Source organism: Kineococcus sp. GCM10028916 (assembly GCF_042674865.1).
Classification (GTDB): Bacteria; Actinomycetota; Actinomycetes; order Actinomycetales; family Kineococcaceae; genus Kineococcus.
Window position 1 is genome coordinate 168705 of the sequence record NZ_JBHTFM010000018.1, and the last position, 56268, is coordinate 224972.

At 73.0% G+C, this 56268-nt stretch carries 57 protein-coding genes, 1 pseudogene and 1 riboswitch (2 of these 59 running past the window's edge); of the genes and pseudogenes, 30 read left to right on the forward strand and 28 right to left on the reverse strand.

What is annotated here, in order from left to right:
* The 3 genes in view from ACFQ46_RS19850 to ACFQ46_RS19860 are tightly spaced (each overlapping or abutting the next) and all read left to right on the forward strand, a layout consistent with a single transcriptional unit that may run on beyond the window.
* A protein-coding gene (locus ACFQ46_RS19850) for an O-antigen ligase family protein (protein ID WP_380261293.1) crosses the window boundary here: on the forward strand, window positions 1-411 show its 3' portion. 939 nt of this gene lie to the left of the window's left edge; only the last 411 of its 1350 coding nucleotides appear in the window; its start codon lies beyond the left edge, outside the window; the stop codon is at window positions 409-411.
* Window positions 408-1481 carry a glycosyltransferase family 4 protein gene (locus ACFQ46_RS19855; RefSeq protein WP_380261295.1) on the forward strand — a complete coding sequence of 358 codons (1074 nt, stop codon included), beginning with the start codon at window positions 408-410 and terminating at the stop codon, window positions 1479-1481. The genes ACFQ46_RS19850 and ACFQ46_RS19855 overlap by 4 nt, the downstream gene beginning before the upstream one ends.
* Window positions 1478-2476, forward strand: a complete 999-nt coding sequence (locus ACFQ46_RS19860; RefSeq protein WP_380261297.1) for a polysaccharide pyruvyl transferase family protein — start codon at window positions 1478-1480, stop codon at window positions 2474-2476. The genes ACFQ46_RS19855 and ACFQ46_RS19860 overlap by 4 nt, the downstream gene beginning before the upstream one ends.
* Here the strand turns inward: ACFQ46_RS19860 and ACFQ46_RS19865 are convergent.
* From ACFQ46_RS19865 to ACFQ46_RS19885, 5 genes are all read right to left on the reverse strand, one after another.
* Window positions 2455-3342: a glycosyltransferase family 2 protein gene (locus tag ACFQ46_RS19865; RefSeq protein WP_380261299.1), complete on the reverse strand. Its 888-nt coding sequence runs from the start codon at window positions 3340-3342 to the stop codon at window positions 2455-2457. The genes ACFQ46_RS19860 and ACFQ46_RS19865 overlap by 22 nt on opposite strands.
* Window positions 3335-4939 carry a lipopolysaccharide biosynthesis protein gene (locus ACFQ46_RS19870; RefSeq protein ID WP_380261301.1) on the reverse strand — a complete coding sequence of 535 codons (1605 nt, stop codon included), beginning with the start codon at window positions 4937-4939 and terminating at the stop codon, window positions 3335-3337. Before ACFQ46_RS19870 ends, ACFQ46_RS19865 begins: the two co-directional genes overlap by 8 nt.
* A 143-nt stretch (window positions 4940-5082) precedes the next feature.
* Window positions 5083-6174: a nucleotidyltransferase family protein gene (locus tag ACFQ46_RS19875; protein ID WP_380261303.1), complete on the reverse strand. Its 1092-nt coding sequence runs from the start codon at window positions 6172-6174 to the stop codon at window positions 5083-5085.
* Between the two features lie 59 nt (window positions 6175-6233).
* Window positions 6234-6395, reverse strand: a complete 162-nt coding sequence (locus tag ACFQ46_RS19880; protein ID WP_380261305.1) for a lasso RiPP family leader peptide-containing protein — start codon at window positions 6393-6395, stop codon at window positions 6234-6236.
* A gap of 23 nt (window positions 6396-6418) precedes the next feature.
* Window positions 6419-6568, reverse strand: a complete 150-nt coding sequence (locus ACFQ46_RS19885; protein WP_380261307.1) for a hypothetical protein — start codon at window positions 6566-6568, stop codon at window positions 6419-6421.
* A gap of 191 nt (window positions 6569-6759) precedes the next feature.
* Here ACFQ46_RS19885 and ACFQ46_RS19890 point away from each other — a divergent pair, with 191 nt between their 5' ends.
* Window positions 6760-7650, forward strand: a complete 891-nt coding sequence (locus tag ACFQ46_RS19890; RefSeq protein WP_380261309.1) for a hypothetical protein — start codon at window positions 6760-6762, stop codon at window positions 7648-7650.
* Here the strand turns inward: ACFQ46_RS19890 and ACFQ46_RS19895 are convergent.
* The 5 genes from ACFQ46_RS19895 to ACFQ46_RS19915 all read right to left on the reverse strand — a co-directional run bounded on the left by ACFQ46_RS19895 (window position 7604) and on the right by ACFQ46_RS19915 (window position 12318).
* Window positions 7604-8794 (reverse strand): asparagine synthase-related protein, encoded by a 1191-nt coding sequence (locus tag ACFQ46_RS19895; RefSeq protein WP_380261311.1) that lies wholly within the window; start codon window positions 8792-8794, stop codon window positions 7604-7606. The two genes, ACFQ46_RS19890 and ACFQ46_RS19895, sit on opposite strands and share 47 nt — an antisense overlap.
* Window positions 8791-9198 carry a hypothetical protein gene (locus tag ACFQ46_RS19900; RefSeq protein ID WP_380261313.1) on the reverse strand — a complete coding sequence of 136 codons (408 nt, stop codon included), beginning with the start codon at window positions 9196-9198 and terminating at the stop codon, window positions 8791-8793. The genes ACFQ46_RS19895 and ACFQ46_RS19900 overlap by 4 nt, the downstream gene beginning before the upstream one ends.
* A gap of 1 nt (window position 9199) precedes the next feature.
* Window positions 9200-9475 (reverse strand): PqqD family protein, encoded by a 276-nt coding sequence (locus ACFQ46_RS19905; RefSeq protein WP_380261315.1) that lies wholly within the window; start codon window positions 9473-9475, stop codon window positions 9200-9202.
* A gap of 90 nt (window positions 9476-9565) precedes the next feature.
* Window positions 9566-11452 carry an ABC transporter ATP-binding protein gene (locus tag ACFQ46_RS19910; protein ID WP_380261317.1) on the reverse strand — a complete coding sequence of 629 codons (1887 nt, stop codon included), beginning with the start codon at window positions 11450-11452 and terminating at the stop codon, window positions 9566-9568.
* Window positions 11453-11475: 23 nt separating this feature from the next.
* On the reverse strand, window positions 11476-12318 hold the full coding sequence (locus ACFQ46_RS19915) for a glycosyltransferase (RefSeq protein ID WP_380261319.1): 843 nt from the start codon (window positions 12316-12318) through the stop codon (window positions 11476-11478).
* Between the two features lie 126 nt (window positions 12319-12444).
* Here ACFQ46_RS19915 and ACFQ46_RS19920 point away from each other — a divergent pair, with 126 nt between their 5' ends.
* Window positions 12445-13446, forward strand: a complete 1002-nt coding sequence (locus ACFQ46_RS19920) for a glycosyltransferase (protein ID WP_380261321.1) — start codon at window positions 12445-12447, stop codon at window positions 13444-13446.
* On the forward strand, window positions 13443-14606 hold the full coding sequence (locus ACFQ46_RS19925; RefSeq protein WP_380261323.1) for a glycosyltransferase: 1164 nt from the start codon (window positions 13443-13445) through the stop codon (window positions 14604-14606). The genes ACFQ46_RS19920 and ACFQ46_RS19925 overlap by 4 nt, the downstream gene beginning before the upstream one ends.
* A 21-nt stretch (window positions 14607-14627) precedes the next feature.
* Here the strand turns inward: ACFQ46_RS19925 and ACFQ46_RS19930 are convergent, their stop codons facing one another.
* Both ACFQ46_RS19930 and ACFQ46_RS19935 read right to left on the reverse strand, forming a co-directional pair.
* On the reverse strand, window positions 14628-15890 hold the full coding sequence (locus ACFQ46_RS19930; protein ID WP_380261325.1) for a glycosyltransferase family 4 protein: 1263 nt from the start codon (window positions 15888-15890) through the stop codon (window positions 14628-14630).
* A complete protein-coding gene (locus ACFQ46_RS19935) occupies window positions 15887-16519 on the reverse strand; it encodes a dTDP-4-dehydrorhamnose 3,5-epimerase family protein (RefSeq protein ID WP_380261327.1) in 633 nt (210 codons plus the stop codon). Before ACFQ46_RS19935 ends, ACFQ46_RS19930 begins: the two co-directional genes overlap by 4 nt.
* Before the next feature lie 125 nt (window positions 16520-16644).
* Here ACFQ46_RS19935 and rfbD point away from each other — a divergent pair, with 125 nt between their 5' ends.
* Genes rfbD through ACFQ46_RS19955 form a run of 4 tightly spaced genes read left to right on the forward strand, consistent with a single transcriptional unit; the run spans window position 16645 to window position 20653 of the window.
* The gene (rfbD, locus tag ACFQ46_RS19940; RefSeq protein WP_380261329.1) at window positions 16645-17514 is read left to right on the forward strand and encodes a dTDP-4-dehydrorhamnose reductase; all 870 of its coding nucleotides are present in this window, start codon (window positions 16645-16647) and stop codon (window positions 17512-17514) included.
* 54 nt (window positions 17515-17568) lie between these two features.
* Window positions 17569-18054 carry a hypothetical protein gene (locus ACFQ46_RS19945; protein ID WP_380261331.1) on the forward strand — a complete coding sequence of 162 codons (486 nt, stop codon included), beginning with the start codon at window positions 17569-17571 and terminating at the stop codon, window positions 18052-18054.
* Window positions 18051-19205 (forward strand): HTTM domain-containing protein, encoded by a 1155-nt coding sequence (locus tag ACFQ46_RS19950; protein ID WP_380261333.1) that lies wholly within the window; start codon window positions 18051-18053, stop codon window positions 19203-19205. The genes ACFQ46_RS19945 and ACFQ46_RS19950 overlap by 4 nt, the downstream gene beginning before the upstream one ends.
* Window positions 19202-20653 (forward strand): phytoene desaturase family protein, encoded by a 1452-nt coding sequence (locus ACFQ46_RS19955; protein WP_380261335.1) that lies wholly within the window; start codon window positions 19202-19204, stop codon window positions 20651-20653. Before ACFQ46_RS19950 ends, ACFQ46_RS19955 begins: the two co-directional genes overlap by 4 nt.
* Before the next feature lies 1 nt (window position 20654).
* Here ACFQ46_RS19955 and rfbA read toward each other — a convergent pair whose 3' ends face one another.
* Window positions 20655-21530, reverse strand: coding sequence for a glucose-1-phosphate thymidylyltransferase RfbA (rfbA, locus tag ACFQ46_RS19960; protein WP_380261337.1), 876 nt, complete (start codon window positions 21528-21530; stop codon window positions 20655-20657).
* Between the two features lie 21 nt (window positions 21531-21551).
* On the opposite strand from rfbA, the gene rfbB reads away from it, so the two are divergent.
* On the forward strand, window positions 21552-22541 hold the full coding sequence (rfbB, locus tag ACFQ46_RS19965) for a dTDP-glucose 4,6-dehydratase (RefSeq protein WP_380261339.1): 990 nt from the start codon (window positions 21552-21554) through the stop codon (window positions 22539-22541).
* 82 nt (window positions 22542-22623) lie between these two features.
* Here the strand turns inward: rfbB and ACFQ46_RS19970 are convergent, their stop codons facing one another.
* A complete protein-coding gene (locus tag ACFQ46_RS19970) occupies window positions 22624-23565 on the reverse strand; it encodes a glycosyltransferase (RefSeq protein ID WP_380261342.1) in 942 nt (313 codons plus the stop codon).
* 210 nt (window positions 23566-23775) lie between these two features.
* A complete protein-coding gene (locus ACFQ46_RS19975; protein WP_380261344.1) occupies window positions 23776-25404 on the reverse strand; it encodes a dolichyl-phosphate-mannose--protein mannosyltransferase in 1629 nt (542 codons plus the stop codon).
* 178 nt (window positions 25405-25582) lie between these two features.
* Between ACFQ46_RS19975 and rsmI the strand changes: the two genes are divergently transcribed.
* From rsmI to ACFQ46_RS20015, 8 genes are all read left to right on the forward strand, one after another.
* A complete protein-coding gene (gene rsmI / locus ACFQ46_RS19980) occupies window positions 25583-26458 on the forward strand; it encodes a 16S rRNA (cytidine(1402)-2'-O)-methyltransferase (RefSeq protein ID WP_380261346.1) in 876 nt (291 codons plus the stop codon).
* 120 nt (window positions 26459-26578) lie between these two features.
* Window positions 26579-27781, forward strand: coding sequence for a hypothetical protein (locus tag ACFQ46_RS19985; RefSeq protein ID WP_380261348.1), 1203 nt, complete (start codon window positions 26579-26581; stop codon window positions 27779-27781).
* A gap of 58 nt (window positions 27782-27839) precedes the next feature.
* Window positions 27840-29027 carry a glycosyltransferase family 61 protein gene (locus ACFQ46_RS19990; protein WP_380261350.1) on the forward strand — a complete coding sequence of 396 codons (1188 nt, stop codon included), beginning with the start codon at window positions 27840-27842 and terminating at the stop codon, window positions 29025-29027.
* A gap of 93 nt (window positions 29028-29120) precedes the next feature.
* The gene (locus ACFQ46_RS19995) at window positions 29121-30131 is read left to right on the forward strand and encodes an acyltransferase family protein (RefSeq protein ID WP_380261352.1); all 1011 of its coding nucleotides are present in this window, start codon (window positions 29121-29123) and stop codon (window positions 30129-30131) included.
* Between the two features lie 173 nt (window positions 30132-30304).
* A complete protein-coding gene (locus ACFQ46_RS20000) occupies window positions 30305-31426 on the forward strand; it encodes an acyltransferase family protein (RefSeq protein ID WP_380261354.1) in 1122 nt (373 codons plus the stop codon).
* A 68-nt stretch (window positions 31427-31494) separates the two neighbouring features.
* Window positions 31495-31674, forward strand: a complete 180-nt coding sequence (locus ACFQ46_RS20005) for a hypothetical protein (RefSeq protein WP_380261356.1) — start codon at window positions 31495-31497, stop codon at window positions 31672-31674.
* A gap of 19 nt (window positions 31675-31693) precedes the next feature.
* Window positions 31694-32938 (forward strand): amidohydrolase, encoded by a 1245-nt coding sequence (locus ACFQ46_RS20010; protein ID WP_380261358.1) that lies wholly within the window; start codon window positions 31694-31696, stop codon window positions 32936-32938.
* Window positions 32939-32986: 48 nt separating this feature from the next.
* Complete coding sequence (locus ACFQ46_RS20015; protein WP_380261360.1) at window positions 32987-33886, forward strand: diacylglycerol/lipid kinase family protein; 900 nt, start codon at window positions 32987-32989, stop codon at window positions 33884-33886.
* Window positions 33887-33937: 51 nt separating this feature from the next.
* On the opposite strand, the gene ACFQ46_RS20020 is transcribed toward ACFQ46_RS20015, so the two are convergent.
* From ACFQ46_RS20020 to ACFQ46_RS20040, 5 genes are all read right to left on the reverse strand, one after another.
* Entirely contained in the window at window positions 33938-34603 is a 666-nt protein-coding gene (locus tag ACFQ46_RS20020; RefSeq protein WP_380261362.1) for a methionine ABC transporter permease, read from the reverse strand.
* A gap of 1 nt (window position 34604) precedes the next feature.
* Window positions 34605-35627, reverse strand: coding sequence for a methionine ABC transporter ATP-binding protein (locus ACFQ46_RS20025; protein ID WP_380261364.1), 1023 nt, complete (start codon window positions 35625-35627; stop codon window positions 34605-34607).
* Window positions 35624-36580, reverse strand: coding sequence for a MetQ/NlpA family ABC transporter substrate-binding protein (locus ACFQ46_RS20030; protein WP_380261366.1), 957 nt, complete (start codon window positions 36578-36580; stop codon window positions 35624-35626). Before ACFQ46_RS20030 ends, ACFQ46_RS20025 begins: the two co-directional genes overlap by 4 nt.
* A gap of 67 nt (window positions 36581-36647) precedes the next feature.
* A riboswitch (SAM riboswitch) is annotated at window positions 36648-36758 on the reverse strand.
* 104 nt (window positions 36759-36862) lie between these two features.
* The gene (locus ACFQ46_RS20035; RefSeq protein WP_380261368.1) at window positions 36863-37066 is read right to left on the reverse strand and encodes a DUF1737 domain-containing protein; all 204 of its coding nucleotides are present in this window, start codon (window positions 37064-37066) and stop codon (window positions 36863-36865) included.
* Window positions 37063-37689, reverse strand: a complete 627-nt coding sequence (locus ACFQ46_RS20040; protein ID WP_380261370.1) for a hypothetical protein — start codon at window positions 37687-37689, stop codon at window positions 37063-37065. Before ACFQ46_RS20040 ends, ACFQ46_RS20035 begins: the two co-directional genes overlap by 4 nt.
* A gap of 56 nt (window positions 37690-37745) precedes the next feature.
* Between ACFQ46_RS20040 and ACFQ46_RS20045 the strand changes: the two genes are divergently transcribed.
* Window positions 37746-38249 carry an OsmC family protein gene (locus ACFQ46_RS20045; protein WP_380261372.1) on the forward strand — a complete coding sequence of 168 codons (504 nt, stop codon included), beginning with the start codon at window positions 37746-37748 and terminating at the stop codon, window positions 38247-38249.
* Window positions 38250-38326: 77 nt separating this feature from the next.
* Here ACFQ46_RS20045 and ACFQ46_RS20050 read toward each other — a convergent pair whose 3' ends face one another.
* From ACFQ46_RS20050 to add, 3 genes are read right to left on the reverse strand one after another with little or no spacing between them, the layout of a single operon-like run.
* Entirely contained in the window at window positions 38327-39820 is a 1494-nt protein-coding gene (locus ACFQ46_RS20050; RefSeq protein WP_380261374.1) for a purine-cytosine permease family protein, read from the reverse strand.
* Window positions 39817-41202 (reverse strand): NtaA/DmoA family FMN-dependent monooxygenase, encoded by a 1386-nt coding sequence (locus ACFQ46_RS20055; protein WP_380261376.1) that lies wholly within the window; start codon window positions 41200-41202, stop codon window positions 39817-39819. The genes ACFQ46_RS20050 and ACFQ46_RS20055 overlap by 4 nt, the downstream gene beginning before the upstream one ends.
* Window positions 41199-42224, reverse strand: coding sequence for an adenosine deaminase (gene add, locus ACFQ46_RS20060; protein WP_380261378.1), 1026 nt, complete (start codon window positions 42222-42224; stop codon window positions 41199-41201). The genes ACFQ46_RS20055 and add overlap by 4 nt, the downstream gene beginning before the upstream one ends.
* A 66-nt stretch (window positions 42225-42290) precedes the next feature.
* Between add and ACFQ46_RS20065 the strand changes: the two genes are divergently transcribed.
* The gene (locus ACFQ46_RS20065; RefSeq protein ID WP_380261380.1) at window positions 42291-43205 is read left to right on the forward strand and encodes a LysR family transcriptional regulator; all 915 of its coding nucleotides are present in this window, start codon (window positions 42291-42293) and stop codon (window positions 43203-43205) included.
* Between the two features lie 27 nt (window positions 43206-43232).
* Here the strand turns inward: ACFQ46_RS20065 and ACFQ46_RS20070 are convergent, their stop codons facing one another.
* Both ACFQ46_RS20070 and ACFQ46_RS20075 read right to left on the reverse strand, forming a co-directional pair.
* Complete coding sequence (locus ACFQ46_RS20070) at window positions 43233-44294, reverse strand: aldose epimerase family protein (protein ID WP_380261382.1); 1062 nt, start codon at window positions 44292-44294, stop codon at window positions 43233-43235.
* Between the two features lie 28 nt (window positions 44295-44322).
* On the reverse strand, window positions 44323-45045 hold the full coding sequence (locus tag ACFQ46_RS20075) for a uracil-DNA glycosylase (protein ID WP_380261384.1): 723 nt from the start codon (window positions 45043-45045) through the stop codon (window positions 44323-44325).
* Between the two features lie 144 nt (window positions 45046-45189).
* On the opposite strand from ACFQ46_RS20075, the gene ACFQ46_RS20080 reads away from it, so the two are divergent.
* The 6 genes from ACFQ46_RS20080 (at window position 45190) to ACFQ46_RS20105 (ending at window position 50657) form a co-directional block, all read left to right on the forward strand.
* A complete protein-coding gene (locus ACFQ46_RS20080; protein ID WP_380261551.1) occupies window positions 45190-45489 on the forward strand; it encodes a DUF3263 domain-containing protein in 300 nt (99 codons plus the stop codon).
* 444 nt (window positions 45490-45933) lie between these two features.
* Window positions 45934-46137: a cold-shock protein gene (locus tag ACFQ46_RS20085; RefSeq protein ID WP_328295196.1), complete on the forward strand. Its 204-nt coding sequence runs from the start codon at window positions 45934-45936 to the stop codon at window positions 46135-46137.
* Between the two features lie 310 nt (window positions 46138-46447).
* Window positions 46448-48076 (forward strand): chaperonin GroEL, encoded by a 1629-nt coding sequence (gene groL, locus ACFQ46_RS20090; protein ID WP_328295197.1) that lies wholly within the window; start codon window positions 46448-46450, stop codon window positions 48074-48076.
* A 283-nt stretch (window positions 48077-48359) separates the two neighbouring features.
* The gene (locus ACFQ46_RS20095; protein WP_380261386.1) at window positions 48360-48923 is read left to right on the forward strand and encodes a dihydrofolate reductase family protein; all 564 of its coding nucleotides are present in this window, start codon (window positions 48360-48362) and stop codon (window positions 48921-48923) included.
* Window positions 48924-48960: 37 nt separating this feature from the next.
* A complete protein-coding gene (locus ACFQ46_RS20100) occupies window positions 48961-50247 on the forward strand; it encodes a D-arabinono-1,4-lactone oxidase (RefSeq protein ID WP_380261388.1) in 1287 nt (428 codons plus the stop codon).
* A gap of 26 nt (window positions 50248-50273) precedes the next feature.
* Window positions 50274-50657, forward strand: a complete 384-nt coding sequence (locus tag ACFQ46_RS20105; RefSeq protein WP_380261390.1) for an MmcQ/YjbR family DNA-binding protein — start codon at window positions 50274-50276, stop codon at window positions 50655-50657.
* 22 nt (window positions 50658-50679) lie between these two features.
* On the opposite strand, the gene ACFQ46_RS20110 is transcribed toward ACFQ46_RS20105, so the two are convergent.
* The 3 genes and pseudogenes from ACFQ46_RS20110 to cofC form a co-directional block, all read right to left on the reverse strand.
* Window positions 50680-51291 carry a suppressor of fused domain protein gene (locus ACFQ46_RS20110; protein WP_380261392.1) on the reverse strand — a complete coding sequence of 204 codons (612 nt, stop codon included), beginning with the start codon at window positions 51289-51291 and terminating at the stop codon, window positions 50680-50682.
* An 8-nt stretch (window positions 51292-51299) separates the two neighbouring features.
* Window positions 51300-52580: pseudogene (gene cofG / locus ACFQ46_RS20115) on the reverse strand (7,8-didemethyl-8-hydroxy-5-deazariboflavin synthase CofG); the annotation flags it as partial.
* A gap of 50 nt (window positions 52581-52630) precedes the next feature.
* Window positions 52631-53257, reverse strand: coding sequence for a 2-phospho-L-lactate guanylyltransferase (gene cofC, locus ACFQ46_RS20120; protein ID WP_380261394.1), 627 nt, complete (start codon window positions 53255-53257; stop codon window positions 52631-52633).
* A gap of 97 nt (window positions 53258-53354) precedes the next feature.
* On the opposite strand from cofC, the gene ACFQ46_RS20125 reads away from it, so the two are divergent.
* The 3 genes in view from ACFQ46_RS20125 to ACFQ46_RS20135 are tightly spaced (at most 28 nt apart) and all read left to right on the forward strand, a layout consistent with a single transcriptional unit that may run on beyond the window.
* Entirely contained in the window at window positions 53355-53789 is a 435-nt protein-coding gene (locus ACFQ46_RS20125; RefSeq protein ID WP_380261553.1) for a molybdenum cofactor biosynthesis protein MoaE, read from the forward strand.
* Window positions 53790-53817: 28 nt separating this feature from the next.
* Window positions 53818-54837 carry an FO synthase gene (locus tag ACFQ46_RS20130; protein WP_380261396.1) on the forward strand — a complete coding sequence of 340 codons (1020 nt, stop codon included), beginning with the start codon at window positions 53818-53820 and terminating at the stop codon, window positions 54835-54837.
* A protein-coding gene (locus tag ACFQ46_RS20135; protein WP_380261398.1) for a flavin-containing monooxygenase crosses the window boundary here: on the forward strand, window positions 54834-56268 show its 5' portion. 11 nt of this gene lie beyond the right edge of the window; only the first 1435 of its 1446 coding nucleotides appear in the window; the start codon lies at window positions 54834-54836; its stop codon lies off the right edge, out of view. The genes ACFQ46_RS20130 and ACFQ46_RS20135 overlap by 4 nt, the downstream gene beginning before the upstream one ends.

Here is a 56268-nt window from a genome sequence, read left to right on the forward strand (position 1 = left end):
ACGACCGCCCAGGAGGACAACTCCGTCACGGGTCGCCTCGACGACTACGTCGTGGTCGAGCAGCTGTTCCTGGCGAACCCGGCGCTCGGCCTGGGGATGGGTGTCTACCGCCCGGACACCGGCGGGAACTACCTGGACAACACCTGGCTGAACACGATCATTGGTGGGGGTGCGGTCGGGACCCTGGTGTTCGCCGCGCTGTTCCTGCTCGCCGCGGGCGTCGCCTGGGACCGCAGCCTCATCGGCCCCGACCCCGCGCACCGCAGCCTGAACCGCGCGCTGCTCGCCGTCCTCGCGGTGGTGCTCATGGGCTCGCTGACCAGCGACCTCACCTCGTTCCAGCAGCCCACGCTGGTGTTCATGGTCGTCCTCGGGGTGCTCGCGTCCCGGGCCGGGAAGGGAACTCCGTGACGCCACGGCTGCTGGTCCACCTCCACCCCGCCCCCGACCGCGACATGGTGAACCCCTACCTGTCGATGCTCGTCGCCGGGTTGCGCTCCGAGGGTGTCGAGGTGGTGGAACTGGGCACCCGGGAGTTCGACGACACCTCCGTCGTGCACGTGCACTGGCCCGAGATGCCCTTGAACGCGGCGAAGCTGCAGTGGACGCTGCGGCGGCTCAAGAACCTCTTCGCGGCCCTGGTGAGCGCCCGCCGGCGCGGCGTCCCGGTCGTCTGGACGGTCCACAACCTGCGGGCCCACGACGGTCGGCGCCCGGCTCTGCAGCGCCTCCTGTGGCAGGTCTTCCCCCGACTCGTCGACGGGTGGATCTCGTTGTCGCGCAGTGGGATCGAGCCCACCGAGGCCGCGTTCCCGGCGCTGCGCCGGAAACCCCGGGCCGTCGTGGCGCACGGGACCTACGCCGGCGTCATCGGACACCCGGACGGGGCGGCGGCCCGTTCCGGGCTGGGGCTGCCGCAGGACGCCCGCGTCCTCGGACTCGTCGGCCGGATCAAGCCGTACAAGGGGGTCGAGGACCTCGTCGACGCCGTCACCGCGAGCACGGACGAGGACCTGCGCCTCGTCGTCGGCGGGGGGTGCGACGACGCGGCGCTGCGGTCGCGGCTGGAAGCGGTCGCCGCGCTCGACCCACGGATCACGTTGCTGCTCGAGCGGTTGCCGCAGGAGCGGGTCGATGCCGTCCTCGCCGCCTGCGACCTCGCCGTGCTGCCCTTCCGGGCCGTGTTCAACTCCGGGTCCGTGCTGCTCTGCCTCAGCGCCGGCCGTCCCGTCCTCGCCCCCCGCACGCCCGTCTTCACCGAGCTCGCCGAGCAGGTGGGACCGGGGTGGCTGACGACCTTCGACGGCGAGCTGACCACGGCCGTCCTCGAGGACGCCCTGCGGCGGCTGCCCCGTGCGGGGGCGCCGGACCTCTCCGCCCACGAGTGGCCGGCCGTCGCGGCGGCGCACGTGGAGTTCTACGAACGGCTGCGCCACCGGGCCGAGCACACCACCGACCAGTTCTCCGGAGGAACGCGATGACCGCCGACGCGGCCACCCACGTCAACGGCCTGCGGGAGCAGTTGCTCTCCACCCTGCGCGAGGTGCTGCCCGACGCGCCGCGCTGGACGGCGTTGGACTACCCCATGCACTTCAACTGCGGGGACGCCGCGTTGCACCTCGGTCTCGAGGCCGCCGCAGCGCACCTGCAGCGGCCGGTCGTGCGCGTCCTGGACCGGGTCTCCTTCCGACCGCACCTGGTGGACCCCGGTTCCCTCATGGTGATCCAGGCGGGGGGCAACTTCGGCGGGCTCTACCCGACCCACCACAAGCTCCGGATCCGCGTCCTGGAGCAGACCCGGGGCCGCGACCTCGTCCAGCTGCCGCAGTCGATCGAGTACGTGGACGAGGCCCACCGCGAGGAACTGCGCCGCGCCGTCGGCGAGCACGGTGCCTTCACCCTGCTGGTCCGCGACCGCCGCAGCCACGAGATCGCCGTGCGCGACTTCGACTGCCCCGTGCACCTCGTCCCCGACCTCGCCTTCGCGCTGGGGCCGTTGCCGCGTCGCGCGGCGGTCGTGCCGCGGGTGGTGCAGGCGCGCACCGACAAGGAAGCCTCTCTCGACACGGTGGCGGGCGAGACCTTCGACTGGTTGCAGGCCCCCGCGACGAGTCGGTCGGCCCTGATGCTCCGGCTCGGCAAGCGGGTCAACGCCCAGCAGCGGCGCACCGCATCGGGCGCCCTCGCCACCGTCAACCGCCGCGTGCTGCACGGCCTCGCGCAGGCCAACCTCGACCGCGCGGTCGCGCTGCTCTCGCGCGGGGAGCAGGTCGTGACCGACCGGCTGCACGGTCACGTGCTGTGCACCCTCCTGCAGATCCCGCACGTCGTCGTCAACGACAAGTTCGGGAAGATCCAGGCCCTCCACGACACCTGGACCGCTCAGGACCCCACCAGCGCCTTCGCCGCCGACTGGGACGGGGTCGAGGCCGCCCTGGCCTCGCTCGCAACGCCTCAGCCGACCCAGCAGCGGTAGGTCCGGGCGCCCTCGAGACGTCCCAGCAGCGTCGCGGCGCGGCAGATCCACCGGCCGCGCTGAGCCTCGTCGCGGGCGAGGTGGTGGGCGTGGCGCACCAGCCACTTCGCCTCGCGCGCCGAGCGGGAGGGGCGGCTGGGTCGGGCTCCCTGCTCGCGGAAGTCACGCAGCAGTCGGGCCTCGCTGCGTGCGTAGTGCCGGAACTGACGCGCGGTGCCCCGCAGGTCGGTGCGGTAGCGGTAGTGCACGACCGCCCCGGGGGCGAGCGCGAGCTCGTGCCCCGCGAGCTGCAACCGCCAGCTGAAGTCGACGTCGTCACCGCCGGCCACGTACGTCTCGTCCCAGCCGCCGACGGCGAGGGCCGCGTCGCGGTGGACGGCGAGGTTGCAGCCGACGGCGTAGGGCAGGAAGTCCAGCTTCGTCGGGAGCCGTCCCGCCGGTGGACCGGGTCGCCAGGTCGTGCGGATCGCGTCGTTGATCTGCGTGGTCTCGTTCACCCCGCCCACCACCGCCGCGTCGGCGGCGGCCGTGACCAGGGCCCGCAACCACCCGGGGACCACCTCGTCGTCGGCGTCGCACACGGCGACGAGGTCGGCGCGGGCGGCCCGCAGGCCGGCGTTGCGGGCCGCGGACACCCCGCGGACCGCGGAGGCGTCCACCCAGTGCAGGTCCAGCCCGAAGGTCCGGGCCCAGTCCGGGACGCGCTCCCGCAGACCGTCGCTGCTGCCGTTGTCGGCGAGGAGGACCTCGAAGGGCGCCCCGAGGTCCTGCTGGGCCAGCGCCTTCAACTGCGCGTCGACGACGTCGACGACGTTCAGGCAGGGCACGACCACGCTCACCACCGGGCTCACCGCGGGCTCAGCCACGCGACACCTGCTTCCCGTCACGAACGTCCGCGACACCGGCGGGGGAGTTCTCCTCGAGGCTGGTCTCCAGCGTCTCGCCGTCCGGGGCGTCGCCCGCGGGGTTGGCGACGGCGCCGGGTTCGGGCGGGGACGCGGCGTTCTTGCGACCGCCGCCACGGAGGCGGCGCAGGTCGCCGCCGAACTCGCGGACGACCGGGCGGGCGACCAGCAGCAGCGCCGCCACGTAGACGACGCCGGCCGTCACCGCCGCGACGAGCAGACTGGCCCACGTCGCCAGCCCACCGGTGAACTGCAGCTCCAGCACCACGACCCCGGCCATGATCGAGGCGGCGAGCAGGACGCGCATCGGCTGGACCAGGCAGCGGTAGGGAACCCCGGCGACGCGGTGCAGCACGATCTGACGGATCGGCAGGAACACGGCGGTCCGGGCGAAGAGGGCCAGCGCGACCGCGACGAGGCCGTGCGAAGCCGTCAGGGCGGTGAGCCCGAGGTGGGTCGCGACGATGACGGCGACCAGGACGATCTCGGGACGGAGCCGGTTGATCGCCACGACGACCTGACGGTCGAAGTAGCTGAACACCCCGAGGACGGCGGTCAACGTCGTGATCTGCGCGACCGTCGCCGTCGTGGCCCACTGCTTCCCGAGGAGGAAGGGGATGAGCTCGGTGCTGGTGACGGTCAGGAACAGCATCGCGGGGAACATGACCATCCCCGCCGCCGTCATGCTCGTCTCGTACGCGCGGTAGAGCCGCGGGCGGTCGTCCTGCAGCTTCGCGAAGGTCGGCGTCGTGACCGAGCTGATCACCGAGGAACCGGTCTCCTGGATGATGCGCATCAGGCGCGTCGCCACCGACCAGTAGCCCAGCGTCGTCGCGCCGGAGATGCCCGCGAGGACGAACTCCTCGCCACGGTCGCGGGCCTGGATCAGCAGGTCGATGCTCAGCAGCTTCGTCCCGAACGAGAGCATCGCGCGCGACGTCGCGGGGTGGGGCAGCTGCTTCGGGAACCAGTGGGCCGAGGTCCAGATGATCACGACGCTGATGAGACCGCGCAGCAGGGACTGCGCGACGAGGGCCCAGACGCCCGCGCCCATCAGGGCGAGGACGATCGCGACGACGGAGCCGCTCACGGTGGCGATCGTTCCGCGCACGGCCAGGGACTTGAACCGCATCTCCCGGCGGAGCAACGCGGTCGGCACGCTGTTCAACCCGGTCAGCACGACGCCCAGGGACAGGACCCTGAGCACGGGCGCGAGGGCGGGTGTCCCGAAGAGCGCAGACACGGGGGTCGCCAGCAGGGCCAGGAGGGCGGCGAGCACGACGGCGATGCCCATGCTCGTCCAGAAGGCGGTGCTCCGCGTGCGTTCGTCCAGGTCCTTCTGCCGGACGATGAACGTGGCGAGTCCGGAGTCGCTGAGCAGGGTCAGGACGCCGATCACGGACATCGCCAGCGCCACGAGACCGAACTCCGCCGGCTGCAGCTGGCGGCCGATGACGATGAAGGCCCCGGCCGTGGTGGCCCGGACCGTCCAGATCTGGATCGCCGACCAGAGAACGCCGTGGGCGGCCTTCGTGCGCAGCGACGGGGTGGCGCTCACCGGGTGAGCCTCGGGAACGTGCGCGGACGCGTCTTCCTCACGTCGGGGTCTCCTCCTGCCGAGTCGGTTCGGTCCTGCGGTCGCCGGACCACCAGACATCAGCGTGTGGCGCGACGGAACTTACCGTGCGTTGCTGCAAGACCTCAACGAGTGGTGGCGTTCACCACATCGAGGAGGTAGCCCTCGCGTTCCGCGTCGACCACGTCGCCCACCACGGCCGGTTCCGCCGGAACGGCGGGCCGGGGAGCGGACGATCGCGCGAGGCGGCGCCGAGCCTCGGAGACCAGGACGGTCGCGCTGGCCCGGCCCGTCCCCGCTGTGCTCTGGTAGAGGACCGCCCCGTTGCGCGCCGCGTCGCCGACCACGTGCGGGGGGCGCACCGTCGTCGTCGCTGCGCCGAGCGCGAGCCACGGCGAGGACCCCGAGAGGGCGCGCAACGTCCGTCGCGGGACGGGCGCGTCCAGCACCTGTCGCGCTCTCGCCAGCGTGAGGGCGACCGCGAGCCCGGTACCCGCCGCTCCGGTGGTCTCGCGGAGCCGCTCCCAGTCGGCCCCGGCGCTCGCGAGACGCAGGTCGTAGGACCACAGCAGCCGCCACGCCCCCGACAGGCAGGCGTGCAGCGCGAGGTGGTGCAGCTGGTCCGTCGCGTCGAGCACGGGGGCCCGGGTGCCGAGCAGGGTGACGTCGCGGGTGCGTTCGAGCATCGCGTCGACGTCGACGGCGAAGCGCCGGCGACGGGAGGGGCGGTTCACCAGGTGCCAGTGCAGGTCGAGGAAGGCGCCGTGCGGCAGGGCGACGGCGATCTCACCGGCCCGGGCGGCGCGGATGCCGGCCCAGTCGGGGTCCATCGCGCGGGCGCCGATCGACTCCAACGCGCGCAGGGCGTCGCCGAAGGCGGCGGGGGAGACGAGGACGTCGAGGTCGTGGAACTCCCGCGGTGCGCCGCCGTGGACGGTCGCCGCGACCGCGGGGCCCTTCAGCACGGCCCAGGGGAAGCCGGCGAGGGCCTCGGCGACGAGCTTCAGGTCGAGCTGGACCGGGAGCTGGCGTCCGGCCTGGGCGAACACGCTCGGCCGGGTCGCGGCGCGCAGGTGCGCGACGGCGTCGGCGTCGTCGGCGTGCTTGAGCAGGTGGTCCAGGGAGGGCCCGATCCGGTGGTGGTGCACGACCTCGGCGAGCACCCCGGTCTCGACCCCGGTCGGGTCGGCGGCGACGGCGCGCAGGCGGTCACGCACGAAGGTCCCCGCCGCGCGGACGCGGTGGGGACCCCTGGTGCTGCGCGGAGCGTCGGTGCTCAGGACGGGAGCGGGGCGCAGTCGCAGGAGGAGACGGAGTAGAGGGGCTTGCCGGCGAGGAAGTCGCCGTCGCTCTTCTGCCCGAACTGCTTGCCCGAGAGCGTCAGGTCGGCGAGCGAGCCGAGGGTGGTCAGGGTGGGGGCCTGGTAGGGCTGGGTCACGGGGTCCTCCTCAGGAGTGAGCGTCAGGAAACGGTGTACAGCGTGGTGGTGCTGCCGTCGTCCGCGCAGAGGAAGTCGCCGTCGCTGCGGGTGCCGAACTTCTTGTCGCGCAGGGTGAGCTCGGCGAGCGAGCCCAGCGTCGTGAGGCGCGGAGCGGTGTAGTGCTCGGCCATGGTTGCCCTCCTGAGGCGTCGCGGTCCAGCGGTACTCGATGGCGGTGCGTCCGAAACGTGACACTCGGTCGATCGAACGTTACTGCACCTGGGTCCTCCTTGGGCACTCTTCGTCAAGATCATCTCAACGGAGAGTAGGGACTTTCCCGGGTGGTGCGGCACGTGGGGGAACGGGCTGCTTGTCTTCTCCCATGACCACCACCTCCGGGGTGCCCGTCGCCTACGGACTCGCCCTGCCCGACCTGCGCGGGGCCGCGCACCTGCTGCACCCCGCCCGTGGCGACGAGACCCTCTGGCGCATCGAGCGCACCCGGGTCGAGGGGCGGACCCCCGTGGAGACCTCGGTGGACTCCCGTCGGGCCGTGCTGGGGATGGACGGCGGTGACGTCGAGATCGACCGCGCGTCCGCGACGACGACGTTCCGGGCGAGCACCCTGCCCACCGACCTCGAGGTCGTGCACCCCCACCTGGCCTCCACGGCCGTCACCGTCGCCCACTGGGCGGGCCGGATCGCCCTGCACGCCGGTGCGGTCGTCGTCGACGGACGGGTCTGGGCGGTGCTGGGGGAACGCGGAGCCGGCAAGAGCACCGCGATGTACTCCCTGGTGGGTGCGGGCTACCCGCTGGTGACCGACGACGTCCTGGTCCTCGACGGCGCCCGGGTGCTGCCCGGGCCGCGCTGCATCGACCTGCGCCGTCCCACCGCCGAGCACTACGGGGTCGGCGAGGACATCGGCGTCGTGGGCCGTCGCCAGCGCTGGCGGGTGGAACTGCCCGGCAGCGGCCGGGACGACCGCCTCGACCACGACCTGGAGCTGGCGGGCCTCGTCCACCTGGCCTGGGGCGACCACCTCGCCGTCACCGAGGTCCCCCTCGACCAGCGGTGGCCGGCCCTGCTGGAGGGTCTGGCCCTGAAGCTCCCGCCCGCCGACCAGCGCGGGATGCTGCGGCTGCTGGCCCTGCCGACGGTGCGGTTCCAGCGTCCGCAGCGCTTCGCCGAGGTCGACCGGGCGGCGCAGACCCTCGGTCGTGAACTCAGCCGGTGGGGTGCGCGGCGAGCCACGCCTGCTGCAGCAGGGTGAGGGTGTGCAGGTCCGGGGCCGGTGAGCTCCACTGCGCGTGCAGCGCCTGCGGGTCGACGAGGTCGGCGTCGACCCCGCCCCCGGTCCAGCCCCGGGCGAACTCCGCCGCCGGCCCGGCCCAGAACGCCCCGTTGAACCCGGCCTTCGTCTCGCGGGTGAGGAGTTCCCGCGGCAGCAGGTCGCCGAAGTGCTCGAGCAGTTCCCCGCTGCGACCGCGGGGGCCGGACCAGCCCCAGGTCGCCGCGGCCGCGGCCAGCACGGGAGCCGCCGCGAAGGGGTGCTCGACGACGACGTCGTGGGCCTGCGCCATCCGCTGCTTGGCCCGGCGGGGGAGTTGCAGGACCCGTCCGGGCCACGTCCACGCCGCGGCGGCGACGTCCCAGCGCAGCGGCTGCGCCGCGGCGTCGAGGGCGTTGGCCCGCCGCAGTTCCCGCGCGGTGTCCGGGCGCAGCCAGTCGTGGTCGAGGTCGAGGTGGCGGCCACCGCGCCGGGCCCGCCACGACCTCGGCGCCGCGGCCGAGAACGCGAGGTTCGGCAGCGAACGCCACCGCAGCGGCGCACGACGGGCCGCGACCCGCACGACGGGGTAGCGCGCGACCTGCGAGAAGAGCTCGTCGCCGCCGATCCCGGTGAGCACCGACCCGCCGCGGGCCGCGGCGAAGACCGGTTCGTGCAGGTGACCGTTGAAGGGGGACAGCACCCCGTCGCGCAGCAGGACGGTGCGCGCGTGCGGGCCCAGGACGTCGAGCTCGTCGGTCCAGGTCGGGCGCTGCCACTCCTCCAGGCCGAGGTGTCGCACGACGAGTTCCTGCCAGTCGTCCTCGTGGGAGTCCACGACGGCCGGGAAGCGGTGGGAGTAGGGGACCGGGTCGGGCAGCCCCTCCCGACGGGCGACCGAGGTCGCCACCGCGAGCACGGTGGAGGAGTCGCGCCCGCCGGAGAAGCTGACGACGCAGGGGTTCCGCTGCAAGGCGGGCAGCACGACGGCCTCCACCGCGGTGCGCAGCGGCGAGGGACCCCGCGCCGTCGTCCGGGGAAGAAGGGGCAGGGGCTCGACCCCGGGCTGGGGCCCGAGGGGCATGCCCCAGCTGCTCTCCAGCGGGGTCAACCGCAGCAGGGGGTCCTCGGCGGGGGTGGAGCTCACCGCAGGGCCGGGACCCTCGTCAGTTCCCGGTAGGTCGTGCTCTCGTCCTCGTCGTGCCCGTCCAGCCAGGCGTGCGCCGCGAAGCCGTCCGCCACCGAGGCGGCGACGACGATCTCGTGGTGCTCACCGTGGGCCGTCAACCAGGCCTGCACGATGAGACAGCGCTGCAGGCAGGTCGCCCCGCGCCGGCTCAGCACGGCCTCGACGGCGGCCAGGGCCCGGGGAGGCAGGTCCTTCGGGGGGACGACCCGGGTCCGCAACCCGTCCTCGGGCAGCACCCTGCGCACCTCGCGCAGCGAACGGTCGGCCCACCACGCCGCGCTCAGCCCACCCTCGCGGGCCAGCCGCAGCCGCCGGCCGACCCGGCGCCCGGTGCGACGCAGCGCGCGACGGGTGGGGTGCACGTCAGGTCGTCCGCAGCAGCGGGGCGCAGGAGTCCAGGAAGGCCTCGAGGTCGGCCTCGGCGCGGTCGGCGGGGACGTCGAAGGTGTCGGTCAGGCGGACCAGCAGGTCCGCCCGCGTGGTGCCCTCGACCAGGAGCGGCCACAGCGTGACGCCCGCTCCGGACACCGCGTGGTAGGTCGAGGTGGCGGTGTCGAGGACCACGATCTGGTCGTCGACCTCGTTCCACGCCAGCTCGTCCGCCCGGACCGCGACCAGTGACTGACCTTGCTCGTTCACGAGCACAGAGTAAGCGCACAGCGACACTGAGGCAGGACGGTTGGTCGTCGTCACGCAGGGTGCGCCCAGGCCCCGATCCTCACGGCATCCTCACTGCGCTGCGTGACGCCCCGCGCACCCCGGGGGCAGGACCTCCGTCTGGTACGCCTGCGCCTGCAACGTGTAGAGCTCCGCGTACAGCCCACCCCGGGCCAGCAGCTCGTCGTGGGTCCCGGTGTCGTCGACGCGTCCCTCGCGCAGCACGACGATCCGGTCGGCCTCGCGCACGCTGGAGAACCGGTGCGAGACGAGGACGACCGTCCGCCCCGCCATCAGCTCGCGGATCCCGGCGAAGAGTTCCGCCTCGGCGCGGGCGTCGAGGGCGGCGGTGGGTTCGTCGAGGATCACCAGGTCCGCCCCGCGGTAGAACGCCCGGGCCAGCGCCACCCGCTGCCACTGCCCGAGCGAGAGGTCGACCCCACCGGGCAGTTCCGCGCTCAGCGGCGTCGCGTAGCCCGCCGGCAGCCGCCGCAGCAGGTCGTCGGCACCGGCCTGGCGGGCGGCCGCCGGCACCGCGGAGGCCTCGTCGCCGCGACCGGTCCGGCCCACGGCGATGTTCTCCTGCCCGCTGAACTGCCACTGCACGAAGTCCTGGAACACCACCGCGATCTGGTCGCGCACCGAGGTCTCGTCCAGACCCGCGACGTCCTCGCCGTTCCAGCGCACCGCACCGGAGTCCGGTCGCAGCAACCCGGCGATCAGCTTCGACAGCGTCGTCTTCCCCGACCCGTTCTCCCCCACCAGGGCGACCACCTCCCCGCGCCGGACCGACAGCGAGACCCCCTGCAGCGCCGGCCCGCCACCCTGCGGGTAGCCGAACACGACGTCGTCGACCCTCAGTTCCTCGAAGGCACCGGCCGCCGGTCCCGGAGGGCGGGCGGCCTCGGCGCCCAGCTCCAGGAACCCGTGCAGGTCGTCCAGGAACAACCCCGACTCCAGCACGTTCCCCACGCCGCTCGCCAGCGTCTGCAACCGCGACGCCAGCAACGGGGCCGCCGCACCCGCCGCCCCCGCGTCGGCCAGCGTCATCCGCCCCGAGTCCACCAGCCACAGCAGGATCGCCACCGTCGCGACGACGCTCGCCGCGGTGAGCACCTGGGCGAGCAGCGTCAACCGCATCCGCCGCCCGACGTGGGCCGTGAGGTCCTGCTGGTAGCGGTCGAGCAGGTCGTCGTAGCGCTCCCGGAGTTCACCGGCCAGGTCGTAGGCCCGCACCTCCTTGGCCTCGCGGCGACCCGTCAGCGCGGAGCGCACGTAGGTCCGGACCCGGTAGGCGGTCGCCTGCCCGACGGCGAAGTCGAACTCGAGGCGTCCCCCGCGACGGGTGAGCAGGAGCAGCGGAACCCCCGCGAGGACCAGGACCGGCAGCAGCACGGGCTGGATCGTCCAGAGGGCGATCACCAGCCCGACCGACCCCACGAGGCCACCGAGGATCCCCACGAGGCCCTGCGCGACACCGACCGGACGCGACACGGCGTTCGTCGTCACCCGTTGCAGCCGGTCGTAGAACGCGGGGTCGTCGAAGCGGTCGAGGCCCACCCGGGTCGTGGTGTTGAGCACCCGGTCCCAGACCGCGCGCTGCACGGCCTCCGAGAGCAGCCGCATCCGCTGCCCGCGCACCGCCCCCGCCAGCCCGGCGAGCAGGCTCACCCCGGCCAGCGTCACCAGCGGGCCCGCGGCGGCCCGCAGCAGATCGCCCTCGGCGCCGCTCGCCGCGCCGGTCGTCGCGCCGCCCCCACCGCCCAGGACGCGGGTCAGGGCCTCGCGCCCCACCAGCACCTGCACCGCGACCAGGGCCGACCCCAGCAGCTGCACGCCGAAGATCAGGACCAGGTCGCGGCGGCGGGCGCTCCAGCACAACCGCAGCGCCTCGACCACCAGCGTCGGCAACGACCCGAGCCGGCGCCGTCGGGAACGGCGCTCGCGGGCGATGCTCACCGCGTCCACCCGTGGTGCGGTGCTCAGCGGTACTTCACCGCCGCCGCGGCCCGTCCGTAGCGCATGTAGAACGCCCCGACGACGTAGGCCGCGCGACTGCGGGGCCCTGACAGCTCCCGGGCCCGGAGCGCCCGCAGGACGGAGCCCACCGGGGGGGCGAAGGCCTTGAGCGACAACTCACCCGGCGGGTTCTCGCCCGCGCGGACGCGCAACTGCCGACCGTGCTGGACCCGGCACAGCTTCTTCCACGCCTCGGCGTAGGACTCCCGCGCCGGGTGGGCGACGACGGCGTCGTCGACGTAGGTGAGGGGGAAACCCGCGGCCACGGCCCGGCCGCACCACTCGGCGTCCCCGCCGGAGGGGAGGTCGGCGTTGAACGGGCCGACGACGTCGAGGACCTCGCGCGGGACGACGATGTTCGCGGTGACGGCGAAGCCCCGCGGGACGGTGCGGTCCTGGCGGAAGGCGTTGACGACCTCGAAGGCCTCGACGGGGTGCGGGCGGGTGTCGTCGCGGGCGTAGACGCGGACACGGCCGGCGACGACCTTCGCGCCGGCCTCGATCGCCCGCAGCGCACCCGAGATCCACCCCGGGTCGGGCAGGGTGTCGGAGTCGGTGAAGGCGAGGACGTCGCCCTTCGCCACCGCGAGCGCCGCGTTGCGGGCGGCGTAGGAGCCAGGGCGGGTCTCGACGAGGAACTCCACCCGGGGGTCGAGGTCGGCGACCCGGCGCTGCGGGTGGGCGGAACCGTTGTCGGCGACGATCACGTGCAGCGCGTCGGCCGGGTGGTCCTGCGCGAGGACGGCGCGGACGCAGTCGATCAACCGGGGATCGTCCTTGGTGGGGACGATGACGTCCACGGACATGGGGTTCGGGGTGTTCGTGGACCTGGGGTTCGAGCTGTTCACGGGGTCGTCGCTCCTCTCGCTCGTCGCCGCATGGTTGCACACGCTTCGTTGCGCTCAGATGACCTGGCGTAGCATCCTCGCGCCGTGACCCCGCCCGATCAGACGACCCGTGACCCCTCCGAACCCGGCCGTCTCCCCGGGGGCCTCCCGAGGGTCTCCGTCATCGTGCCCGTGCACGACGGCACCGCCCTCCTGCGCACCTGCGTGCAGGCCCTCCTCGCGCAGGACTACCCGGGCGACCTGATCGAGGTCCTCGTCGTCGACAACGCCTCCACCGAGGACGTCGCCGCCGCGTTGCCGCCCGACCCCCGGGTCCGGCTGCTGCACGAACCGGTCCCGGGTTCCTACCGGGCCCGCAACGCCGCCCTGCCCCACGTCCGCGGGGAGGTCGTGGCCTTCACCGACGCCGACTGCCGGCCGCACCCGGACTGGATCACCCGAGGGGTGGCCGCACTGCGTTCGCAGCCCGACGTCGCGATGGTCGGCGGCCGCGTCGACCTGGTGTTCCGGGAGGGGCACCCGGTGACGGCCTGGGAGGTCTACGAGGCGGCGCACGCGTTCCCGCAGCGCGACTACCTGGCCAAGCAGCACTTCGCCGTCACCGCCAACGTCCTCACCTGGCGCACGACCCTCGAGGAGGTCGGGGGTTTCGACGCCCGCCTCGCCTCCCGCGGTGACGCGGAGTGGGGCCAGCGGGTCGCGCGCAGCGGTGGGAAGCAGGTCTACGCCGACGACGCGGTCGTCGACCACCCGGCCCGCGCGACGTGGAAGGAGATGTGCGGCAAGACGTTGCGGGTGGCCCGGGGCCGTCGCGACGTCGACGTCTCCCGTTCCCGCGGCCGTCGCCACTTCCTCGGTGTCGCCGCGGCCCACGTCCGGCTCGGGGTGGTGGGCCTGGCCCGTCCGGTCGCGGCGAAGGAGTTCCGCCCGACCCCGGCCGCGACGCTCCGCTACGTCGCGGCGTACTCCACCGCGCGTGTCCTGTTCGTCGGGGTGAACCTCGCGACCGGTCTGCGTCCCCGGTCGGGACCGCGCAGCGTCGAGGTCCCCGAACCCGTCGTGAACTCCCAGGAGGTGGGCCGGTGAGCGGTCAGGACGTGGTGTTCTACGGCAGCAGTCCCTGGGACGAGACGTGGCTCACCGAGCACTACCTCGCCGAGGCGTTGAGCCGCGACGGCCGGGTCCTCTTCGTCGACCCGGCGTTCAGCGTCCTGACGGTGCTGAAGCGCCGGCGCGGGGTGCGGGCCGTGCGCGGCGTCGTGGAACTCCTGGCCCGTCCGACGCGGACCGAGGGTGAGGTCACGGTCGTGCGCACCTCGTCGCTGCCGAAGAAGGAGAACGCCCTGGTCCGCCGCGCCTCGGCGCCGTGGCGACGCGCGCAGGTGGCGCGTGCGGTGAAGGCGGCCGGGCTCGACGTCGGCGTCGTGGTGACCGCGGCGGCCTTCGACGACAGCACCTGGATCCCGCGCGGCGCGGTGAAGGTCGCCATCGTCAAGGACTGGCTGGAGGCCGGTGCGCACCTCACGGGGTTGTCGGCGCAGGTGATCCGCGAACGCCAGCGACGCACCTGGGAGATCGCCGACGTGGTCTGCGCGATCTCGACGCGCCTGGTCACCCGACTGGCCGAGGAGGGGGTCACGGCCCGCCTGCTGCGCCACGGGTCCCTCGCAGGACGTTTTGGATCGACTGCGGCGCAGGCGGTTCCCGAACCCCTGGAACGTTTCCCGCGGCCGCTGATCGGGGCCGTCGGCCGGGTCGACTCGCGCTGGGACCACGCCGCGCTGGCCGAGGTCGCCGACCGGAACCCCGGGGGTTCCGTCCTGCTCATCGGCCCGGTCAGCCAACGGATCGACCGCGCGGAGCTCGACGCCCTGCTGCGTCGCCCGAACGTCCACCTGCTCCCGCCGGTGCCGAACACGGAGGTTCCCGCCTGGGTCGAGGCGCTGGACTGCAGCACCGTCCCCTACGTCGACGACCCGTGGCAGCAGTACGCGTCGCCGCTGAAGATCTGGGACTACCTGCGCGCCGGGACCCCCATCGCGGCGACGGGCTGCCCGGCGCTGGGGGAGTTCCCGGAGGGGCTGGTGCACTTCTCGCTGCCCTCGCGCGACCTGCCGAAGCTCGTCGAGGCCGCGCTCGCGGAACCCTCCCGGACCCGCGCGGAACGCCGGACCTACGCCGCGGCGAACACCTGGGACGACCGGGCGGCGCAGCTGCGGGAGATCGTGGCGGAGACCGCCCGCTGACCCGTCGTCGTGACCCGCGGGTCAGGCCGGGTGGCCGGCCTGCGGGTGACGGGGCAGGAAGTCGGGCAGGTCCGTCACGTCGGCGGCGAACGGTCCGCCCAGTTCCAGACCGCGCACCAACCGGGCGGCCAGCGCCGACCACGTGAACAGCGGCGAGCGGGCCGCGGCCCGGGCGCCCGTCGCGGCCGCCACCACGGGGTCGGCGAAGCGCAGCATGGCCGCGTGGACGGCGTCGGTGTCGGTGGGTTCCACGACGACCCCACCGTCGCCGATGAAGTCCGCGGACCCCCCGTTGGAACCGCCGATGCTGGGCAGTCCTGCGGCGGCGGCCTCGGTGAACACGACCCCGGCGGGTTCGTACAGCGACGGCATCACGAAGCAGGTGGCGTCGTCGAACAACTGCTGCAGGCGGGCCCGCCCGGCGGGTTCCCGGCGCGGGATCCTCCCGTGCGTGCGCACCCCGGGGGCCGAGATCGGCGGGTGCCCGCCGACGACGTCGAGGGTCGCGTCGGGGTGCACCGCCTGGACCCGCGCGAACGCCTCGAGGACGCGCGGTCCGTTCTTGCGGGTGAAGTCCAGCCCGACGAAGAGGTAGCGCGGGGGCGTCTGCTCGCGCGCCGGCGTCCGGGGCTGTTCGTGGGTTCCCGCCCCGACGACGCGGACGTGCTCGGCGGGGACGCCGTAGTCCTGCTCGGCGGAGTCCGCGGCCCAGCTGCTGGTCATGCAGCACGTCGTCGCGGAGCGGTAGACGCGGGTCTGCAGCGCCAGGCGGGAGTCGACGTCGCGGCGGCGCATCGTCTCCCAGTTGACGTAGGGGTAGCGCAGCGCCTGCGCGACGGTCATGTCGTCGTAGACGACCCGGGGCAGCGCGGTCCGGACCTCGTAGCCGCCGCCGAGCTGGACGACGCCGTGCAGGCCCTCGAGCCGGTCGAGGCGTCGCTGACCGGTGACCGTGCGCCCGGCGGCCAGGTGCGCCCCGACGAGGGCGGCGCTGTAGCCGCGCTGGAACCGTTCGCGCGCAGGGCGTCCGGCGCCGCCGCCGCGGTGCAGCGGGGCCAGCGCGGCCGCCGCGTAGCGTTCGACCTTCGCCCCGGGCCGGACGTCGACGGGCACGACGTCGACCCCCCAGCCGCGCAGGCCCTGCAGCACGCCGTAGGGCGTGCCCGAGCGCACGGTCGGGTCGGTGGCGTCGCCGGGGAAGAGGACGGCCAGCCGCAGGCCCCGCAGCGGCTGCTGCGCGTGGTGCCCGTGGTGCCCGTTGTGCCCCTGGTGCTCGGCGGTCACCGGGCCACCGCCTCGCCGCGCAGCCCGGCGACGTGGTCGGCGACGACGTCGGCCCGGGGCAGGGCACCCGCGGCCAGCGCCTGCGCCAGCGAGGGGGCCTGCTCGTCCTTGCCGGACAGCGTCAGCTCCAGCGGGCGGCCGTCACGCCCCTGGGTCGGCCACGCGATGGCGAGGTCCGGGTCCAGCGGGTGGATGCCGTGCTCGCGGTCGGGGGCGTAGCCCTCCGAGCAGAGGTAGACGACCGTCGACCCGTCCGCGAGGGAGAGGAACGCGTGCCCGAGCCCCTCGGAGAGGTAGACCGCGCGGCGGTCGACGTCGTCGAGCAGGACGGAGTCCCACGTGCCGAACGTCGGCGACCCGACCCGCAGGTCGACGATCACGTCGAGGACCGCGCCGGCCGCGCAGAACACGTACTTCGCCTGCCCCGGAGGGACATCGGCGTAGTGCACACCGCGCAGGACCCCGGCCGCCGAGACGGAGCAGTTCGCCTGGGCGAGGTTCAGGCCGTGGCCGAGCGCGGCGGTGAAGGCGGGTTCCTTGAACCACTCCATGAACGTTCCCCGGTCGTCGCCGAACTGGCGGGGGGTGATCTCCCAGGCGCCGGGGACGTTCAGTTCGCGTGTCTGCACGTGGCGGACCCTATCCGCTCGTCCGGAGCAGGCGGAGGGCTGTGCGTGACATCACGGTCACCGTAGGGTGTCGCCCGAGAACGCCCGCGGGGCCGGGCGTTCCGAACTCAGGAACGGGGGAGTGCGTGCGCTGGATCGTGGCGGGAGCGGGCGGGATGCTCGGCACCGACGTCGTGGAGGTGCTGCGCGCGGCGGGGCACGAGGTCGTCGGACTCACCCGGGCCGAGGTCGACGTGACCGACGTCGAGGCCTGCCGTCGGGTCGTCGGGGCCGTGGGGGCTGTCGACGTCCTGGTGAACTGCACCGCGCACACGGCCGTCGACGCGGCCGAGTCCGAGGAGGGTGCCGCGTTCGCGGTGAACGCGGTCGGAGCCCGGAACCTGGCCCTGGCCGCACGGGACGCCGGTGCCCGGTTCCTGCACGTCTCCACCGACTACGTCTTCGACGGCGAGGCCGACGAGCCCTACGCTCCCGACGCGCTGCCGGCCCCGCGGGGAGCCTACGGACGCACCAAGGCCGCGGGGGAGTGGGCGGTGCGGGCCAGCGGGGCCGACGCCCTGGTCGTGCGGACGGCCTGGCTCTACGGCGAGCACGGAGGGTGCTTCCCCAAGACCATGGTCACCGTCGGGCGGGCCCGCGGGGCGCTGTCGGTGGTCGACGACCAGGTCGGGCAGCCGACCTGGACCCGGGACGTGGCGCAGCTGCTGCTGCGGCTCGTGGCGGCGCAGGCCCCGGCGGGGACGTACCACGCGGTGGCCGCGGGTCGGTGTTCGTGGTTCGACTTCGCCGGGGCGGTGCTGGCCTCCGCCGGCCTCGACGCCGTGGAGCTGAAACCCACCACGAGCGCGGAGTTCGTGCGTCCCGCCCCCCGCCCGTCGTTCTCGGTCCTGTCCACCGCGAACCTGCCCGGGGTGGGGGTCGAGCCGATCGGGGACTGGCGCGAGCGCTGGGACGTCGCCGCAGCGACCGTCCTGGCCGACGGGGAAGTTCTCTAGAACTTCTTCCCGAAAAGCGGGTCGTGACGCACAGTCGCGTCCTATGGTCGGCGCGTGACGAACTCGCCCTCCGCGTCGCCCACCCGGCGTCGCGCGGTCCGTACCGTCTTCGTGCTCGCCCTGTGCGCGCTCCCGGTCCAGGTGGTGGTCCGGGAGGTCGTGGGGGAGCCCTACCCCGGTCTCTACCAGCCCTCGTTCGGGGGTGTCCCCCTGACGGGGGGCGAGGCGACGACCACCGACGCGGTGGTCACGCTCGACTACGCCGACGGACGCACCCGCGCGATGTCCATGGCCGATGCGTTGCCGCCCACCGGGATCCTGCCGCGCTACGTCTTCAGCCGGGGTTTCCGCGACCAGGCCACCGCCGACGACCCCCGGACGGTCGCGTGGTTGCGGGAACGCTTCGCCGACGACCCCGGCGGTCCGGTCACGGGTTTCGACGTCCAGTGGCAGCAGGTCGGTTACTCCGTCACCGACGGCTCCCGCCGCGTCCTCTCCGACGGCCGCCACGTGCACGTCGACCTCGGGGGGACCCGGTGAGCAGCGTGTCCCGCGGCGTGTCCCGCGGCGCTGAGGTCTTCGACCGGTGGGTCTCCCGCGGTGACGCCACCCCGCGCGACCTGGGGATCTACCGCATCGTCTTCGCGCTGCTGATCCTGCTGTCCCCCCCGAGCTTCCGCTGGGTCTCCCAGTTCCCCGACTCCTTCGTCAACGGCCCGGCCGGACCGTTCGCGTTGCTGCACCGCGTCCCCCCGGACGGTGTGCTGCTGGGCCTGGAACTCCTGGTCGGGACCTGCGCGGGGTTCCTGCTGGTGGGGTTGTTCACCCGCACCGCCTCGATCGTGCTGGCCCTCGCCCTGGTGGGCGGGTACGGGACCGTCTACAGCCTGGGCAAGATCGACCACACCATCTTCCTCGTCATCGTCCCGGTGCTGCTCGCGTTCGCGCGCTGGGGCGACGCGGTGTCGGTCGACGCCCGGCGGCGGGGAGCGGGCGCTCCGGCCGCCGAGACCCCGCAGTGGCCGCTGCGCCTGCTCGCCCTGCTCGTCGGCCTGGGGTTCCTGACGGCCGCCGTCCCGAAGGTGCTCAGCGGCTGGCTGGACCCGCGAACCCATGCGGTGCAGGGGGTCATGTTCACCCAGTACTACGTCAACGACCGGACGGACCTGCTCGCCGGGCACTTCATCGGTCTGCACGACGGGGTCTTCTGGGAATCCGTCGACGTCGCCACCGTGCTGCTCGAGGGCCTGCTCGTGCTCACCGTCCTGAACTGGCGCTGCTGGCGGGTCGGGATCGCGATCGCCTCGCTCTTCCACCTCGGCGTGCTGCTGATGATGAACATCGGGTTCTCCGGCAACGTCGTCACCTACGCCGCGTTCGTGCTCTGGGCACGGTCGCCGCTGCTGCGGCGGGAAGTCCCCCGGGCCACTGCGGCGCAGCGCCTGGCGGCCCGCCCCGGATCCGCCCGGCTCACCCCCGTCGCGGCCGGGGTGCTCGCCCTGGCGCTGGGGGTCGGCGCGGTGCTGCGCCCGGAGGCGTGGGCGGTCCCGCGGCTCAACCAGGTCGTCGTCGTGGTGGGCGCGGTGCTCGCGCTCTGGTACCTGGTGCACGTGGCCAGGGACCTGTTCGGTCGCCTCCGCGGTGGCCGTACGGTGAGCGTCGTGGACGAATCCGCCGGAGTCAGACCGTGATCGGACGCGCGACCGTCGTCGGGGCGGGACCCAACGGGTTGTCCGCGGCCGTGCTGCTGGCCCGCGCCGGGTTGGAGGTCACCGTCCTCGAGGCCGCCGACAGCATCGGCGGTGGGGTCCGCAGCGCGGAACTCCTCGGCCCGGGGGTCGTCAGCGACCTCGGGTCCGCCGTGCACCCCTTCGGCGTGGCGAGCCCGTTCTTCCAGAGCCTGCCGCTGGAGCGGCACGGGCTGCGGTGGCTGCACGGCCGCTACCCCCTCGGCCACCCCCTCGACGACGGCCCCGCCGGGCTGCTCGAGGGCGACCTCGACGCGACGGCGCGGGAACTCGGCCGGGACGGCGCCGCCTGGAAGGCGCTCTTCGCCGGGCCCGTGGAGCACTGGGAGTCCCTCGTCCCCCAGGTCATGGGTCCGTTGCTGCGGGTGCCGGCCGACCCGCTCGTGCTCGGCGGGTTCGGGGTGAAGTCGGTCTGGCCGGCGAACCTGGTGAACCGCACGCTCTTCCGCGAGGACCGGGCCCGGGCTCTGTTCGCCGGGATGGCCGCGCACGCCCTGCAGCCGCAGAGCCGCCCGCTCACGGCGGCGTTCGGGATGCTCTTCGGGGCCGCCGCCCACGCCACCGGGTGGCCGGTGCCCCAGGGGGGCGCCCAGGCCATCGCGACCGCGCTCGCGGCCGAGCTCGCCGAGCACGGGGGCACCGTCCTGCTGAACCACCCCGTGCGGACCCTGGGGGACCTGGAGGTCGCCGGGACCGCGGACGTGACGCTGCTCGACCTGACCCCGCGCCAGCTGTTGCGCATCGCCGGCACCGCGTTGCCGCCCCGCTACGCGGCGCAGATGCGGCGCTGGACCTACGGCGCGGGCGCGCACAAGGTCGACTACCTGCTCGACGGGCCCGTCCCGTGGCGCGATCCGCGGCTCGCCGGAGCCGTCACGGTGCACCTCGGCGGGAGCGCGGCGCAGGTCGCGGCGGCCGAGGACGACGTCGCCCGCGGGCGCCACCCGGACCGGCCCTTCGTGCTCGTCGCCCAGCAGGACGTCGCCGATCCCGGCCGGGCACCGTCCGGGCAGCACGTGGTGTGGGCCTACGGGCACACGCCGCAGGGGTCGACCGACCCGGGCACGGGGGAGCGGATCGACCGCCAGTTCGAGCGCTTCGCGCCGGGGTTCCGCGACCGGGTCCTCGCCCGGGTCGAGACGACGCCGGCGGCGTTGGAGGAGCAGAACGCCAACCTGGTCGGGGGCGACGTCGGGGGCGGTGCGCTGACCCTGCGTCAGCAGGTCTTCCGGCCGGTCCTCGGTCTGGACCCGTACTCGACGCCGCTGGAGGGGGTCTACCTGTGCTCCTCCGCGACCCCGCCCGGCGGCGGGGTCCACGGCATGTGCGGTTTCCACGCCGCCACCCGGGCGCTCACCGACCTCGCCCGGCGGCGCCGCACCGGCCGCTGACTCAGGCGTGCCGGCCGCGGGCCAGCAGTTCCAGCAGGTAGCTGCCGTACCCGCTCTTGACCATGGGGCGGGCGCGTTCCTCGAGCTCGGCGTCGTCCAGCCAGCCCTGGCGCCAGGCGACCTCCTCCGGGCAGCCGATCTTGAGCCCCTGACGGGCCTCCAGCGTGCTGACGTAGTTCCCGGCGGCCAGCATCTGGTCGAACGTCCCGGTGTCCAGCCAGGCCGTCCCGCGCGGCAGCACCTCGACCTGGAGCTGACCGCGTTCGAGGTAGGTCCGGTTCACGTCGGTGATCTCGAGTTCCCCGCGCGGGGACGGTCGCAGGGCCTTGGCGATCTCGACGACCTCGGAGTCGTAGAAGTAGAGCCCGGGGACGGCGAAGTTGCTCTTGGGGTCGGTGGGCTTCTCCTCCAGCGACAGCGCCTGCCCGGCGTCGTCGAACTCCACGACGCCGTAGGCGGTGGGGTCGCCCACCCAGTACGCGAAGATCGCGCCGCCCGTGAGGCCGTCGAAGCGGCCGAGCTGGTTGCCCAGTCCGGGGCCGTAGAAGATGTTGTCCCCCAGGACCAGTCCGACGGTGTCGGAACCCACGAACTCGTCCCCGATGACGAACGCCTGGGCGAGACCGTCGGGAGAGGGCTGGACGGCGTACTGGAGGTTCACGCCGAACTGCGAACCGTCGCCCAGCAACCGCCGGAACCCGTCGGCGTCGTGCGGGGTGGTGATGACCAGGACGTCCTGCACACCGGCCAGCATCAACGTCGAGAGCGGGTAGTAGATCATCGGTTTGTCGTAGACCGGGACGAGCTGCTTGCTGACCCCCCGGGTGATGGGGTGCAGTCGCGTGCCGGATCCACCGGCGAGGATTATTCCGCGCATGACACCGTAGTATGTCGGTCCATGAGACTTCTGGTCACCGGCGGTGCAGGTTTCATCGGCAGCCACTACGTGCGGTCCGCCCTGACGGGGGTGCACGGGGCCACGGGGATCGATTCGCTCGTCGTCCTGGACAAACTCACCTACGCCGGCAACCCGCGCAACCTGGACCCGGTGGCCGGTGACCCCCGGTTGGAACTGGTCGAGGCCGACATCACCGACGCGGCCGCGGTCGACGCGCTGATGGCCCGCGCGGACGTCGTCGTGCACTTCGCCGCCGAGAGCCACGTGGACCGATCCATCGACGGCGCAGCGGGTTTCGTCCACACGAACGTCGTGGGGACCCAGGTCCTGCTGGACGCCGCGGTGCGTCACGACGTCGACAAGTTCGTGCACGTCTCCACCGACGAGGTCTACGGCACGATCCCCGAGGGTTCCTGGCCCGAGGACCACCCGCTGGAACCGAACAGCCCCTACTCGGCCTCGAAGGCCTCCAGCGACCTGCTGGTGCGGTCGTTCCACCGCACGCACGGGTTGCCGGCGTGCATCACCCGCTGCTCGAACAACTACGGCCCGTACCAGTTCCCCGAGAAGGTCATGCCGTTGTTCATCACGAACCTGATGCGCGGCGGGACGGTTCCGCTGTACGGCGACGGCCTCAACGTCCGCGACTGGTTGCACGTCGACGACCACTGCCGCGGGATCCAGCTCGTCGTCGACGGCGGTCGTCCCGGGGAGGTCTACAACATCGGCGGGGGGACGGAACTCACCAACCGCGAACTCACCGAACGGATCCTCGAGGCGTTCGGGGTCGGCTGGGAGCGCGTCCGCGAGGTCGAGGACCGCAAGGGTCACGACCGCCGCTACTCGGTCGACATCTCGAAGATCTCGGCCGAACTCGGCTACACCCCTCAGCACTCCTTCGACGAGGGTCTGGCCGAGACGGTCCAGTGGTACCGCGACCACGAGGCCTGGTGGGCCCCGCTGCTCGAGAAGGTCTCCACCGCGAGGTGAGGGGAGACCCGGAGGTCGGTTCCCCCCGCGGGTCATCGACCTCCGGGTCGGTTCCCGGGTGACGCGGACGTCACGGTGGAACTCAGAGCACCAGCGGCCGGGCGTCCTCACGGAGGTTCACGACACTGCTGGCGGCCAGGACCAGGTCCTCCGGGGTGACCGCGTCGGCCTCCCGCACGACGGCGAGGCCGCGGTGCTTGAGCATGTCGGCGATCTGTTCCTGGTGGTCGTCGACGTGCTCGGAGAACTCGGCCCGCCGGGGGATGAGGACCGGGAGCTTGCCGGCCCCGAGAGCCTCCAGGGCGACACCCGTACCGGCGTGGGCGATGACCAGGTCGGCCTCGCGCATCGCCGCGGACAGTTCCTGGGCGGGAACCGCGGGACGGGGGTCGAGCACCGGCAGGCCGGTGGTGTCGGTGGTCCCGGTCTGCCAGAGGACCTCGGCCCCCAGGTCCTGCAGGAGGGGGGCGATGCTCTCGACGAGACGGCGGAAGCCGTAGGTCCGGGAGGTCCCGAGGGAGACCACGACCTTGGACACCTTGCGGCGTTCCGGCAACTGCTCCGGCTCCCAGCCGTCGAAGACCGAGCCGGCGTACTTCCACTTCTTGGAGGCCCAGGAGGCGTTCTGCGTGTAGAGCTCGACGCCGGGGATCCGGGCCAGGAGCCGGCCGCTGAGGCTCGGTCCGTGGGTGCGGGTCGCGCTCTCGATGTAGTAGGTCTTCGTCCCGTGCAGGCGGGCCTGCGGCAGGACGGAGACGGCGAGGCTGGAGCCGGTGCTGACGACGGCGGAGATGCGTCCGCGGCGGAACAGCGACGAGGCGAGGACCGCGTTGTGCAGCGCGGCCCGCAGGTCGCGGGTCGGTCCGGGTTTCACCCACAGCACGTCCTCGCCCTCCAGGAGGGACAGGGACTGCGGGGTGGGGACCGTGACCCAGCGGAAGGCGTCAGCGATGGGCAGCCGCTTGGCGAGCGACTTGAGCTGAGCCAGGTGTCCGCCGTCATTGGCCACGAGAAGTGCAGTCATGGGCGTCCTCGGGATCGCGGTCGCCCGGACGGGCGAACCTGTGACGAACCGCACCCTAGCGAGTGCTGAGCGTGACCGCTAGGAGGCGATCGTCACACTTCCGCCGTACCGTGCGCACTCGAAGAGCCGATCGTCGTTGCCCGATCGTGATCGGATCCTCGAGAAGCGCAGGTCAGGTGCCCTGCCGCAACCCTGGGACGAAGCGGCCGGTCAGATCCAGCTCGGCAGCCACATCCGCCGGCTCCAGGACTCGTAGGGGATGACCTGGGCCGTGTAGACCGGCCAGAAGAAGGCGAAGCAGGCGACGGCGAGCACCACGACCGCACCCGCCACCGCGGCGCCCCCGCGCCGCCGCCACAACGCCGCCTCGACGGCGACGCCCCGGCGCAGCACGGCGGTGCTGGGGTCGGGGCCGAGGACCAGCCCGAGGACGTGGACCACCGCCAGCACCACGAACGGGACGAAGACGACGGCGTAGAACGTGAAGATCGTCCGGTGCTGGTACTGGAACCACGGCAGGTAGGCGCCGGCGTACCCCGCGAGGATCGCCCCCGCCCGCCAGTCGCGGCGGAAGAACCAGCAGAAGAGGAGGACGAGCAGCGCGAGGAGCCCGGCCCACCAGATCACGGGGTTGCCCAGCGAGGTGATGGCCTTCGAGCAGTTGTCGACCGTGCAGCCCTCCACGCCCGACGTCTTGGCCTCGTAGAAGAAGGACGTCGGACGTCCCTGCACGAGCCACGACCACGGGTTGGCGGAGTAGGGGTGGGGGGAGTCCAGACCGACGTGGAAGGCGTAGGCCTGCTGGTGGTAGTGCCACAGGCTCCGCAGGGCGTCCGGAACGATCCCGCCGGCCCCCCGGGAGGGGTGCACCTCGCCCCACTGCCGGTCCCAGCCGGCGTCGCTGCGGAACCAGCCCACCCACGAGGCCAGGTAGGTGGCGACCGCGATCGGGACCATCAGCACGAACGCGCCGATCCCGTCCCGCCAGAGCGCGGCGGGCAACCAGGGCCGCACCCCCACGGCCCGCCGGGCGCCGGCGTCCCAGAAGACGGTCATGACCCCGAAGACCGCGAGCACGTAGACGCCCGACCACTTCACCCCGCAGGAGAGCCCCAGGCTCACCCCGGCGGCCAGCCGCCAGCCGCGGAAGCCGATCCGCGGGCCGAGCCCGTCCACCCCGTGGACGGCGACGGCCCGGGCGAGGCGCTCGCGCGCGTGGTCCCGGTCGATCAGCAGCAGGGCGAAGGCGACGAGCACCCACCACATGAGGAAGACGTCGAGGAGGCTGGTGCGGCTCTCGACGAAGTGCTCACCGTCCACGGCCAGCAGGACGGAGGCCGTGACCCCGAGCAGCGTGGAGCGGAACATGCGCCGCGCGATCCGGCCGATCAGCAGGATCGACAGCGTCCCGACGAGCGCCGCGGAGAAGCGCCAGCCGAAGGAGGAGTCGATGCCGAACAGCCACTCCCCGAACGCGATCATCCACTTCCCGACCGGCGGGTGGACGACGAAGTCACCCTCGGTGCCGAAGACGTTCGGGGCGCCGTGGGTGAAGAGCTCGTCCGGCTTCGCGATGCTCGAGTCGTTGCGCAGCTCCACCCCGTGCAGCAGCAGCGAGTACGCCTGCTTCACGTAGTACGTCTCGTCGAAGACGAGCTGGTGGGGTCGGCCGAGCTGGAAGAAGCGGAGGAAGCCGCCGATCGCGGTGACCAGCAGCAGCGGCAGCCAGGCCCGACGCCAGGACTCCCCGGTGATCTCCGAGGAGGTTCCCAGCAGCCGTTCGCGGGCATCACCCGGACCCGGTGTGCGGGGCGTGGCGACGGTGTCCACCGCGCTCACGCGGGACCTGCCTGCTGCTTCGCGATCACCGATCCATCGTAGGCACGCAGGTCTGCGCCCGTGGGTACGGCACGATGGCGGCCCGACAGTGCGGCACGGTGGCAGCCCGACAGTGCGGCACGGTGGCAGCCCGACAGTGCGGCACGGTGGCAGCCCGACAGTGCGGCACGATGGTGCCGTGAGCGGGGACAGCGGTACGGGACGACTGGTGCTCGCGGGGACCCCGATCGGCAACGCCGGGGACGCGACCCGGCGGCTGGTCGACCTGCTGGAGACCGCCGACGTGATCGCCGCGGAGGACACCCGCCGGCTGCACCGCCTGGCCGGGGCGCTGGAGATCACCCCACGCGGTCGCATCCTGAGCTACCACGAGCACAACGAGACCGAGCGGACCCCGGAGCTCGTCGACGCCGTGCGCCAGGGCTCGGTCGTCGCGCTGGTGACCGACGCCGGCATGCCCTCGGTGTCCGACCCGGGCTACCGGCTGGTGCGCGGGTGCGTGGACGCGGGACTCCCGGTGACGGTCGTCCCGGGACCGTCGGCGGTGCTGACGGCCCTCGCGGTGTCGGGTCTGCCCAGCGACCGGTTCGCCTTCGAGGGCTTCGCCCCGCGCAAGCCGGGGGAGCGGGCCCGGGTCTTCGCCGACCTCGCCCAGGACCCGCGGACCCTGCTCTTCTTCGAGTCCCCGCACCGCACCGGGGCCACGCTCGCCGCGATGGCCGAGGCGTTCGGGGCGGACCGCCCGGCCGCGGTGTGCCGGGAACTGACCAAGACCTACGAGGAGGTCGTGCGCGGGACGCTGGCCGAACTCGCGGTCTGGGCCCAGGGCGAGGTCCGCGGCGAGGTGTGCCTGGTCGTCGCGGGTTCCACCGGCCCGCAACGGGTCCCCGAGGTGGGGGAACTGGTGGAGGAGGTCTCCGAACTCGTGCAGTCCGGTTACCGGATGAAGGACGCCGTGAAGGTCACCGCCGGTCGCCACGGAGTTTCCGGGCGCGAGTTGTACGACGCGGTCACCCTGCAGCGCCGGGCAGGGGCTCCGACGACCCCGAACTGACCACGGAGAGTAGTGTCACCGCCGTTCACCCGATCGCCGCACCGGAGTGGACGACCCAGTTGACACCGGGGACCGCCGAAGCATTGAGGACACACCCGTTCTCGATACCTGGAGGCTCCCGTGACCCCCCCACGCGCCCTCGCAACTCCGCACCCCCGCACCACCACCCGCACGTCCAGCCGTTTCACCCGCGTCCTCGCCGGCGTCGCCGCGGCGGCCGCCCTCGTGGTCGGCGGGGTTTCCGCCGCCGTCCCCGCGCAGGCCGGGGTGAACCCCTACATGACCTACGAGGGGAGTTCGGTCAACAGTGCGAACGTCCCCGCCACCACCGTCGACATCTCGACGCTGACCGGCGTGAAGTTCGACCGCGGGACCTACTACGTCAACGACGTCGTCCAGGGCGGTTCGATCGGCGGCGTCGCGCTCGCCGGGAACTACTACGCCGGTGAGGGCGAGGTCGACCTCACGGGTCTCTACGGTTCGGTCAAGGTCGTCGCGAAGCTGTACAGCGGCAAGTACATGGTGCAGTCGGTCACCAAGTACCTGCGGGCCGTCCCGATCGTCACGAACACCATCCCCGTGGGTTTCCCGACGGCGGACACCACCGGCGTGCCGGCCTGGGTCACGCTGACCCCCTCCGCTGCGCTCGACGTCTGGACCCCGGGCGCGGTGCTCGACGGGCTCGACGTGCAGGGGTGCCTCTCCGTCCACGTCCCCGACGTCACCGTCCGGAACTCCCGCATCACCTGCACCGACGAGACGCTGCGCGCCGTCAGCCTCACCGACGCCCCCGGGTTCGTCATGGAGGACTCCGAGATCGTCTCCGACGGCAGCGCGCAGGTCGCGATCGGCTGGGGCGGGTACACCCTGCGCCGGGTCGAGATCCGCGGCACCCAGGACGGTCCGCGCCTCGGGGACGACGTCTCGATCAGCGACAGCTACGTCCACGGCCTCGTGCGTCACGACGGCGTGCACACCGACGCCATGCAGTCGACCTCGGGGTCCAACATCGTGGTGAGGCACAACACCCTCGACCCGCGTCAGGACGGGTCGGACGACTTCCTGAACTCCGCGGTCCAGCTCGGCACCGAGACGGGTCCCCAGCGCCTCGAGAACGCCCTCTTCGAAGGGAACTTCTTCAACGGTGGTTCCTACTCGGTCAACGTGTCCTGCTCGGCCAACGTCACGAACGTGGTGTTCCGGGGCAACGCCTACGGGCACGGCAACCGCTACGGGGCAGCCATCGCCAACCCCGGCGTGACGTTCACGCAGGACCGGTGGGTCGACACCGGCAACCTGATCAAGGTCGCCCCCGCCTGCTGATCCGGGGCCTCTTCCCGATCCGCTGGTCAAACGGCGGTTGAGGTGTCAACCTTTCGCGGTGGATGGACACATCGGCCGGCGGTACCTCGCGGCGAGCGCTGCGAGGTACCGCCTCTGGACCGTGGATCAGTTCGCGCGCGAGGTCCGCGGGACGGCCGTCCGGACCGTGCCGGCCTCCGCCCTGACGACGTTCGGAGCCCGCTACCGCGTCACGGAAACCTCCCGTGACGTGAGGTTGTCGGTACCGGGCCACCTGGACCCCCAGGACCGGTCCGCCCTCCGCCAGCGCGACGTGTCGTCGGTCCCGGAGCAGTTCACGCTGGAACTGCCCGAGGCAACTCTCCAGGGACGTGAGGGCTGGGTCTTCCACCGGGGTCGCCTGGTCGAGGGCATCTGGCAGGAGGACGGTTTTCCCGCCCGTTCCCTGATGCCCCGGTGGCGCCAGGACTCCGCCGTTCGGCTGCCGGGAACCACCGTCTCCCTCCTGCAGCCGTGGTTGCCGAACTACTACCACTGGACGGTGCAGGTCGTCCCACGGATCGTGCGCATCCTCGACCTCCTCGCCGAGCGGGGGGAGGAGGCCGACCGGTGGTTGATCCCCAGTGGCGCTCCGGGGTACATCAGGCAGTGGCTCGACCTCCTCGGCATCCCGGAGGAACGCCGGCTGGGCGTCGAGACCCGAGGGCAGGTCTTCGACGTCGAGCGACTCCTCGTGGCGAGCGTGCCAGGACGCAACCGGTGGGTCTCGCCCTCGACGGTCGAGCAGGTCCGTGCCGCTGTCGCCCACGTCCCCCCCGGCGCCGGCGGCCGGCGGCTCCTGCTCCAACGGGAGGGAGAACGCCGCCGGGTCCTGCTCAACGCACCCGAGGTCGTGGACGCGCTCACCCGGCGGGGCTTCGAGGTCGTCGACCCGGGGGGGATGACCGTGGCCGAGGAGGCCTCGCTGTTCTCCGGGGCCGACCTCGTGGTCGGCGTCCACGGCGCCGGGCTGACGAACCTGGTGTTCTGCCGTCCCGGGGCGACGGTCGTGGAGTTGACCCCGCGCGGCCTCCTGTACCCGACGTTCGTCAAACTCGCTGCGGCAGCGGAGGTGGGCCACCACATGGTGATCGGCACCGAACCCCGCCTGCCGTGGCCGTTGCGCTTCCCGGACGTCGACGCCGACCTCGTCGTGGACGTTCCGGAACTGTCCGCGGTGGTCGACCGCGTCCTGCGCGGGTCCACGCACGGGATCTCCAGCCCGTGATCCGCGGGGCGGCGTTCGGCGGTGGCCCAGGGGATCGGTAGTTCGACGCGCGCCCGGCGGGACCGTCGGCTCCACTCCGACGGAGGAGCACCGGTGCCCGGTCTGCGTGTCACGAACAGCGAGTCGCCGGTGGTGGTGCCCGCCCCGGGCCCGTCGCGGCTCGTCTGGATGGACGTGCTGCGGGGTGCAGCCGTGCTGCTGGTCCTCGTCTTCCACTCCGCGTCGCTGCTGCGCTACGCCGACCTCCCGGTGCCGCGTCCTGCGGAGCTCCTCGACGCGGCGGTGGCCCCCGTCCGCATCCCGTTGCTGGTCCTGCTCTCCGGAACCCTGCTGCCGCGGTCCGTCGGGAAGGGGAGCCGGGACTACCTCCTCGGGAAGTGGCGGGCCATCGCCTGGCCCTACCTGCTCTGGACCGCGGTCTACGCCGTGCTCACCTGGCCCGGCGGAGCGGGACCGCTCACGTGGTACCTGCCGGGGCTCCTCCGTGGCGGCACCTACCTCTGGTACCTCTTCTTCCTCCTCGTGTTCTACGTCGTCGCGCTGCCGTTGCGACGGGTTCCGCGCCTCCCGGCCGCGCTCGGTCTCCTGCTCGTGTCGGAACTCCTGCCGGACGGGACCAAGTACCTCGAACGCCCCTGCTACCTCATGGCCCTCTTCCTCGTGGGCTGGTGGATCGCCGAGGACCCGGCACGACTGCGAGCCGTCCTGAGCTCGTACCGGGTGCTCGTCGTCGCCGCGGTGCTGCTCGTCCCCGCCGTCCTGTGGGCTCCCGACGGGGGGTACGGTCCGCGGTCGATCCTCGCCACCCTCGCGGGAGCGTGCCTGGCGGCAGCGCTCGCCGCCCGGTGCGGCGGCGCGCCGCTGCTGCGGCCGTTGCGCTTCGTCGGTCGGAACTCGGTGGTCTTCTACGTCGTGCACTTCCCGGTGATCTACGTCGTCGTGCACGTCGCGGCCGCGCTCGGGGAGTTCCCCGCGCCCGTGGTGCAGCCGGTCGCCCTCGTCGCGGCCGTGGTGGTGGCGTCGGCCCTGGCGTCGGCGCGCTCACGGTGGCGGGGTGTCGAGTGGCTCTTCACCGCGCCGGGCCGCCCGCGGTCCTCCCGCTGACGACAACGTGGGGTAACGCTTGACTGCGCAGAGTGAATCCTAGAAGGATGCCCCTGCGCGTCCCGGAGCCGGACGCGGCCGCCCACGCCCCTCTCCGCCACGACCCGTCCGGACGCCGCCGCGGGAACCCCGTCGTGCGACGGTGCGTGGCCACCACCGCCGGAGGTCGACCCTTGAGCGATGCCCGACCGCCTTCCCCGACCGCCCACCCGGCCCGCATCGACGGACTGACGGTGCTGCGAGGTGTGGCCATCGGCCTCGTCGTCCTCCGCCACGCCGCCCCGGACGTCTTCGGCGGCGCCGGCATCGTCGGCGTGACGATCTTCTTCGCCCTCTCCGGCTGGCTCATCTCCGGGATCCTGCTGGGTGAGGTGGAACGCACCGGGCGCGTCGACTTCCGCCGCTTCTACCTCAACCGCGTGTTCCGCCTCTACCCCGCCCTCATCGCCTTCGTGGTGGTGCTCGCGCTGGTCGGCATCCTCGCGGACCCGCTCGGCCAGGGACCGACCTGGCGCTACGCGGTCCCGGTGGCCCTGACCTACGTCGCGGACCTCCCCCTGGGGGTGTGGGTGGGCAGTGCCTCCACCCACCTCTGGACGCTCTCGGTGGAGGAGCAGTTCTACCTGGTCTGGCCCCTCCTGATCGTGGTGGCCTCCCGGGGTCGTCACCTCCGCCGCACCCTGGGGATCGCGGTCCTCCTGTGCTGGCTCGCCGCGGTGCTCACCGTCGTCGTCGTCGGTCACGACACCGTCGCCGCCTACTCGCTGCCCACCTCCTGGTTCGTCGCGCTCGCGATCGGCGGGCTCGCCCGCGCGCTCGGCCGGGACCGGCTGACCGCACTGCTCGGAGGTCGTCCCGCGCTCGCGGTCGCCGTCGTCGTGCTCGCCCTGCTCTGCGTCGGGCCCGAACTCAAGGGGAACCCCCTGACCTACCTCGTCGGCGGCCCGGTCATCGCGGTGGCGGCCGTCGTCCTCGTGCTCGCGGCACTCCGCGTCGACACCGTCCGCGGCGTCCCCGGACGACTGCTCCTCGGCCTCGGCACGATCTCCTACGCGGTCTACCTCTGGAACTACGCGATCGTCGTCTGGGCCGAGGCGGTGTTCGCGGACCGCCCCACGCTCCTCGTGACGGCGGGAGCCACCGCGGTGAGCCTCGGCGTCGCGACCGCCAGCTGGTTCCTCGTTGAGCGGCCCGTCGTCCGGGCGCGCCGACGTCACCACGCCCGCTCGAGCGCCCGCGCCCTCGATCTGTCGCGCTCTGCCCCCGGAGTTCCCAGCGCGGCACCACGACCCTGAGCCTCCACCTCCTGCACGGTCCGCTGCTCGGCCTCGGGAACCTGCTGACCCTCGACCGCCCCTGGGGGGTGGGCATCCGGTTCGCCGTGATGCTGCTGGTCGTCCTGCCGCTCGCCCTGGCCGTCAGGTACGAGTTCCACCGCCTCGTGGAACGTCGCTTCACGACCGCTCACCAGGCCCGCCTCCGTGAGGGCGCCCCGGCGGCCGCGGTGGACGTCTCGCAGACCAGGAGTTCCCTCCCGTCCTGACGGCTGCGAGAGTGGCCGGATGCCCGCACCGCACCGTGAACAGGTCTCCCGAGACGTCGCCGTCGTGGGAGGGACGCTGCTGCGGCTGACCCCGGACTGGCACGGCGAGCGCGAACCCGGCACGGTGCTCGTCCGCGACGGCCGGATCGTCGCCGTCGGCGCCCACGTGCCCGTCCCCGCGGACGTCCCCGTGCTCGACGCGACCGGCCGGTTCGTCCTGCCCGGCTTCGTCGACCCGCACACCCACCTCGGCGTCCACGCCGAGGGGGAGGGCTGGCACGGGGCCGACGTCAACGAGAAGGGTGAACCTTGCGGCGCCCGGCTGCGGTCCTGGGACGGGGTCGACCCCCGTGACCAGGGTTTCGCCGACGCCCTGAGCGCAGGGGTCACCACCGTGGCCGTCCTGCCGGGTTCCGCCAACGTGGTCGGGGGACAGACCGGAGCCCTGAAGACCTGGGGGGCCACGGTCGAGCAGATGCTGCTGCGCGCGCCCATCGGGGTGAAGAGCGCGCTCGGCGAGAACCCCCGGAAGAACTCCGGAGGCCCCTCGACCCGCATGGGGATCGCGGCCGCCCTGCGCGACGCCTTCGCTGCGGCGCAACGGTTCAGCGCCCAGCGGATGCGCGCCGCCGAGAAGGGTGAACCCCTCGACCCACCCACCGACCGGGACCGCGACGCCGAGGTCCTCGCCCGGGTCCTCACCGGCGAACTCGTCTGGCAGCAGCACGCCCACCGCGCCGACGACATCGCGACCGCGGTCCGCCTCGCCGAGGAGTTCGGCTACCGGCTCGTCCTGAACCACGTCACCGAAGGCCACCGCGTCCTCGACCTGCTCGTCGAGAAGGGGCTGCCGGCCGTCGTCGGCCCACTGCTCACCTCGCGCTCGAAGCCCGAACTGCGCCACCGATCGCTGAGCGTGCCGGGGATCCTCGCCGGCGCGGGGCTGCGGATCGCACTGACCACCGACCACCCCGTCGTCCCCATCCAGTTCCTCGCCCTCTCCGCGACCCTGGCCGTCAAGGAGGGCCTCGACCCCGACGAGGCGCTACGGGCCCTGACCCTCAACCCGGCCGTGATCCTGGGGATCGACGACCGTGTCGGGTCGCTGGCCCCCGGTCTCGACGGCGACGTCGCCGTCTGGTCCGGGGACCCGCTCGACGTGATGTCGCGCGCCGTGCACGTGGTCAGCGGCGGCCGCTCCGTCTACCGGTGGGACGGGGTCGGCGAGGTGCGCGAGGCGGACGGGACCTGGCGTCCGCTGTGAGGTCCGGGACGTCCGGCACGAGTCGGCGTCCCGGTGCGTTGTGCGGACGTGAGTGGGAACCAGTACCTGGCCGTCGTCAACGCGGGGGCGGGATCGGCGCGGGCCGGCGCGGTCGACGCCGTCGTGCGGGAGCTGCGCCGCCACGGTGACGTGGAGCTCCGCCGCACGGGCTCCCTGGACGACCTGCGCACCGCCCTGCTCGGGGCGGGCGGACGCCGGGTCGTGCTCCTGGGCGGCGACGGCTCCCTGCACGCTGCGCTGCAACTGCTCTGGAACGCGGGGGCGACCCGCTCGGTGGGGCCGCTGGGCATCGTCCCGCTCGGCACCGGCAACGACCTGGCCCGCTCGCTGCGGTTGCCGCTGGACCCGGTCGCCGCGGCCCGCGTCGTCGCCCAGGGGAGTCCCAAGGGGCTGGAGCTCCTCGTCGACTCCCACGACCGGATCACCGTCAACACCGTCCACGCGGGCATCGGGGCGTCGGCGACGGCCAAGGCGCAGCGGCTGAAGCGCTTCCTCCGGGCCGGCGCCTACCCGGTCGGTGCGGCCTGGGCCGGGGTCAGCGCGGGCAAGGGGTTCCGGCTGCGCGTCGACGTCGACGGAACCACCGTGTCGCCGGGGGAGCGTCCCGTCCTGATGGTCGGCATCGGCATCGGCGGCACCATCGGCGGCGGCGCCCCCCTGGTCCCCGGCGCCGACCCGCACGACGGCCTGGCCGACGTCGTCGTCTCCGAGTCCACCGGTCCCCTCGCCCGCCTGGGCTTCGCCGCCGGGCTGCGCAGCGGGGTCCACGTCGAGCGGCAGGACGTCGTCACCGCGACCGGGAAGGTCGTCGAGATCGACGCCGGGTCCGGGACGTTCCGGTTGAACTCCGACGGCGAGGTCACCGACCACCAGAGCTACGAACGGTTCGAGATGCACACCGACGTCTACGAGGTGGTCTGCCCCTGAACGGGAGGACCCCCGCCGTGCGATCACGACGGGGGTCCGGGGAGCCGGGGACTAGCGGCGCATGACGCCGCGGGCGATCCGGTTCCCCAGGAGCTGCCCGACCTGCACGATGATCACGATCGCCGCGACGCTGACGTAGATGATCCCGTTGTCGTAGCGCTGCGACCCGTAGGTGATCGCGTAGTCGCCCAGCCCGCCCCCGCCCACGAGGCCGGCCTGCGCCGACATGTCGACGATCCCGACGAAGATGAACGTGTACCCGAGCACGAGGGGCCCGAGGCCTTCCGGCACCACGACCTTCAGCAGGATCGAGGAGCGCGACGCGCCGACCGCACGCGCGGCCTCGACGACCCCGGGGTCCACCCCGACGAGGCTCTGCTCGACGATGCGGGAGACCGCGAACGCGGCCGCCAGGGAGATGGCGAACGTCACCGCGGTGGTGCCGATCGTCGTGCCCACGACTTCGCGCTGCAGCGGGCTGATGGCCGCCAGGAAGATGACGAACGGGATGGGACGCACCAGGTTCACGACGAAACCGAGGACCCCGAAGACGAGCCGGCTGCCGAAGAGGTTGCCCGGTCGGGTCGCGTACAGCGCGATACCGAGGGCCAGGCCCAGGACCCCGGACACCACGAGGGAGACGACCGACATGAACAGGGTCTGCCAGATCGCGGTCCGGAACACGTCGACGCTGGAGAGGAAACCGTCGAAGTCCACCTCAGACCTCCTCTTCGGCGTGCACGCCGTCGGCGGCGAGAGCGCGGAGCGTGCCGTCCACGTCGGGGCCGCTGAGTTCGTAGGTCAGTGATCCGGTCCGGCGTTCGCGGATCTCCGAGACACCGCCGAAGACCAGTTCCGCGGTCGCGCCGGTTCTCCGGAACACCGAGTCGATGCGCTGCTGCAGACCGGGTTCGTCGGTGATGCGGACGCTCACGAGGCGGCCGGGGTGGTGGGTCCGCAGCCGGGCGAGGGTCTCGGCCGGGGGTCGGTCGTGGGTGGCGCTGCGGACGAACCGCTGGGCCGCGGCCGTCTGCGGGTCGGAGAAGACGTCGTAGACGTTCCCGACCTCGACGATGCGCCCGTTCTCCATGACGGCGACGCGGTCGGCGATCTGGCGCACGGCGTCCATCTCGTGAGTGATGACGATGATCGTCACCCCGAGTTCGGTGTTCACCCGCCGCAGCAGCGACAGGACCTCGGTCGTGGTCTCGGGGTCCAGCGCGCTGGTGGCCTCGTCGGCCAGCAGCAGCGGGGGACTGGTGGCCAGCGCGCGGGCGATGCCGACGCGTTGCTTCTGCCCACCCGAGAGTTGTTCCGGGTAGGCGTGCGCCCGGTCGAGGAGACCGACGAAGTCGAGGAGTTCCGCGGTGCGGGCGTCCCGCTGCTTCGCGGGCACCTTCGCGACCCGCAGCGGGTAGGCGACGTTCCCGGCGACCGTTCGCGAGCGGAACAGGTTGAACTGCTGGAAGATCATCCCGATCTTCGACCGGGCCTTGCGCAGCTCGCCCTGCGAGAGCTTCGTCAGGTCCTGCCCCCCGACCCTGACGCTGCCGGAGGTCGGCAGTTCGAGGGCGTTGACGAGGCGGACGAGCGTGGACTTGCCGGCGCCGGAGTAGCCGATGACGGCGAGGACCTCTCCCTCCTCGACGTCGAGGGAGACGTCGTCGACCGCCGCGACGGACTGGCCGTCGCGGCGGTCGAAGCGCTTGGAGACGTTCTCCAGCGTGACGAGGGCGCTCACTTGCCCTTCGCGGCCTTCGCGTCGGCCTCGACGGTGGCGAGGTCGGCCTGCAGGTCCGCGGCGCTGCGGTCGGAGACGACCGCGTTCGGGTAGTCCTTGGTGAACACCGTCTGCACGGCGGGGTCCTGGAAGAGGGCCGCGAGCTTCAGGTAGGTCTCGTTGTCCTTGTCCTTCGCCCGCGCGGCGAAGATGTTGACGTAGGGCGCGGCCGAGGGGTCGGACGGGTCGTCCTTGGCGATGATGTCGGTCTCCGGCAGCTTGGCGCTCGTCGCGTAGTTCACGTTGACGATCGCGGCGGCGACCGAACCGCTCTGCAGCGCGCCGGCGGTCTGCGAGGCGTCGACGGCGGTGACGTCGACCTTCTTCGTCTCGATGTCGTCGATGGAGGAGAAGGCGTTGCCGCCGTCCTTGAGGGTCAGCAGACCGGCCGACTGCAGCACCAGCAGGCCGCGGGCCTGGTTGATGTCGTCGTTCGGGATGGCGACCTTCGCACCCTCGGGGAGCTCGGACGGGCTCTTCGCCGTGGTCGAGTACAGCGGCAGCGGGTAGATGGCGGTGCCACCGATGGGCTGGATGTCGTCGCCGGCCGTGACGTCGTAGTTCGCCAGGTACTGGATGTGCTGGAACTGGTTCAGGTCGATCTCGCCCTGCGACAGCGCCGGGTTCGGCAGGCTGTAGTCGGAGAAGTTGACCAGGTCGACGGTCACGTTCAGCTTCGACTTCGCCAGGTCCACGTACGTCTTCCAGTAGTCCAGCGACTTGTCGGCCACGCCGATCTTCACGGTCTGGGCCGGGGCGGAACCGGCGGCGGTGGTCGTCGCGGTGTCGTCATTGCGGGTCCCGAGGACGACGGCGACGATCACCACGACCACGACGACGACGGCGGCGACGATCCCGATGAGGAGGCCGCGGCGCTTCGGCTTGTCGGGCAGGGCGGGGGCGGGGCTGGACACGGTGGCACTCCGGTGGTCGAACGGCGGGCGCGCGGCTCGCAGCACCCCGTGATCGACGACGTGCGTTGCTCCGCGCTTGCCGGACGGGGTCGTCCGGCCTGGTCTTCACCTGGGGCACCCCGCCGCGGGGGAGGGTTGCCGGACAGCGAGCCAGGGCTTGTCGCTGTCACTCATGACCGTGGGGGAACCGTAGGTTCCCGTCGTCGAGCCCGTCAAATCGCCCCTGCGCGCCGGTGATCAGCCCGGCCGCGGGACCGCCCGCGTCTCAGCGCAGGCGTTCGGTCACGCCGCACCGCCGTCACCGGGTCGGATCAGGACGTGGGGGAGGACGACGGCCTGCGCGGCGACGGTGCGCCCGTCCGTCGTCGTCACCGACGGGCTGCCGTACAGCACGTAGCCCTCCGCCAGGGCCGCCGTGACCTTCTCGCAGAAGGAACGGTCGTCGGGGCCGGTCAGCAGCCGGTACGTCAGCTTCTCGTCGCTCACGCGTCCAGACTATTCGCGCCCAGAGCGTCGCGGGCGTCCTGCAGGCTCAGCAGGCCCAGGGCGACGTCCGCCAGCGCGTCGCCGAGCTTCTTGTGGTTGGCCCGGGCCCAGCGCTTCCCGTCGTAGTCGGTGGTCGTGCGGCGCAGGGCCTCGAGGCTCGCGCGCAGGTCGCGGTCGAGGCGTTCGCGCAGTTCCCCGTCCGTGGGCGCCTCGGGGCGCAGTGCCTCGCCGTCGCCGTTGCGCAGCTGCAGGAGCGCCTCGTGGTCCAGGCCCTCCTCCCGGGCCCAGAACCGCACCGGCCGTTCGACCAGGTGGTTCCACACCGGGGCCTGCGCGGACCGGAAGAGGACCTGGACGGGGCTCTTCGCCAGTCCGGACGCGTTGAGCCAGAACTCACCGGCCTGCGGTCGGCTGAAGAGCGCGCACTCGTCCTCGGGGAGGTCGACGACGACGGCGACCCGGACGAACGCCGGGTCCTCGCTGTCCTGCTGCAGCCCGAGCAGGGCGCCGAAGACCCACGCCTCCTCGGCGCGGAAGAGGTTCAGCTCGGCGGGCAACGAGTTCGCGTGCTCGCACCCCTGGGCGACGTCGGCGAGCTTGCTGACGGCAGTGGTCCACTTCACGGCAGCATCTTCGCGGGTGTTGCGGGGCCGGCCCCGCGGGGGCCTAAGCTCGCCCGGTGGATTCGACCGAACTGAGGGCCCTGCAGAAGCCGTTGAAGGACGCCTACCGCGAGGACCCGGCCAAGGCGCTGGTCCCCGCGAAGGCCGTGGCGGTGCTGGACGGGCAGTCCATCGGCGTGTCGGTCGACGGGTTCGCGGGCACCACCCGCGCCGGGCTGCACCCCGCCGCCGGGGGCGACGGGACCGAGGCGTGCTCCGCCGACATGCTCTGCGAGGCCGTCGCGGCCTGCGCCGGCGTGACCCTGCGCAGCGTGGCCACCGCCATGGGCGTGGAGCTGCGCAACGCGTCGGTGACCGCCGAGGCGCACTGGGACGCCCGCGGCACGCTCGGCGTCTCGCGCGAGGTGCCCGTCGGCATCACCGACGTCACCCTGACCTTCACGTTCACCTCCGACGCCGACGAGGCGACCGAGGCCAAGATGATCTCGCTGGCCGAGCGCTACTGCGTCATCGCCCAGACCCTGCAGACCCCGCCCAAGGTCTCCGTCCAGCGCGGCTGAGCCCTGCCGGGGGGGATCGTTGACTCCCCGGTCCCACTCGGCGGGACCGGGGAGTCAACGATCCCCGACGGCGAGCGTCAGGCGCGCTCCTCCTGGAGGGCGACGGCGCGGCGCCCGCCGAGGACGACGGCGACGAAGCCGAGGACGAAGGCGATGATCACGCCGAGGCCGGCGTAGGCCCAGTTGCTGTCCCAGTAGCCGTCCTCGCCACCGGTCGGCGGCACCCAGTGGGCCAGGTCGAGCGGGGCGAGGAGGTAGCCCTGCCAGGACAGCCACGACACCGAGCTCGAGACCAGACCCCAGCCGATGAGGGTCGCGACGACCATGGTGATCACCGACAGGCCGCGCACCGAGCCGTAGCGCCCGCGGGAGTCGAGGAGTTCCGCCTCCGCGTAGTCACCGCGGCGCAGCGAGAGGTCGGCGAGGAAGATCCCCGCCCAGGCGGCGATCGGGACGCCGAGGGTGATCAGGAACCCCTGGAACGGCGTCAGGAAGTCCTGCGAGAAGAACGCGATGTAGACGGCCCCGGCGATCATCAGGCAGGCGTCGATCAGGACCGCCACGGGCCGGGGGACCCGGAGTCCGACGTTCAGCAGGGCCAAGCCGGAGGAGTAGATGTCCATGACCGCTCCGCCGACGAGGCCGAGGACGGCGACGACGACGAACGGGACGAGGAACCACGTCGGCAGGATGTCCGTGAGCGCCCCCACGGGGTCCGCCGCGATCCGGCCGCTGAGGTCCTTCGACGACCCGGCGACGAGCGCGCCGAAGACGAGGAGCACGCCCGGGCCGAGCGAGGAACCCAGCGTCGTCCAGAACACGACCCCGCCGCTGGAGGCCTCGCGCGGGAGGTAGCGGGAGTAGTCCGCCGCGGCGTTGGCCCACCCGAGACCGAAACCCGTCATCACCAGGATGAACGCCCCGACGACCGCCGCGGCGTCCCCGGCCGGGAGCGCGTTCACGGCGTCCAGGTCGATGGAGTCGGCCGCGAAGACGATGTAGAGGACCGTCAGCACCGCGGTGACGACCGTGATCCAGCGCTGCATCCGCATGATGACCCTGAACCCGAGGGTTCCGCCGAGCACGATCAGCCCGACGACGATCACGAGGGCGACGAGTTTCGTGCCCGTGCCCCCACCGGCTCCGAGGCGGTCCAGCACGGTCGCCGTCGCGAGCACCGCGACGGCCGCCAGCGACGTCTCCCAGCCCAGTGTCAGCAGCCAGGACACCAACGAGGGCAGGCGGTTCCCGTCGACCCCGAAGGCCGCGCGGGACAACGTCATCGTGGGCGCCGAACCGCGCTTCCCGGCGATCGCGACGAGGCCGACGATCACGTAGGACAGGAACACCCCGGCGATCGAGACGGCCGTGGCCTGCCAGAACGAGATCCCGAAACCCAGGACGAACGAGCCGTAGCTGACCCCCAGGACGGACACGTTGGCGGCGAACCACGGCCAGAACAGGTCGCGTGGCCTGCCGTGGCGTTCGGACTCGGCGACGGTGTTGATGCCGTTCAGTTCGACGTCGACACCGCCCACCCTCGTCTCGGGGGTGGCGGGGATCTCGCTCACGTCGACTCCTCGGGAGGATGGCGGTACCGGGCCGCGGGGTGGTCGGCGGGCAGCCTCGTGCGGCCCGGACCGAAGACCACCTCCCGCAGCGTACGGCCTGGGGCGTCGCGACCGGGTGGTGGCGCCAGCGTGCCCCGCCGACGCAGTTCGGGGACGACCTGCTCGCAGAACTCCACGTAGGAGCCCGGTACGACGAACGGGGTGAAGTTGAACCCGTCGATCCCCGTCTCCCGCACCAGCGCCTCCATGGCGTCGGCCACGTCGCCCGCCGTGCCGGTGAACACGAACTCCCGCATCCCGAAACGCAGGAAGTCGGCGCGCGCGTCGGCCACCGTCTCACCCCGGTAGCGCTCCACCTGGGTCCGCCCGCCCTCGGTGCGGACGTCGGAGAAGTTCCCGCGGGGGTCCAGGGCGGCGAGGTCGATGCCGGTCATCGAGGCGTAGTAGGCGCGGGCGGCCTCCGGATCGACCCAGGACAGGTACTCCTCGAGGCGGGAGCGGGCGTGGTCCCGGTCGCGCCCCAGCACGACCGTGAGTCCGACGAGGGTGCGCAGCGACCCCGGGCCGCGTCCGTGCCGGGCGGCCCGAGCGTGCAGGTCGAGGACCTGGCGGCGCAGCGTCCCGGCGTCGCGGCCCTGCAGGAACACCACCTCGGCGTGGGTGGCCGCGAACTCCCGACCGCGTTCGCTGGCGCCGGCCTGGAAGAGGACGGGGGTGCGCTGCGGGGAGGGCTCGACCTTGAAGTAGCCGTCGGAGCGGAAGTAGCGGCCGTGGTGGTGGACCTCGTGGACGCGACGCGCGTCGGCGTAGCGCCGCGTCGCCTTGTCGTGCAGCACGGCGGCGTCCTCCCAGCTGCCCTCGAACAACCGGTAGCTGAGGTCGAGGTGCTCGTCGGCGATGTCGTAGCGCTCGTCGTGGCGGGGCAGCGGTTCGCGTCCGTGCAGCGCGCTGACCACCCCCGCCGACGTCGTCACGACGTTCCAGCCGATGCGCCCGCGGGTGAGGTGGTCCAGCGTCGCGAACCGCCGGGCGTTCGGGTAGGGGCCCTCCAGGCTCGTCGAGGACGTCACCGCGAACCCGAGCCGGCTCGTCACCGCGGCCATCGCCGGGACCAGCAGCAGGGGGTCGTTGGTCGGCATCTCGACCCCCTGCTCGAAGGTCACGGCCGGGGTGCGGCCCTCGAGCACGGGGTAGCCGGGGGAGTCGGCCAGGAAGAGCAGGTCGAAACCCCCGTCCTCGAGGAGCCGGGCGAGCGACGTCCAGTGCGCGAGGTCGAGGTAGCGGTCGGTGTGCTGCTCCGGGTGGGCCCACAACCCCTGGCTGGTGAGGTTGGGACCGTTGACCTCGAAGGCGCTCAGCAGCAGGTGGTGCGCTTCCCTCACGTGGGGACGCCCGCCGGGCTGCGCTCCAGCCAGTCGAGGAGACCCGCGCCGAGGCGGTGCCGGGTCGCCGGGCTCATGCCCTCGATCCGCAGACCGTGCCCGGCCAGGGCCGCGAGCTCGGTGTCGCTCAGCTTCCACACCTCGCGCGCCACGGCGTACTGGTCGCTGACGCCGCGACCGAACCAGAGCTGGTCGTCGGCGTTGAGGGTGACCCCCACGCCTGCGGCGTGCAGGACCGGGGCGGGGTGCGCGGCGAGCGTGGGGACGATGCCGAGCGCCACGTTGGAGACGGGGGCGACGTCGAGGACGACGCCCTCGTCGGCGAGTCGGCGCACGAAGGCCGGGTTCTCGACCGAGCGGACGCCGTGGGAGATGCGGGTGGCGCCCAGGACGTCGATCGCTTCCGCGACGCACTCCCAGCCGCCCGTCTGCCCGGCGTGCGCGACGACCGGCAGACCGGCTGCCCGGGCCGTCGCGGCCGCCCCGGTGAAGCGCTGCAGGCCCGAGGGTTCCTCGAACCCGGCCGTCCCGAACGCGGTCACCCCGCGGCCGGCGAACTCGGCGGCGACCGCGGCGAGCTCGGCGGCGATCGGCTCGTCCTGGTCGGTGTTCAGCGTCAGGATCGAACCGACCTCCACGCTGTGCTCCCGCCCGGCCTCGCCGAGGGCGTCGACGACGACCCGGGTCACCTCGCGCAGGCTCCCCAGCCGGGGGGCGTAGAGCTGGGGTTCGATCGCGGGTTCGAGGTAGACCACGCCCTCGGCCGCCTCCTGGGCGACGAGCGCGCGGCACAGCCCGGCGAGGTCGTGGAGGTCCGCCACCAGGGCGGGCACCCGGCCGTAGGCCTCGAAGAACGCCCAGACGTCGGACCAGCCCTCCCCGGTGGCGGCGGGACCGCCCCGCACGGGCAGGTCGAGCGGGACGCCACGGCGGCGGGCGAGGGCCAGCACGGCCTCGCGCGGGTAGGACCCGTCGAGGTGGGCGTGCACGTGCACCTTGGGCAGGGCGGTCAGGGAACGCACCCTGCTCAACGTAGGGGCGAACGTGCCACGTGTCGCACAAGCGTTCCTTCTGAGAGCATCCATCCCGTGGATCAGCGTGGTGCAGGACGCAGCGGCGGCGAGCTCGACGTGCGCTCGTTGCGCTACCTGCTCGCCGTGTCCCGGGAGCGCAGCTTCACCGGAGCGGCTGTCTCGCTGCAGGTCTCCCAGCCCGCGCTGAGTCAGGCGATCGCGCGCACGGAGCAGCTCGTCGGGGGCCGGCTGGTGCTCCGCGACGCGCGGGGCGTGGCCCGCGAGGGGTCCGCGCTGACCCCCGCCGGGCAGGCGCTGGTCGCCGACGCGACGCGGATCACCGAACTCCTGGACCGGGCGCTGGTGCGCGCGCGGCGCATCGCGGAGGAGGGCGAACGCGAACGGCTGGCCGTCGGCATCGGCACCTCGACCCCGCGCTGGGTCTCGACCCGGCTGGTGCAGGCCTCCCAGGAGAGCCCGGACCTCGACGTCGTGCTGCGCCACGTCCCCTGGGGGCAGGAGGTCGCGAGCCTCGCCGACGGCCGGGTCGACGTGGTCTTCCTCAACGCCGGCCCGGACGAGGTGCTGGACGCGCGGGTGCGTGCGGTGCACGTCGCCGACACCCAGCGGGTGGCGGTGTTCGCGGCCGGGCACCGGCTGGCCGGTGAGACCTCGATCGACATCGCCGACCTCGACGACGAGCCCATCGTCGACGCGGGGTACGACCGGGAGGTGTGGCTCGTCGAGCCCCGCCCCTCCGGCGCGGTCCCCCGGGTCGTGGGTCCGCCCGCCCAGAACGTCGAGGAGATGCTCGCCCTCGTCGCCTCCGGACGGGCGATGGCCATCACCGCGGAGGTCGTCGCCGCCGGCCACCGCTCCGACGACATCGCCTTCGTGCCGTTGCGGGGGCTGGACCCGCTGCGCCTCGTGCTGCTGGCGCTCGCCGACGACGAACGACCGGCGGTGGCGGACCTGCTGGCCTCGTTCTAGGGGGCCACCGGTCCGCGGCGGCGGTGATCACACGGAGAAGGAGTACTCGGTGGTCGTCGTGAACTCCGCACCCGGGCGCAGCACGGAATCCCCGAGCAGCGGCTGGTTCACCGCGTCGGGCAGCAACTGCGTCTCCAGGCAGAGGGCGTCGCCCTGCCGCACGGGCCGGCCCTCGATCGTCCGCCACGCGCCGGTCAGGAAGTTCCCCGTGTAGAACTGCAGGCCCGGCAGGTCGGTGCGGACCTCGAGCGAACGTCCGCTGCGCGGGCCGGAGACGGTGGCCACCGGCCGCAGGGAACCGGGGCCGTCCAGCACCATGCAGTGGTCGTAACCGCCGGCGGTGAGGAGCTGCTCGTCCGCGTCGCGGAGGTGCTCACCGATGCGGGTCGGGGTGGAGAAGTCGAACGGGGTGCCCTCGACGGGGGCGAGTTCACCGGTCGGGACGAGGTTCGCGTCGATCGGCAGGTAGCGCGACGCGGACAGCCGCACGACGTGGTCCTCGACCGGGCCCGCGCCGTCGAGGGCGAAGTAGGCGTGGTTCGTGAGGTTCACCGGGGTGGCGGCGTCCGCGGTCGCCACGTAGTCCAGGCGCAACGTCACCGAACCGCCGTCCTCACGCAGGGAGTAGGTGACCGAGGCGTCCAGCGCCCCCGGGAAGCCCATGTCACCGTCGTTGCTGCGCAACGACATCCGCACCCCGGCAACCCCGTCCACGGAGACCTCGGTGGCGGTCCACACGCGCTGGTCGAAACCCTCCGAACCCCCGTGCAGGGCGTTCGCGCCGTCGTTGGCGGGGACCGCGAAGGACACCCCGTCGACCCGGAAGCGTCCGCCGGCGATGCGGTTCGCGACGCGTCCGACGACGGCGCCGGGGTAGCCGTCGGCGGCCTCGTAGGCCGCGACGTCGGGCAGGGCGACGACGACGTCACCGATCCGGCCGGAGGCGTCGGGGACGCGGACCTGCTGCAGGGTCGCGCCGCGGGTCAGGACGGCGGCGCTCGCCCCGGAGGGCAGGCGCAGCTCCCACCGCTCGACGGGTTCCCCGCGTCGCGTCCGGCCGAAGGGGGTGCTGTGCAACGTCGCGGTCATGCCGCGATCCTGCCGCACGCCCCGGGGTTCAGGTCAGCCGCCAGTCGATCCCGTCGCCGCCCTCGGCCCGCAGGAGTTCGTCGACCCGGCTGAACGGAGCGGAACCGAAGAACCCCCGCGAGGCCGACAACGGGCTGGGGTGCACCCCGGTGACGACCGGCACCCCGCCCAGCAGGGGAGCGACCGTCTGCGCGTCGCGACCCCAGAGCAGGGCCACGAGCGGTCCGCCCCGCGCGGCCAGGGCCCGGACGGCCGCGTCGGTGACGGCCTGCCAGCCGAGCCTGCGGTGCGACCCGGACTCGCCCGCGCGCACCGTCAGCACCCGGTTCAGCAACAGGACCCCGGCCCGCGACCAGGAGGAGAGGTCGCCGTGCCCGGGCGCCTGCACGCCGGTGTCGGCGAGGAGCTCCTTGTGGATGTTGACCAGGCTGCGCGGCAGGGGCCGGACGTGCGGCTCGACGGCGAAGCTCAGCCCGATCGGGTGTCCGGGGGTGGGGTAGGGGTCCTGCCCGACCAGGAGCACCCGGACGCCGTCGAAGGGCTCCCGGAACGCCCGCAGCACGTTCTCGGGGGCGGGCAGCCACGGCGCGGGTTCGGCGGCCAGCGCGGTGGAGAGCCGCACCAGGTCGTCGCGGACCCCCGCCAGGGCGCGGGCCCAGCCCGGGTCGAGGTCGTCGAGGCCGAGTCCGGCCGGATCGTCGTCCGTGCGCGGGAAGCGAGGGGCGGGTGGGGGCGCTGCGGCGGGAGTCACGCACGGGACGGTACCGAGCCCGGACGCGCCCGCCGAGGTGAACGACACGGGTGTGATGCCCTCTTAGACTCCTGCCCGGCCCCCGGTTCCGGAGGCCGCGGTGAGAGGGGTCATGACGTGGAGCGGAACGACGCATCGGCGCGCATCGAGCGAGACGTCCCGTCCCTCGAGGAGCAGCCCGGGGGGCTGCCCGACGGGCTGAGTCGCCGCGACGCCGAGATCCTGGCCTTCGAACGGCAGTGGTGGAAGTACGCCGGCGCCAAGGAACAGGCCGTCCGCGAGCTCTTCGACCTCTCGCCCACGCGCTACTACCAGCTGCTCAACGCCCTCATCGACTCCCCGGCCGCCCTCGCCCACGACCCGATGCTGGTCAAGCGGCTGCGCCGGATGCGCACCAGCCGGCAGCGCGCCCGTTCGGCCCGCCGTCTCGGCGTGCAGCCCTGAGCGCTCGTCGCGGGCGCTCGCCCCACCTCCTCGCCCGACGCGGGGCCCACCGGACCCGTCGGGGACCGGTCGGTGTCGCCGTGCTCGTCCTGGTCTGGTTGCTGGTCGCGGCCCTCGTCGTCGGCGCTCTCGCGGTCGCGGTCCGGTCCGTGGCCGGTCCGCTGCTGGACGTCGCCGGCCGGGTGCTCTGAGCGACGCCTCTCGGGTGTCTGCCGCGGTGAGGACGACGTGACCGTTTCGTGAAGACGAGGTTCCTCGAACCCTGTCCCACCAGCCCCTCCCCGCACTAACCTGAGCCCCGGTCGATCAGTTCGACGAACACGTCCTCTCGGGGGGCGCACGTCGGGCGTCGCCCTCGGCTCTCGTCGCCGCGGGCAGCGTGAGACCCGGCTCCGGTGCCCGCCGGTGCCGTTCTTCCGCTCGCTGCACCACCAGGAGAAGGCAATGGCTCAGGGCACCGTGAAGTGGTTCAACTCCGAGAAGGGCTTCGGCTTCATCACCGTCGACGACGGTGGGGCGGACGTGTTCGTCCACTACTCCGCGATCGTGGCCGACGGCTACCGCTCCCTCGAGGAGGGTCAGCGCGTCGAGTTCGAGGTCGGGCAGGGCCAGAAGGGCCCCCAGGCCGAGAGCGTCCGCGCCGTCTGACCCGGCGCGGCGCCCCCCGGCGTGACCGTGCCCGGCCCCCGGTCCTCCCGGAGGCCGGGCACCAGCCCGCCCGCGCTCCCGCACCGTCCGAGGCCTCCGGGGGTTTGCACTCGAGGGGTGAGAGTGCCAACATTGGCGTTGGCACTCTCGAGTCGAGAGTGACAACTGCACTCGACCCGGGAGCGAAGCTCCCTGGCCGGTCCGGTGAGGTCGACAGGCGCTGGGGGACGTGACCCCGGTTCAGGTCGGCCGTCCGTCGCGGGCACCCGACCGACCGCCCACCGCCCGTCTTCTGGGAGGAACACCAGGCATGAGCAAGATCATCGCCTTCGACGAAGAGGCCCGTCGTGGTCTCGAGCGCGGGATGAACCAGCTCGCCGACGCGGTCAAGGTGACGCTCGGCCCCAAGGGCCGCAACGTCGTCCTTGAGAAGAAGTGGGGCGCCCCCACGATCACCAACGACGGTGTCAGCATCGCCAAGGAGATCGAGCTCGAGGACCCGTACGAGAAGATCGGCGCCGAGCTCGTCAAGGAAGTCGCCAAGAAGACGGACGACGTGGCCGGCGACGGCACCACGACGGCGACCGTCCTCGCCCAGGCGCTCGTCCGCGAGGGTCTGCGCAACGTGGCCGCGGGTGCGAACCCGATGGGCCTCAAGCGCGGCATCGAGAAGGCTGTCGAGGCTGTCACCGAGCAGCTCGTCGCCGCCGCCAAGGAAGTCACCACCAAGGAGCAGATCGCGGCCACGGCCGGGATCTCCGCCGGTGACGCCTCGATCGGCGAGCTCATCGCCGAGGCGCTCGACAAGGTCGGCAAGGAAGGTGTCATCACCGTCGAGGAGAGCAACACCTTCGGGCTCGAGCTCGAGCTCACCGAGGGCATGCGCTTCGACAAGGGCTACATCTCGCCCTACTTCGTCACCGACGCGGAGCGTCAGGAGACCGAGCTCGAGGACCCCTACATCCTCATCCTCAACTCCAAGATCTCCACCGTGAAGGACCTGCTCCCGCTGCTGGAGAAGGTCATGCAGTCGGGCAAGCCGCTCGTGATCGTGGCCGAGGACGTCGAGGGCGAAGCCCTCGCGACCTTGGTCGTGAACAAGATCCGCGGCACCTTCAAGTCCGTTGCCGTCAAGGCCCCGGGCTTCGGCGACCGCCGCAAGGCCATGCTCGGCGACATCGCCATCCTCACCGGTGGCCAGGTCATCTCCGAGGAGGTCGGCCTCAAGCTCGACACCGCTGACCTCGACCTGCTGGGCCGCGCCCGCAAGGTCGTCGTCACCAAGGACGAGACCACCATCGTCGAAGGTGCCGGCGACGCCGACGCCATCGCCGGTCGCGTGGGCCAGATCCGCGCCGAGATCGACCGCAGCGACTCCGACTACGACCGCGAGAAGCTCCAGGAGCGTCTCGCCAAGCTGGCCGGCGGCGTGGCCGTCATCAAGGCCGGCGCGGCGACCGAGGTCGAGCTCAAGGAACGCAAGCACCGCATCGAGGACGCCGTCCGCAACGCGAAGGCTGCCGTCGAAGAGGGCATCGTCGCCGGTGGTGGCGTCGCCCTCATCCAGGCCGGCGTGCTGGCCTTCGAGAAGCTCGAGCTCGTCGGTGACGAGGCGACCGGGGCGAACATCGTCAAGGTCGCGATCGAGGCTCCGCTGAAGCAGATCGCCATCAACGCCGGCCTCGAGGGCGGCGTCGTGGCGGAGAAGGTCCGCAACCTGCCCACCGGACACGGCCTCAACGCCGCGACCGGCGAGTACGTGGACCTGCTCGACGCGGGCATCAACGACCCGGTGAAGGTCACGCGCTCCGCGCTGCAGAACGCCGCCTCCATCGCGGCGCTCTTCCTCACCACCGAAGCCGTCATCGCCGACAAGCCGGAGAAGGCCTCTGCGGCCCCGGCCGGTGGCGACGGCGGCATGGGCGGCATGGACTTCTGAGTCCAGCCACTCCGTAGCACCTGCACCACCCGCGAGGGCGGTCTCCCGATCTGGGAGGCCGCCCTCGTGGCGTTTCCCGTGCTGCCCTGTCGCACCCATCGGTGTCATCACGTGGAGGGAGGTGTCGGTGCGACGATGCGGGCGCCCTGGCGCCGACTCCGGGACACCGATCAGGTACCTCACGTGGTGACACCCATGGGTGCGCCTGGCGGCGGGGGGCGATGACTTCCGGGGCGGCGTGCGGTCAGATGGGCAGAACCGCAGGACGCGACCCAGGAGAACCATGCGCACCCTCATCGTCACCGCCTTCACCTCCCTCGACGGCGTCGTGGAGGCCCCGGGCGGCGAGCCCGGCTACCGCAACGCCGGCTGGACGTTCCAGGACATCGCCTTCGACCCGGCGGTCTACGAGATCAAGGGCCGCGAGATGGGGGAGACCACCGCGCTGCTGCTGGGCCGCACCAGCTACGAGGCCTTCGCCCCGGTCTGGCCGACGATGGACGACTTCGCCGCGTACAACGCCATGCCGCGCTACGTCGTCTCCACCACGCTGGAGCACGACGACGCGCGGTGGCCCGCGACGATCCTGCGTTCGGTCGACGACGTCGCGGCGCTGAAGGAGACCGCGGGCGGGCCGATCGCCGTGCACGGCAGCGCCACCCTGGGGGCCTCCCTGGCCGACGCGGGCCTCGTCGACCGCTACCACCTGCTCGTCTTCCCCGTCCTGCTCGGCGCCGGGAAGCGGTTGTTCAGCACCACCGACAAGGACAAGCAGCTGCTCACCGTCCGCGAGTCGCAGACCTACCCCAACGGCATCACGAAGCTGGTCTACGACGTCGTCCGGTGACGTCGGCAGCCGGGGTCCCATCGATTACCGTCTTCCCGTGAGCACCTCGACGACGACGTCGTCCACCACCGCCCCCGGGGTCAACTGGGCCCGCAACTACGCCTACAGCGCGGGCACCCTGCACCGCCCGACCTCCCTCGACGAGCTGCGCGCCGTGGTCGCGTCGACCGGGCGCGTGCGGGCCGTGGGGACGCGGCACTGCTTCAACGACATCGCGGACTCCCCGGGCGACATGGTCACCCTGGAGGACCTCCCGACCGAGGTCGAGGTCGACTCCGCCGCGGGAAGTGCCCGGGTCAGCGCCGCCACCAGCTACGGCGTGCTCGCCCAGCGGTTGCAGGACTCCGGGGCCGCGCTGGCGACGATGGCCTCGTTGCCGCACATCAGCGTCGCCGGGGGTGTCTCGACCGCGACGCACGGCTCGGGTGACGGCACGCAGAACCTCGCCGGCGCGGTCCGCGCCGTGGAGCTGGTGACCGCGGACGGCGACGTGCGACGGGTCGAACGCGGCGACGCGGAGTTCCCCGGCAGCGTCGTGGCGCTCGGCTCGCTGGGGATCGTGACCCACCTCGAGCTCGACGTGCTCCCGACCTACGAGGTCCGCCAGGACGTCTACTCGGGGCTGTCGTTCGAAGCGTTCGCCGCGAACTTCGACGCGGTCACCTCCGCCGCCTACAGCGTCAGCGTCTACACGAACTGGATCGGCAGCGACACCACCCAGGTGTGGCTGAAGACCCGCGTCAGCGACAGCGCCGACGCCCCGACCGAACTCCTCGGCGCCCACCGGGCGAGCGAACCCCTGCACCCGCTGCCCGAGGTCGACGTCCGCAACGCCACCGAGCAGCTCGGGATCCCCGGCCCGTGGCACGAACGGCTGCCGCACTTCCGGTTCAGCTTCGCCCCGAGCAACGGCGAGGAACTGCAGGTCGAGTACCTCGTGGCCCGGGAGAACGCGCTCGGGGTGATCGCAGCCCTGCGCGACCTCGGCCCCTCGATCGCCCCCCTGCTGCACATGTGCGAGATCCGCACCGTCGCCGCCGACGACCTGTGGCTCTCCAGCGCCTACCAGCGCGACACCGTCGCGTTCCACTTCACCTACAAGCAGCGCCAGGCCGAGGTCATCGCGGCCGTCGCCGAGGTCGAGGCGGCCCTGGCACCGTTCGACGTGCGCCCGCACTGGGGCAAGTTGTTCGCGGCCTCCGCGGACCGCCTCGCGACCCTCTACCCGCGCTTCGACGACATGCGCGCCCTCGTCGCGAGCCACGATCCCGGCCGGAAGTTCGCGAACGCCTACACCGACCGGATCGGCCTCACCCACCCCTGACCCCTTTGCGACCGGAGGACCGGCCCGTGGCGACCTACGACGACGTGCACCGCCTGGTCTCCGCCCTGCCCGAGGTGGAGGTGGGGCAGCGCTTCGGGCACCGGGCCTGGTCGGTGGCCGGGCAGGGCTTCACCTGGGAGCGGCCGTTCACCAAGGCCGACGTCAAGCGGTTCGGCCCGGACCCCGTCCCCGCCGGCCCGGTCCTGGCGATCGCCTGCGCGGACCTGGGCGAGAAGGAGTCCGTGCTGGCGCAGGGGCGGGTGGGGTTCTTCGACATCCCCCACTTCGCCGGGTACGCCGCCTACCTCGTCGCCCTCGACTCGGTGGACGTCGCGGACCTGGAGGAGGCCCTGCAGGACGCCTGGGCCGCGAAGGCACCGTCGCGGTTGCTGCCGGAGGCGGACCGGTAGCGCCCCCCGGTGACCGCGGGCCTCAGAGCGCGACGGGGTCGCGTCCGACGTCGTAGAACGCGATCTCCGCCTCGGCGAACCGGTTCTCCAGCGCGTCGAGGCCGTGGGCCAGCAGGTACTTCCGCTCCACCTCGTGGATCGGGACGGCCTGCAACCAGTAGACGTCCGTCCCCGGCTGCAGCTCGTCGGCCTCCAGCCTCCAGCGCTGCAACCGGGGGAAGTTCCCCGGGGCGGTGAACACGAGGTGCTCGGTGCGGCCGCCGAGGAGGTCCGCGACGATGCCGGGGAAGACGACCCCGGGCGAGAGCGGCCAGGGTTCCCCCATCGCCGTGAAGGACGACGCGACGAGCAACCCCGTCGCGAGGCGGGGTTCGACCCCCTCCAGGACGGTGACGAGCTCGACCCGGATGTCGTTGCCGTTCACCAGGTTCGGCGAACGGTGCAGCGAGATCGTCGACACCGAGGTGAAACCCGGCGACGGGCAGTCGTGCGCGGTCAGCACGTCGAGGGACTGCGTCTCCTCGCGGTTGAGGAACTCCTCGACCTGGGGTCGGCCGTCGGGGACGAGCTGGGCCCCGACGAACCGGGCCATCGCGACCTCGGCGTCGGTGGGGGGCGGGATCTCCAACGTCACGCGGCCAACCTTCCCACGGGTCTCGCCGACTCCACGGCGAGACCGGTCTCCGGGTCCGCGAGCGCCGCGAGGATCGGCAGGAGTTCCGGGGAGATCCAGCGCGTCCCGCCGGCGAGGGCGTCGAGGACGAACCGCGGGTGGGCGGTGAGCCGTTCGGCGAGGCGGAAACCCGCGGCCCGGGTGGTCTCGGCGAGGTCGTCGAGCTGCGGCCAGGGACGTTCGGGGTTCACGTGGTCGGGGGTCAGCGGGGACACCCCGCCCCAGTCGTCGACACCGGCGGCGAGGAGCTGTTCGCGCTGGCCCGGGTCGGACAGGTTCGGCGGGGACTGCAGCGAGACGCCCGGCCCGAGCAGCAGCCGGGAAACGGCGATCGTGGCGAGGTACTCGCCGTGGCCGAGGTCCTCCTCCCCGCGCATCGCGGTGTCGTCCTTGGCGCGGAAGTTCTGGACGATGACCTCCTGGATCCCGTCGAACTCCGCGATGACGTCCCTGATCGCCAGGATCGAGTCGACGCGTTCGGCGAGGGTCTCGCCGATGCCGACGAGGATCCCCGTCGTGAACGGCACCCCCGCCCGGCCGGCGTCGCGCAGGACCCGCATCCGCAGGGCCGGGTCCTTGTCGGGGGAGCCGTAGTGCACCTGCCCCGGTTCGGTCCACAACCGGCTCGACGTCGTCTCGAGCATCATCCCCATCGAGGGGGCGAGCGGTTTGGCGGCGAGCAGGGTCTCGTAGGACATGACGCCGGGGTTGAGGTGCGGCAGCAGTCCCGTCTCGTCGAGGACGCGACGCGCCAGGTGCTGGACGTAGTCGAGCGTGGAGGAGAAACCCCGCTGGGTCAGCCACGCGCGGGCCGCGGGCCAGCGGTCCTCGGGGGCGTCCCCGAGGGTGAACAGCGCCTCCTTGCAGCCCATCGCCGCACCGTCGCGGGCGATCTCCAGCACGTCGTCCTCGGAGAGGAACAGCACGGGCAGCCGACCGGGGACGGTGGCGAAGGTGCAGTAGTGGCAGCGGTCCCGGCACAACCGGGTGATGGGGACGAACACCTTGCGGGAGTAGGTGACGACCCCGGGGCGTCCGGCCCGGGCCATGGCTTCGTCGCGCACGGGCCCGGCGAGGTCGCACAGGGCCTGCAGGTCGTCACCGCGGGCGTGCAGCAGGACCTCGGCGTGCCCGGCGTCGAGCTCGCCGCGGGCGGCGACGGCGAGGGCGTCCGTGATCTCGGCGGCCGTGGGGGCGGCGCTGACCGGCGCCGCGTGGCGGCGGCGCGGGGACGGCAGGGGGTTGCTCATGGTGCCTTTCCGGTGCTGCGGTTCAGGTCGGCGGGTTCAGGTCGGCGGGTTCAGGGCAGGGAAATCGCTGCGGAGGCGAGGACGGCGGCGGTGCGGGGGCCGACCCCCAGGGCGAGGGCCTCGGTCAGGTCGTCGACGGTGTCGACGTCGCGCCGCAACGACGGGTAGGGCGCGGTCAGCGCGCGGGCGCCGGCCGCCCGGTGGGCCCGGGCCGAGTCCGGGCCGAAGCGGTGCGGGGGCGCGCCGTCCCGGTCGGCCAGCAGGACGCTGCCCCGGCCGTCGGCGTCGGTGACCAGTGCCGGTCCGGGGAGGGCGAGCGCCTCCGCCAGGGCGGCGGCGAGGTCCTCCGGGCGCAGGGCGGGCAGGTCGCCGAGCAGGACGGCGGTGGGGCCCCGGTCCAGGCAGGCGACACCGGCCTCGATCGCGGCCCCCAACCCGGGACGACCCGCGGAGACGGTGACCGCCCCCGTCGCGCGGGCGGCGGCGGTGACGTCGGGGTCGTCGCTGACGCAGACGACCAGGCCGACCCCGGGTGTCCCGAGGCAGGCGGCGAGGCAGTCCAGCGCCATCGCGAGGGCCAGGGACCGGCGTGCGGGACCGGGCAGGGCGAGGCGGGACTTCGCCTCACCTCCGCCCTTGACGGGGACGACGACCCGCCAACCGCTCACGTGCGTCACCGGGGGAGTCTCTCCCACGGTGCCGGGTCGCGAAACACCTACCCTCGTTCTCGTGAGCACCGCATCGACTCCTGGCGCGCGGCCCGACGCGTCGCGGCTGTCCGTCCCGGCCCGTCGGGTCGTGCGGACCGCCGTCAGCACCGAGCCCCTCGACGTCGACGAGCACGCCCGCCTCGTGGGGGACCGCGCCGCCGGGGCGGTCGTCACCTTCGCCGGCGTGGTCCGCGACCACGACCACGGTGCCCCGGTGCGCGAGCTCGAGTACGTGGGGCACCCCACCGCCGCCGACGTGCTCGCCGCGGTGGTCGCCGAGGTCGTCGCCGACAGCCCCGTCGACGCCGTCGCGGTGAGCCACCGCCTCGGCCACCTCGCCATCGGTGACGTCGCCCTCGCCGTCGCGGTCTCCGCCGCGCACCGCGGGGAGGCGTTCGCGGTGTGCGCGCGTCTCGTCGACGAGGTCAAGGACCGGTTGCCGGTCTGGAAGCACCAGCACTTCACCGACGGGACCTCCGAGTGGGTCGCCTGTCCCTGAGGCTCCCGGCGGCGGTTAGCCTCCTGCGGTGCCCGTTCCCGATGTCTCGGTCCGTGCGGCGCTCGCGGGAGCCGCGCGCGACCACCACGCGCTGACCGACGCCGAGGCCGTGGCCCTGCTGGCCGCCGACGGCGAGGACCTCGAGGAACTCGCCGCGCTCGCCGACGCGGTCCGGCGCGACCGGCTGGGTGACGCGCTGACGTTCGTGGTGAACCGCAACCTCGACGGCACCCTCGTCGGCGCGGATCCCGGGCACGTGCGCGACCTGGTGCAGGAGGCCGCCGCGCTGGGGGCGACCGAGGTCTGCCTCCAGGGCGCGGTGCCCGCCGCCGCCGGGGCCGAGGGGTACCTCCGTCTCGTCGAGGCGGTCGTGGCCGCCGCGCCCGGGATCCACCTGCACGCCTTCCGGGTCCCGGAGGTCCTCGACGCCGCGAGGCGCCGGGGTTCCGGCGTCCGCGAGTTCCTGCTCGCCGCCCGCGACGCCGGGCTCGGCTCGGTACCCGGGACGGCCGCGAAGGTCCTCGACGACGACGTGCGGACCGTGCTGAACGGCGGGGTCGCGGACCTGCCGGTCGCCCGCTGGCTGGAGGTCGTCACCACCGCCCACGAGGTCGGACTGAGCTCGACGAGCACGCTGGTCCACGGCGGCCCGGAGACCCCGGCCCAGCAGGTCGCCCACCTCCGGCTGCTGGCCGACACCGCCGCGCGCACCCACGGGTTCACCGAGTTCATCGCCATGCCCTCGCCGGCGGGCCCCTCGCCGCGGGCGGTCCGGGCGTTGCACGCGGTCGCGCGGTTGCTGCTCGACGGCCGCATCGACCACGTCCAGGCCGCGTGGCCCAAGCACGGCCTGGACCTCACCGAGCAGCTGCTGCGGGGCGGCGCCGACGACCTCGGCGGGTTGCTGCTGGACGGTTCGCTGGACCCCTCGGCCGGCCAGGAACAGGGCACGACGTTGACCCGGCCGGACGCCGCGGCGCTGGCGGAGCGGCTGGGACGTCCGCTGCGGCAACGCACCACGCGCTACGGGGACCCTGTCCGTCCATGACCGACGTCCGGATCGACGCCAGGATCGACGTGGCGATCGTCGGGGCGGGGTTCGCCGGTCTCGGTGCCGCCCTGCAGCTGTCCCGCCGCGGCCGGGAGAGCTTCGTCGTGCTGGAACGGGGCGAGGAGGTGGGCGGGACCTGGCGCGACAACACCTACCCGGGGGTCGCCTGCGACGTCCCGTCGCACCTGTACTCCTACTCCTTCGCCCCGAAACCCGACTGGTCGCGCGTCTTCGCCCCCGGCGCCGAGATCCAGGAGTACCTGCGGGCCTGCGCCCGCGAGGTCGCCGACCACGTCCGGCTGCGGACCGAGGTCCTCCGGGCCCGGTGGGAGGAGGACCACTGGGTGCTCGCGACGAGCACCGGGACCGTGCGCGCCCGGGTCCTCGTGCTGGCGGCGGGCCGGCTCACCGAACCCCGGGTGCCCGCCGGCCTCGACGCCTTCGACGGGCCGGTTTTCCACACCGCGCGCTGGGACCACTCCCTCGACCTCGCGGGCGCCCGGGTCGGGGTCGTCGGGACGGGAGCCTCGGCGGTGCAGGTGGTGCCGCGCCTCGCCGCCGCCGCGGCGCACCTGACGGTGTTCCAGCGCAGCGCCCCCTACGTCGTGCCGCGCGGGGACCGGGCCTACAGCGCCGCGGAGCTCGCGGAGTTCACGGCCGACCCGCGGGTCCCGGCGGCGGTGCGGGAGGAGACGTTCAGCGACATGGAGCGTGGTCTGGCCGCCCGACGACTGGTCTCGTCCGCGCTGGAGCCGTTGCGGCGCAGGGCGCTCGACCACCTCGCGGCGCAGGTGCCGGACGAGGCGTTGCGCGCGGCGCTGACCCCCGACTACGAGGTGGGGTGCAAACGCGTCCTGCTCTCCGACGACTTCTACCCCGCGCTGGGTCGCGACGACGTCACGCTGGCGCCCGCCCTGGCCGGCTACGAGGGGCGCAGCGCGCTCGCCGTGGACGGTTCCCGCCACGACCTCGACGTCGTCGTGCTGGCGACGGGGTTCCACGCGACCCGTCAGCCCTACGCGCGCCGCGTGGTCGGGCGGGACGGGCTGACGCTGGACGAGGCGTGGGCGGAGGGGATGGTGTCGCACGCCTCGACCGTCGTGCACGGGTTCCCGAACCTGTTCGTCCTCGACGGCCCGAACGCGAGCCTGGGGCACAACTCGGCCCTGCACGTCATCGAGAGCCAGCTCGGCTACCTGCTGGGTGCCCTCGACCACCTCGGGACCCACGACCGCCCGCTGGAGGTCTCCCGGGCCGCGCAGCGGGCCTACACCGCCGACGTCGACGCGATGGCGGCGCGTTCGGTGTGGCTGCGGGGCGGGTGCTCGAGCTGGTACGTCGATCAGCGCAGCGGCCGGCTGACGCTGCTGTGGCCGGACACGGCGGGGGAGTTCCGGCGTCGCAACGGCACGTTCGACCCCGAACCCT

Bases quoted from the DNA above. Each gene is read 5' to 3' on its own strand.
- ACFQ46_RS19885 (WP_380261307.1), bottom strand. From the start codon at position 6,568: ATGGCCGAGCACTACACCGCTCCGCGCCTCACGACGCTGGGCTCGCTC.
- ACFQ46_RS20070 (WP_380261382.1), bottom strand. From the start codon at position 44,294: ATGACCGCGACGTTGCACAGCACCCCCTTCGGCCGGACGCGACGCGGG.
- ACFQ46_RS20095 (WP_380261386.1), top strand. From the start codon at position 48,360: ATGCGCACCCTCATCGTCACCGCCTTCACCTCCCTCGACGGCGTCGTG.
- ACFQ46_RS20085 (WP_328295196.1), top strand. From the start codon at position 45,934: ATGGCTCAGGGCACCGTGAAGTGGTTCAACTCCGAGAAGGGCTTCGGC.
- rfbA (WP_380261337.1), bottom strand. From the start codon at position 21,530: ATGCGCGGAATAATCCTCGCCGGTGGATCCGGCACGCGACTGCACCCC.
- groL (WP_328295197.1), top strand. From the start codon at position 46,448: ATGAGCAAGATCATCGCCTTCGACGAAGAGGCCCGTCGTGGTCTCGAG.
- ACFQ46_RS19860 (WP_380261297.1), top strand. From the start codon at position 1,478: ATGACCGCCGACGCGGCCACCCACGTCAACGGCCTGCGGGAGCAGTTG.
- ACFQ46_RS19970 (WP_380261342.1), bottom strand. From the start codon at position 23,565: ATGACTGCACTTCTCGTGGCCAATGACGGCGGACACCTGGCTCAGCTC.
- ACFQ46_RS19915 (WP_380261319.1), bottom strand. From the start codon at position 12,318: ATGTCCGTGGACGTCATCGTCCCCACCAAGGACGATCCCCGGTTGATC.
- ACFQ46_RS20010 (WP_380261358.1), top strand. From the start codon at position 31,694: ATGCCCGCACCGCACCGTGAACAGGTCTCCCGAGACGTCGCCGTCGTG.
- rfbB (WP_380261339.1), top strand. From the start codon at position 21,552: ATGAGACTTCTGGTCACCGGCGGTGCAGGTTTCATCGGCAGCCACTAC.
- ACFQ46_RS19890 (WP_380261309.1), top strand. From the start codon at position 6,760: ATGACCACCACCTCCGGGGTGCCCGTCGCCTACGGACTCGCCCTGCCC.